This window comes from Streptomyces sp. NPDC098781 (assembly GCF_044759995.1).
Lineage (GTDB): Bacteria > Actinomycetota > Actinomycetes > Streptomycetales > Streptomycetaceae > Streptomyces.
Genome location: NZ_JBIWAK010000002.1, coordinates 166,650 through 224,320, shown reverse-complemented (window position 1 = coordinate 224,320; position 57,671 = coordinate 166,650). Strand labels below are relative to the sequence as shown.

Here is a 57,671-nt window from a genome sequence, read left to right as displayed (position 1 = left end):
GCGCGTGCCGTCCGTGACGCGGGTCGGCGGTACGTCGGGGTGTCCGGTGAACCGGTTCGCGAGGAAGTCGATCTCTCGTTCCACGAATTCCGCGGGAAGGTCCTCCAGCTCGTACCCGATGCCGAGATCGACATGGTGCAGCTCGACCTCGACCCACCGCCGGAAGGGCACCCGGGCAGCGGCGTCGGTGACGCCGTTGCGCAGCTCCACGGTGCGTGTCCAGTCGGCGGGCGCGGCCCCCGCGTCCTGGAAGCGCCCGCCGCTCTCGCGCACGTCGGCGAGCTGGACGTCGAGGGGACGGGGGGCGTCCCGCTCGATGTCCGCGTCCCGGGCGGTGCCGGAGACATACATGGGGCGCCCTTGGAGGACGTTCACCAGAGCGTCCGCGTTGCGGGCGAGGTGTGCGAGGACATGGCCGCGGCTCCAGCCGGGAAGCCGTGACGGCTCGGTCACAGCGGCGTTGTCCAGTTTGGCCGCTGCGATGAGCAGTCGGTCGGTCGCTTCACGTACAGACACCAGGTCACGAGCGTGATCAATCATGGTGCTGACACTAGCCCGGCCACACCTTTGGGTGAAGGTGGTGAACGGGTGCCGTAAATCGAATGCGCGTGCTATAGGGTCGGTCGTGGCGTCGGGCATGCTGGAAGGCCCGGGATTGTTGTCACAACCGGGAATCCGACCGGCGTTGTCAGTGGCTCCCCCTAGTCTGAAAACACGGGGGCCTAGTCCGAGAACACACGGGGGGCCTCGCCCCCCTGTCACTTCTCTCAAGAAAGGTGCGGACCGGCGTGGCCGACCGTCTCATCGTCCGTGGCGCGCGCGAGCACAACCTGAAGAATGTCTCGCTCGACCTGCCGCGCGACTCGCTCATCGTCTTCACGGGCCTGTCGGGGTCGGGTAAGTCCTCGCTGGCCTTCGACACCATCTTCGCCGAGGGACAGCGGCGCTACGTGGAGTCGCTGTCGTCGTACGCTCGGCAGTTCCTCGGTCAGATGGACAAGCCGGACGTCGACTTCATCGAGGGCCTGTCGCCGGCGGTCTCCATCGACCAGAAGTCGACCTCGCGCAACCCGCGCTCGACGGTCGGCACCATCACCGAGGTCTACGACTACCTGCGGCTGCTCTTCGCCCGCATCGGCAAGCCCCACTGCCCCCAGTGCGGTCGCCCGATCTCCCGCCAGTCGCCGCAGGCCATCGTCGACAAGGTCCTGGAGCTGCCGGAGGGGAGTCGCTTCCAGGTCCTGTCGCCGCTGGTCCGCGAGCGCAAGGGCGAGTTCGTCGACCTCTTCGCCGACCTCCAGACCAAGGGCTACTCGCGCGCGCGGGTGGACGGCGAGACGATCCAGCTGTCCAGCCCGCCCACGCTGAAGAAGCAGGAGAAGCACACCATCGAGGTGGTCGTCGACCGCCTCACGGTGAAGGACTCCGCCAAGCGCCGCCTGACCGACTCGGTGGAGACCGCCCTCGGCCTGTCCGGCGGCATGGTCGTGCTCGACTTCGTCGACCTTCCCGACGACGACCCCGAGCGCGAGCGCATGTACTCGGAGCACCTGTACTGCCCGTACGACGACCTCTCCTTCGAGGAGCTGGAGCCGCGCTCCTTCTCCTTCAACTCGCCCTTCGGCGCCTGCCCCGAGTGCACCGGCATCGGCACGCGCATGGAGGTCGACCCCGAGCTGATCGTCCCGGACGAGGACAAGTCCCTCGACGAGGGCGCCATCCACCCCTGGTCGCACGGCCACACCAAGGACTACTTCGGCCGACTGATCGGCGCCCTCGCGGACGCGCTCGGCTTCCGGACCGACATCCCCTTCGCGGGCCTGCCGCAGCGTGCCAAGAAGGCTCTGCTGTACGGCCACAAGACGCAGATCGAGGTCCGCTACCGCAACCGCTACGGGCGCGAGCGTGTGTACACGACGCCCTTCGAAGGGGCCGTCCCCTTCGTCAAGCGCCGGCACAGCGAGGCCGAGAGCGACGCCAGCCGCGAGCGCTTCGAGGGCTACATGCGCGAAGTGCCCTGCCCCACCTGTGAGGGCACGCGCCTGAAGCCGATCGTCCTCGCGGTGACGGTCATGGAGAAGTCGATCGCCGAGGTCTCCGCGATGTCGATCAGCGACTGCGCGGAGTTCCTGGGCGAGCTGAAGCTGAACGCCCGCGACAAGAAGATCGCCGAGCGCGTGCTGAAGGAGGTCAACGAGCGGCTGCGGTTCCTGGTCGACGTCGGCCTGGACTACCTCTCGCTCAACCGCGCGGCCGGCACCCTCTCCGGCGGCGAGGCCCAGCGCATCCGCCTGGCCACCCAGATCGGCTCCGGACTCGTCGGCGTGCTGTACGTCCTCGACGAGCCGTCCATCGGCCTGCACCAGCGCGACAACCACCGGCTGATCGAGACGCTCGTCCGGCTGCGCGACATGGGCAACACGCTCATCGTCGTGGAGCACGACGAGGACACCATCAAGACGGCCGACTGGATCGTCGACATCGGCCCCGGCGCCGGTGAGCACGGCGGCAAGGTCGTGCACAGCGGCTCCCTGAAGGAACTGCTCGCCAACGCCGAGTCACAGACCGGTCTGTACCTCGCCGGCAAGAAGGCGATCCCGCTGCCCGACATCCGGCGCCCGCGCGACCCGTCCCGGCAGCTCACGGTGCACGGCGCCCGTGAGAACAACCTCCAGGACATCGACGTCTCGTTCCCGCTGGGCGTGTTCACGGCGGTCACGGGCGTATCCGGCTCCGGCAAGTCGACGCTGGTCAACGACATCCTGTACACACACCTGGCCCGCGAGCTCAACGGCGCGCGCAACGTCCCCGGGCGCCACACGCGCGTGGACGGCGACGACCTCGTCGACAAGGTCGTACACGTCGACCAGTCGCCCATCGGCCGCACCCCGCGCTCGAACCCGGCGACGTACACCGGCGTCTTCGACCACATCCGCAGGCTGTTCGCCGAGACCACCGAGGCGAAGGTCCGTGGCTACCAGCCCGGCCGCTTCTCCTTCAACGTCAAGGGCGGCCGCTGCGAGAACTGCGCGGGCGACGGCACCATCAAGATCGAGATGAACTTCCTCCCGGACGTGTACGTCCCGTGCGAGGTCTGCCACGGCGCCCGGTACAACCGGGAGACCCTGGAGGTCCACTACAAGGGCAAGTCCATCTCCGAGGTCCTGAACATGCCGATCGAAGAGGCCATGGACTTCTTCGAGGCCGTCCCGGCGATCAACCGACACCTCAAGACGCTGAACGACGTCGGTCTCGGCTACGTCCGGCTAGGCCAGGCCGCGACCACCCTGTCCGGTGGTGAGGCCCAGCGGGTCAAGCTCGCCAGCGAGCTTCAGAAGCGCTCCACCGGCCGCACGGTCTACGTCCTGGACGAGCCGACGACCGGTCTGCACTTCGAGGACATCAGCAAGCTGCTGAAGGTCCTGGCCGGTCTGGTGGACAAGGGCAACACGGTCATCGTCATCGAGCACAACCTCGATGTGATCAAGACCGCCGACTGGGTCGTGGACATGGGCCCCGAGGGCGGCGCCGGCGGTGGCCTCGTCATCGCCGAGGGCACGCCCGAGGCCGTTGCCGCGGTTCCGACCAGCCACACCGGCAAGTTCCTGCGCGAGGTCCTCGGCGCCGACCGGATCAGCGACGCGGCCTCGGTGAAGGCCCCGCGCAAGGCGGCCGCCAAGAAGACGGTTGCGGCAGGGTCGGCGGCGAAGAAGACCGCGACGGCCAAGACCACGAGGGCGGTCAACAACAAGGCCACCGACAAGACCGCCGGAGCGACCAAGAAGGCGGCCGCCGCGAAGAAGGCCACGCCGGCGAAGAAGACGACGAGGGCCCGCAAGGCCTGAGGCAGGCGGGCCACGAGTCCTGACACATTGCGAAAAAGTGCGGCGCCCCGCGGGAACTCCCCGCGGGGCGCCGCCCGTTGCATGATCAGCCGCCCGATCCAGGCGGCCATGACGGACCTTGACTCCTCAACAGCGGATCGAAGAAGAGAACGGCCCCCGGAACGCCTCCTAGAAGTCCCCCAGTTCGGAGGCGTACGGCGGTTCTGCTCCCGCCCGCGAGCAGGTGATCGCGGCAGCCCGCGCCGCGAACCGCAGCAGCCGTGTCCAGCCGTCGGCGCCGAGTCCCACGAGCGCCTCGGCGGACAGGGCGTCCTGGGCGGCCAAGCCGTGCAGCAGGGCCGCGTTCACGGTGTCGCCCGCACCGATCGTGTCCACGACGTCGACCTCTTCGCCCGGCACGGAGTGCACCCCGCCGTCCCGTGTGAAGGCGGTCAGACCCTCACCGCCCTGAGTGATCACGACGGCCGCAGGTCCCGCGGCCAGCCACTCGGTCGGCGTGCCGCCCAGCCACAGCGCGTCCTCCTCCGACAGCTTGAGCAGCGACACCGACGGCAGCCAGCTCTTGAACCTGGCCCGGTAGCCGTCCGGGTCGGGGATGAGGCCGGCCCTGATGTTCGGGTCCAGCGCGGTGAAGATCCCTCGCGCGGCCGCGCTCCGCATCAGCTCCTCATAGGCGCTCGCCCCCGGTTCCAGGACGAGCGAACAGGTGCCGAAAGAGACCGCTCGGGTCGCGGCGGGCAGCTCCGCGGGCGCGGTGAAGAGCCGGTCGGCGGTGCCCTCGACGTAGAAGGAGTAGGCGGCCGAGCCCTTCTCGTCGATGGTGGCGACCGCGAGCGTGGTCGGCTCCAGGCCACGCTGCACGGCCGACACATCCACCCCGGCCTCCCGCAACCCGTCGAGCAGGGCCTCGCCGAACGCGTCGGAGGAGGTCCGGGAACAGAAGGCGGTGGGGGAGCCGAGGCGGCCGAGGGCCACGGCGGTGTTGAAGGGGCCGCCGCCGAGCGCCGGCTTCAGGCTCGCGAGGGCGCCTGTGCCCTGCGGTACCAGGTCGATCAGGGCCTCACCGGCGACGACGATCACGAGACGGTTCCTTTCACGGACGTCAGGGACTCTTCGGGGCTGTCGGATGTCAGGGGCTCAGCGGTGCCCTCGGGTTTCTCGGACACCGTGGGTGCCGTCCACGTGGCGGACCTCCCCGGCCGTTTCGGGGGCTCCGCGCAGCCGCACGAGGTGCGATGCACGAACGTGCACGCGAGTCGCACGGTCCGCACGGGCCGGTCCGGCGAGGCGAGCCGGTCCAGGAGCACGCGCACGGCCTGTCCGCCGAGGTCCCTGCTGGGCTGGGCGATCGCGGTGAGCCGGGGCGAGAACAGGTCGGCCCAGGCGAAGTCGTCGAAGCAGCACAGCGCGATGTCCTCGGGCACGGACAGGCCGTGATCGCGCAGGCTGCGCAAGGCACCCATGGTCATCGCGTTGTTGGCGGTGACGAGTGCGGTGGGCGGCGAGGCGAGCGACAGCAGCGCGGTGGTGGCCCGTTCGGCGCCGGCCGACTCGGAGTCGCCGTGTACGACGAGGCGTCCGTCGTAGGCGAGCCCGGTGGCCGTCAGGGCGTCCCGGTATCCGGTGATCCGCTCGTCGGTGGTGCTGAGTCCGGGCAGCCCGGCGACCAGGCCGATCCGTCGGTGTCCGAGGTCGGCGAGGTGGGTGACCAATTGGGCCATGGGTGCGACACCGTCGGCGCAGACCTGGTCGAAGCGCGTCGAGCCGTCCGCCGAGGCGTCGACCACGCGGTCGAGAAGGACGGTCGGCACCTTGTGGCGCCCGAGGTAGGCCAGCAGTTCCCCGGGGTCGGCGGAGGGCGCCACGATCACGCCGTCCACGCGGCGCTCGTGCAGGAGCTGGGCGACCTTGCGTTCATGCGCCGGGTCGTCGTGGGGGTCGGCGATGAGCAAGCTGTAGCCGTGTTCCAGGGCGGCGGCCTCGACGCCCTGGAGTATCTCCGTGAAGTACGGGTTGCTGATCGCCGACACCGCGAGCCCGATGGAGCGGGTGCGCGAGGTCACCAGGGAACGGGCCAGGGTGTTGGGCGTGTAGCCGAGCTGATCCATGGCATCCAGCACCGCCTGGCGGGTGTGGGGGAGCACGGGACGGGTCCCGTTCAGCACATGGGAGACGGTCGCCACGGACACGCCGGCGCTCCGCGCGACGTCGGCCATGGTCGCCATCGAGATCCCCTCCCTGCGCGGCGCCCTTCCCCTGGGCCGCCGGGCTGCTTCTGGCGGGGAACGTATCCCATTCGGAGCCACACGTAAACGCTTACGCAAGCGATTACGTGCCGGACCACCCAGGAACGGTGCAAGACCCTGCCGGGCCGAACCACCAAAGGCCAAGCGGAGGCAATGGCATGCCGCAAGCAGAAGGCAGCGCTCAGTCCAGGCGATGGCATGCCGCAAGCAGAAGGCGCCGCTCAGTCCCGCCGGGCACGCCCCGAATCGGTGGCGCGGCTCATTCCCACTCCCATCCGATGCCGACGATCCCCGTCCGCACCCGGGGCTCGACCAGGTGGACGGAGCGATGCGGCCCGCTGAGGAGCAGGCCCTGGCGGCCACTGCGGGGTGCGGCTGCCGAGTGCTGGGCGAAGCGGTGGCAGCGGGCCGGCAGAGCGTTCTCGGCGAAGCGGACCTGGAGGGCGTACTGGCCACCCGCGAAATGGAAGCCACGGGCGTACTCGCGGGACACGTCGGCCGTGCCGTCCTCGACGCCGTAGCGGAAGAGATAGGTGTCACCGGCCCGCAGGCGGGTGCCGAAGAGCAACTCGGCGACGAGGATGCCGGTGTCGTGGTGCCAACGCACCCGTCCGGTACGGCAGTTCTCCAGGGCGTGCACCGTCATGCGGTCAGGGGCGCATCCCGGGTCGCCGTGATGGACGGCCACGAAGCGGTCCACACCGTCCCTGTGGGCGCGCACGATGTGATGCGACTCCCGGCCCGCGAGTTCGCGTCGCGTACCTATGCGTACCTGCTCGTGATGGCCCAGGGTGTGCAGTCCGCTGTCTACGGGGCAGTTCAGTTCGGCGAGCAGCCGCTCCAGCACGCCCGAGGCCTCCATCAAAGAGCGGTAGGAGCGGGCAGCGGGCTGCTGGAGAGAGGAGTGGTCGTCGGCCTCGGAGAGCAGCCGGATCAGCGACTCCTCCGGCAGTTGAAGGATCTCCTCCAACGCCCGTACCGCCCGCAGTGACTCGGGGCGCTGCGGGCGGCGGGCCCCCTGTTGCCAGTAGCTCAGGCTGGTGACGCCCACCTTCACACCGCGACGGGACAGATGGTGCTGCACACGCTGAAGCGGGAGCCCCCGCGCGGCTATCGCGGCGCGCAGCGCGACATGGAAGGGGCCGCCTCGCAGAGCCGTGTCCAGTTCCGCGGAGGCGACGGCGGCGATGTCCGCGTGCTGTGTGGCGTGCGGCATGGAGGGGCCTTTCTGTGGTGTTCACAACGGCTGGTCAGACCGTTCACGCGAGTGATCGAGGCCACCCCGTCGGCGCGGTGGGGAGTCTTCACATCCGTACGCCGCCGTTCAGTCCCCGAGTTCCCCCGCATTGAAGCGTGTTGACCAAGTCCCGACAACACCTGATGCCCAACCGCCACGCACTCCTGGCCGACTCGCGATGCGTCCGATTCAAGTCGTGCCATTCGTCCCCTGGACCCCGTCCCCGGTGCGGGGGCGTGCCGGCACCCTGTCCGGCGTTTGTCGGAGACATCGCCTCCTGACCTCGGGGCTGCCGCCGCCGACACGCGCTGCTCCCGGCCGTGTGACAGCACAGGCGGCCCGGAGGACCCGCTCACCTCACTGTGCGGGTCCGCGTGAGTCCGGTCGGTGACCTGAGCGGGCCCGGCCGTCGACAGGCCCGATGAGACGCTCGACCGTCTCCTCAGGGGCGGCTCGAACGGCGCCCCCTCGCCGGTCCACGACCCACGCTCGCCACGACCCTCGCCCCACCCCAGCGCCCGCGAGCGCGAGGTCCCCGCCCTGCCCGGAGTCCCGCTGACCATGGCGGGTGGTTGTCCACAGCCTCGCCGGACTGTCACCGGGCGCCAGTAGGGTGTGAGACATGGCCGACCCCTCCAGCTACCGCCCCAAGCCGGGACAGATCCCGGACTCTCCGGGGGTGTACAGGTTCCGTGACGAGCACCGCCGGGTGATCTACGTCGGAAAGGCGAAGAGCCTGCGCCAGCGCCTGGCGAACTACTTCCAGGACCTGGCCGGACTCCACCCGCGCACCCGCACGATGGTGACCACCGCCGCGTCCGTCGAGTGGACGGTGGTGTCCACCGAGGTCGAGGCCCTCCAGCTGGAGTACTCCTGGATCAAGGAGTACGACCCCCGGTTCAACGTCAAATACCGCGACGACAAGAGCTACCCGTATCTCGCGGTGACGATGAACGAGGAGTTCCCGCGCGTGCAGGTGATGCGCGGTCACAAGAAGAAGGGCGTTCGCTACTTCGGGCCGTACGCGCACGCGTGGGCGATCCGTGACACCGTCGACCTCCTGCTGCGTGTCTTCCCGGTCCGCACCTGCTCGGCCGGCGTGTTCAAGAACGCCTCCCGCACCGGCCGCCCCTGCCTGCTCGGCTACATCGGCAAATGCTCCGCCCCCTGCGTCGCACGCGTCTCCGCCGAGGACCACCGGGAACTGGCCGAGGAGTTCTGCGACTTCATGACCGGCCGCACGAACACGTATCTGCGCCGCCTGGAGAAGCAGATGACGGAGGCGGCCGAGGAGATGGAGTACGAGCGGGCCGCCCGACTGCGCGACGACATCGAGGCCCTGAAGAAGGCCATGGAGAAGAACGCGGTCGTGCTCGCCGACGCGACCGACGCCGACCTCATCGCCGTCGCCGAGGACGAGCTGGAGGCGGCCGTGCAGATCTTCCACGTCCGTGGGGGGAGGGTGCGCGGCCAGCGCGGCTGGGTCACCGACAAGGTCGAGGAGATCACCACCGGCGCCCTCGTCGAGCACGCCTTGCAGCAGCTCTACGGCGAGGAGACCGGGGACGCGGTGCCCAAGGAGGTCCTCGTCCCGGCCCTGCCCGACCCGCTGGACCCCGTGCAGGAGTGGCTGTCGGGCCGCCGCGGTTCGAACGTGTCGCTGCGCATCCCCCAGCGGGGTGACAAGCGCGCCCTCATGGAGACCGTCGAGCGCAATGCCCAGCAGGCGCTCGTCCTGCACAAGACCAGGCGCGCCTCCGACCTGACCACCCGCTCGCGCGCGCTGGAGGAGATCGCCGACGCCCTCGACCTGGACAGCGCCCCGCTCAGGATCGAGTGCTACGACATCTCGCATCTCCAGGGCGAGGACGTGGTGGCCTCGATGGTCGTCTTCGAGGACGGACTGGCCCGCAAGAGCGAGTACCGCCGCTTCCAGATCAAGGGCTTCGAAGGCCAGGACGACGTCCGCTCGATGCACGAGGTGATCACCCGCCGCTTCAAGCGCTACCTCGCCGAGAAGGAGCGGACCGGCGAGTGGGCCGACGGCGAGGACCCCCTCGCGGACTCCTCCGGCCCGGACTCCAGCGGTTCCCTCACCGAGCCCTCCTCCGGAGCCGACACGGACTCCTCGTCCGACCCGGTCGGCGGCACCTCGTCCACCGGCCTCACCGACACCTCCTCCGCCCCTCTCGCCAACGGCCTCAAGGACGAGGACGGCCGCCCCAAGCGCTTCGCCTACCCGCCCCAGCTCGTCGTCGTAGACGGTGGACAGCCGCAGGTGGCGGCAGCCCGGCGGGCGCTGGACGAGCTCGGCATCGACGACATCGCGGTCTGCGGCCTGGCCAAGCGCCTGGAGGAGGTCTGGCTGCCCGGCGACGACGACCCGGTCGTGCTGCCCCGCACCAGCGAGGGGCTGTACCTTCTCCAGCGCGTCCGCGACGAGGCCCACCGTTTCGCGATCACCTACCAGCGGACCAAGCGGGGCAAGCGCTTCCGGGCGAGTCCCCTGGACGACGTGCCGGGCCTCGGTGAGACCCGTAAGCAGGCGCTGATCAAGCATTTCGGTTCGGTGAAGAAGCTGCGCGCCGCGACCATCGACCAGATCTGCGAGGTTCCGGGGATAGGTCGCAAAACGGCGGAGACGGTCGCAGCCGCCTTCGCCACGGCGGCTCCGGCCGCACCCGCCGTGAACACGGCGACTGGAGAGATCATGGAAGACGAGGAATCCGAAACGACGGCGGAGACCTCAGGGGAGCCCGTGTCCGCGGGCGCCTCGGACGAACGACGGGGGCAGGAGAGATGAGCGAGCACGAGACACAGCCCACAGGCGAGCGAGATCAGCAGGCCCAGGAAACGCACAAGAAGACCGGCGAGGATCTCACCCAGCAGGACGCACTCCAGAAAGACGGAGCACAGGTGAGTACGGGTAGCGATACAGCCGGGGCCCCCGAGGCGGCCATCCCCGAGCTGGTGATCATCTCCGGCATGTCCGGGGCCGGCCGCTCCACGGCGGCCAAGTGTCTGGAGGACCTCGGCTGGTTCGTGGTCGACAACCTCCCGCCCGCGCTGATCCCCACCATGGTGGAGCTCGGCGCCCGGTCCCAGGGCAACGTGGCGCGGATCGCGGTGGTCGTCGACGTCCGCGGCCGGCGCTTCTTCGACAACCTCCGTGAGTCCCTCTCCGACCTCGACACCCGGGGTGTGACGCGCCGGATCGTCTTCCTGGAGTCCTCCGACGACGCCCTGGTGCGCCGCTTCGAGTCGGTGCGCCGCCCGCACCCGTTGCAGGGCGACGGCCGGATCGTCGACGGCATCGCCGCCGAGCGCGAGCTGCTGCGCGAGCTGCGCGGGGACGCCGACCTGGTGATCGACACCTCCAGCCTCAACGTGCACGAGCTGCGGGCCAAGATGGACGCCCAGTTCGCGGGCGAGGAGGAGCCCGAGCTGCGGGCCACCGTCATGTCCTTCGGCTTCAAGTACGGCCTCCCGGTCGACGCCGACCTGGTCGTGGACATGCGCTTCCTGCCCAACCCGCACTGGGTCCCGGAGCTGCGCGCCTACACCGGCCTCAACGAGGAGGTGTCGGCGTACGTCTTCAACCAGCCCGGCGCGAAGGAGTTCATCGACCGCTACTCCGAGCTGCTCCAGCTGATCGCGGCCGGATACCGTCGTGAGGGCAAGCGGTACGTGACGATCGCGGTCGGCTGCACCGGCGGCAAGCACCGCTCGGTCGCCACATCCGAGAAGCTCGCGGCGCGCCTTGCCTCCCAGGGCGTGGAGACGGTGGTCGTGCACCGGGACATGGGACGGGAATGACGGGACGTACTCCCCGGCTGAGCAGGCTGCGCCGCGCGATGCCCGAGTCGCGCGCCTCCCGGCCCGCCGAGGCCCGTGGCGCAAGGCCCCGCCGCCGGGGCACCCAGCCCAAGGTCGTCGCCCTCGGCGGCGGCATGGGCCTGTCCGCCTCGCTCGCCGCGCTGCGCCGGATCACCGGCGACCTCACCGCCGTGGTCACCGTGGCCGACGACGGCGGCTCCAGCGGGCGCCTGCGCGACGAGCTGGGCGTCCTGCCGCCCGGGGATCTGCGCAAGGCGCTGGCCGCGCTGTGCGGCGACGACGACTGGGGCCAGACCTGGGCCCGGGTCATCCAGCACCGCTTCCACTCCCAGGGCGACCTGCACGACCACGCGGTCGGCAATCTGCTGATCGTCGCCCTGTGGGAGCAGCTCGGCGACCACGTCCAGGCCCTCGACCTGGTCGGCAAGCTGCTCGGCGCGCACGGACGGGTGCTGCCCATGTCCGCCGTGCCCCTGGAGCTCCAGGCCCTGGTCAAGGGGCACGACCCGGATCGGCCCGAGGCGGTCGATACCGTCCGCGGTCAGGCCAACGTCGCCCTCACCCCCGGTGAGGTGCAGTCGGTGCACGTCGTGCCGTCCGACCCGCCCGCCGTCCCGGAGGCCGTCGCCGCCGTCCGGGACGCCGACTGGGTGGTGCTCGGCCCGGGGTCCTGGTTCTCCTCGGTCATCCCTCATCTGCTGGTGCCCGAACTGCTGGACGCGCTCATCGAGACGAAGGCGCGCCGGGTACTCTCCCTGAACCTCGCCCCGCAGCCCGGAGAAACCGAGGGCTTCTCCCCGCAGCGTCATTTGGAGGTTTTGGGACGACACGCCCCTAAACTCGCCCTGGACGTGGTGCTGGCCGACGAGGCTGCCGTGCCCGACCGCGAAGTGCTCACCGAGGCGGCCAAGCGGCTCGGTGCCGCGGTCGAGCTGGCCCCGGTGGCCCGGACTGACGGGACGCCCCGGCACGACCCGGAGCTCCTCGCCGCCGCGTACGACCGTATTTTTCGGATGCATGGAAGGATCGGCCCATGGCGATGACGGCAGCGGTGAAGGATGAGATCTCCCGGCTCCCCGTCACCCGGACCTGTTGCAGGAAGGCGGAGGTCTCCGCCATTCTGCGGTTCGCCGGCGGCCTCCACCTGGTCAGCGGGCGCATCGTGATCGAGGCGGAGCTGGACACCGCGATGGCGGCCCGCAGACTCAAGCGGGACATCCTGGAGATCTTCGGCCACAGCTCCGAGCTGATCGTGATGGCGCCGGGCGGGCTGCGCCGCGGTTCGCGCTACGTCGTACGGGTGGTCGCCGGCGGTGACCAGCTGGCCCGCCAGACCGGTCTGGTCGACGGGCGGGGCCGCCCGATCCGCGGCCTGCCCCCGCAGGTGGTCTCCGGCGCGACCTGTGACGCCGAGGCCGCCTGGCGCGGTGCCTTCCTCGCGCACGGTTCGCTCACCGAGCCCGGCCGTTCGTCCTCCCTGGAGGTGACCTGCCCGGGCCCCGAGGCCGCGCTCGCCCTGGTCGGCGCCGCCCGCCGGCTGTCGATCGCCGCGAAGGCCCGCGAGGTCCGGGGCGTCGACCGGGTGGTGGTCCGGGACGGCGACGCGATCGGCGCCCTGCTCACCCGCCTCGGCGCGCACGAGTCCGTGCTGGCCTGGGAGGAGCGCAGGATGCGCCGCGAGGTCCGCGCCACGGCGAACCGCCTCGCCAACTTCGACGACGCCAACCTCCGCCGTTCCGCGCGCGCCGCCGTCGCCGCCGGTGCCCGGGTCCAGCGCGCCCTGGAGATCCTCGGCGAGGAGGTCCCCGAGCACCTCGCCGCCGCCGGACGCCTGCGCATGGAGCACAAGCAGGCCTCCCTGGAGGAGCTGGGCGCGCTCGCCGACCCGCCGCTGACCAAGGACGCCGTCGCCGGCCGTATCCGCCGGCTGCTGGCCATGGCCGACAAGCGGGCCCAGGACCTCGGCATCCCCGGTACGGAGGCCAACCTCTCCGAGGAGCTGGCGGACAACCTCGTGGGGTGAACCGACCGGCCGCAACAGATCGGCGCCGACGCGCACTTGGGACGTCGGCGCCGGTATTTGTCGGTCTTTGCCGCACTCTTGACGGAAGCGTGAAGTGGCATGAGCCTGGCAGTCATTCGCCGCTGTGGCGAAACACTGCTAGGGGGGTACATGAGACCCAGAGCGAGATCGATCCTCGCTGTCGGCGCGCTCCTCATAGGTGGAGCGAGTATCGCACCCATCGCCCAGGCACAACCGGAAAGTTCGCGGGATTCCGACCCCAGCGAAGTGAAGGTCTTCCGGGCCGAGGTCAGCAAACAGCAGGTACCCCTGCTGCTGGCGGCCGGCCAGGACGGCCACGAACTCAGTGAGCAGGCGCCCGCGAAGGGCACGACCACCGTCGAGGTCTACCTCACCGACGACCAGGCCAAGAAGCTGGAGAAGCAGGGCGTCGAGCTCACCGAGCACGACCTCTCCGCCAGGGCCGAGGCGCGTACCGAGAAGGCCGCGGAGGGCGTGTACCGCCCGTACAGCGGGAGCGGAGGGCTCAAGGAGGAGATCGTCCGGGCCGGACAGGAGAACCCCGACCTCACCAAGGTCGTCTCCATCGGCAAGACGATCAACGGCCAGGACATCCTGGCTCTCAAGCTCACCAAGAACGCGAAGAAGACCAAGGACGGCTCCAAGCCCTCCGTCCTGTACGTCTCGAACCAGCACGCGCGGGAGTGGATCACGCCGGAGATGACCCGGCGCCTGATGCACCACTACCTGGACAACTACAAGACGGACAAGCGGGTCAAGAAGATCGTCGACTCGACCGAACTGTGGTTCGTCCTGTCCGCGAACCCGGACGGCTACGACTACACGTTCCAGGACTCCGCCAACCGTCTGTGGCGCAAGAACCTGCGGGACATCAACGGCGACGGCACCATCAGCACCGGCGACGGCGTCGACCTCAACCGCAACTTCACCTACAAGTGGGGCTACGACGACGAGGGTTCGTCCCCCAACCCCACCAGCGAGACCTACCGCGGCGCGTCCCCGGCCTCCGAGCCCGAGACCAAGGCACTGGACGCCTTCGAACGTCGTATCGGCTTCGCCTACGGCATCAACTACCACTCCGCCGCCGAACTCCTCCTCTACGGAGTCGGCTGGCAGGTGGCCACCGACACGCCCGACGACGTGATGTACAAGGCACTCGCCGGTACGCCGGACAACTCCGCGATCCCCGGCTACCACCCGCAGGTCTCCTCGGAGCTGTACACCACCAACGGCGAGGCCGACGGCCATGCCGCGAACGTCAACGGCATCGCGATGTTCACGCCGGAGATGTCGACCTGTCAGACCGCGTCGCAGATCGACCCGAACGACCAGTGGAACGCGGCCGACTGCCAGTCCGTCTTCAACTTCCCGGACGACGAGAAGCTGATCCAGCAGGAGTTCGCCAAGAACGTGCCGTTCGCGCTCTCCGTCGCCGAGAGCGCCGCCCGCCCGGACCAGCCCGTGTCCTCGATCGGGGCGAAGGCCGCCGACTTCACGCCGGCGCCGTTCACCACGTCGTACTCGCGCGGCGCGGACCAGGAAGTCTCGGTCGTGGCACGCAAGTCCGTGCGTGACAAGGAGCTCAAGTACCGCGTCAACGGCGGCCGTACGCACGACATGGCGCTCAGGCCGTGGAAGGGCGGCGAGACGTACGGCGGTGAGGACAACCTCTACTTCGACCAGTACCGCGCCAAGGTCGCCGACGGCGACCAGGGTGACAAGGTCGAGGTGTGGTTCACCGGTGAGACCAGGAGCGGCAAGAAGGTCTCCAGCGAGCACTTCACGTACACGGTGGCCGAACGGCCCCGCGCGGACGTCCTCGTGGTCGCCGAGGAGGGCGCCGGCGCCCCGCACGCGCAGCAGTACGTCGACGCGCTCAAGGCCAACGGTCACCGTGCGATCGTCTGGGACGTCGCCGCGCAGGGCGCGCCCGACGCGCTCGGCGTGCTGAGCCACTTCGACACCGTCGTCCACTACACCGGCGCCAACGTCCCGGGCAACGCCACCCAACTCCAGCTGCGTGCCCACCTGAACGAGGGCGGCAAGCTGATGGAGGCGGGCGAACAGGCCGGCGGCAACGTCGACCTCGGCGGCGGCACCCTGTCGAACGACTTCAGCCAGTACTACCTGGGCGCCTACTCCCGTACGTCGCTCCCCGGCGCCACCGGCTTCACCGGATCCGGCCGGCTCGGCGGCACCACCGCGGCGCTCGGCGCGGCCACCGGCAACCCGCTGGACAAGGCCGGGAGTTACAGCGTCACCTCGGACCAGCTGTCCGTCGACACCTACCCGCAGTTCGCCAGCGCGGGGGCGGGTCAGTTCGCCGGCACCGTCAACCCCTACGGGCCGTACGCGGGTTCGTGGATGGCGGCCGCCGTGCACACCGACGACGCCTACAAGCGGCTCACCAGGACCGTCGACCTCAGCGGTGTGACCGCGGCGCAGCAGCCGACCCTGCGCACCCAGCTGCTCTGGGACGTCGAGCCCGGCTACGACAACGTCCTGTTCGAGGCCCACACCACCGGGGCCGAGGACTGGACGACACTCCCCGAGAAGGGCGGCGCCACCAGCGCCACCGTCCCGGCGGAGTGCGAGGCCGGCTTCTACATGGCCGAACACCCCTGGCTTGCGCACTACCTGACGCAGTCGGCCGCCGGCTGCACCGCGTCCGGCACCAGCGGCCAGTGGAACGCGCTCACCGGCGCCTCGGCGGGCTGGCAGCAGGTCGAGTACGACCTGAGCGCGTACGCGGGCAAGACGGTCGAGCTCTCGATCAGCTATGTCAGCGACCCGGGCTTCGGCGGACGCGGCGTCCTCGCCGACCAGGCCTCGCTCGTCGTCGGCGGCACGGCCACCGAGACCGAGGGCTTCGAGACCTCGCTCGGCGCCTGGAGCGTGACCGGACCGCCCGCGGGCAGCCCGGCCGTGCTCAAGGACTGGACGCGCACCGGAGCGCTGTTCCAGACCTACGGCGCGATCACCACGGACGACACGGTGCTCCTCGGCTTCGGCCTGGAACACGTCACCGCGGCGGCCGACCGAACGGCGCTCATCGGCAAGGCTCTCGACTCACTTGACGAGTGACACGCCGAGGTCAACTGAGTGCAACGCACAGTGACCGGATCGAGTGATCCGGGCTTGTGGGCGGGGCGGTCCGTACCCCTACTGACGGGTACGGACCGCCGTGCCGTGTATGAGGCATCTGGATGTCACCACCGTGGCCTCAGGGAGGTAGGGTCGTAGGCGGTCGGGGACATCCCAAACAGAGCTCGCCGGCACCGCATGGCCGGCGTACCAACGAGGAGATCGGTTCGTGACGATCCGCGTAGGCATCAACGGCTTCGGTCGTATCGGTCGCAACTACTTCCGCGCACTGCTGGAGCAGGGTGCTGACATCGAGATCGTGGCTGTCAACGACCTGGGTGACACCGCGACCACTGCTCACCTGCTGAAGTACGACACCATCCTGGGTCGTCTCAAGCAGGAGGTCACCCACACCGCCGACACCATCACGGTCGAAGGCAGGACCATCAAGGTCCTTTCCGAGCGCAACCCCGCCGACATCCCGTGGGGCGAGCTGGGCGTCGACATCGTCATCGAGTCGACCGGCATCTTCACCAAGAAGGAAGACGCCGCGAAGCACATCGCCGGTGGCGCGAAGAAGGTCCTCATCTCGGCCCCGGCCAAGGACGAGGACATCACCATCGTGATGGGCGTCAACCAGGACAAGTACGACCCGGCGAACCACCACGTCATCTCCAACGCCTCCTGCACCACCAACTGTGTGGCGCCGATGGCCAAGGTGCTCGACGAGAACTTCGGCATCGTCAAGGGCCTGATGACGACGGTGCACGCGTACACCAACGACCAGCGCATCCTGGACTTCCCGCACAAGGACCTGCGTCGCGCCCGGGCCGCCGCGGAGAACATCATCCCGACCACGACGGGTGCCGCGAAGGCGACCGCCCTGGTCCTCCCGCAGCTCAAGGGCAAGCTGGACGGCATCGCCATGCGCGTCCCGGTCCCGACCGGCTCGGCCACCGACCTCGTCGTGGAGCTGTCCCGCGAGGTCACCAAGGACGAGGTCAACGCCGCCTTCAAGAAGGCCTCCGAGGGCGAGCTCCAGGGCTATCTGTCCTACACCGAGGACGAGATCGTCTCCTCGGACATCGTCGGGGACCCGGCGTCCTGCACCTTCGACTCCTCCCTGACCATGGTCCAGGAGGGCACATCGGTGAAGATCCTCGGCTGGTACGACAACGAGTGGGGCTACTCCAACCGCCTCGTCGACCTGACGGTCTTCGTCGGCAACCAGCTCTGATCGGCGGAGCAGGCACCTTGACGTAGGGCAGGGCCCGTGCGGCGCAGGGACGCGCCGCCCGGGCCCTGACTCACGTGCAGACCAGGCCTCTTAGGATCACTGGCGATCCGAGCATACGAACCCTCCTCGGGAGTCCCCTTCCATGAAGACGATCGACGAACTCCTCGCCGAGTCAGTCGCGGGCCGGCGGGTCTTCGTCCGCGCCGACCTGAACGTGCCGCTGGACGGCACCACCATCACCGACGACGGCCGCATCCGCGCCGTGCTGCCCACCGTCAAGGCACTGGCCGAGGCGGGCGCGCGCGTGGTCGTGGCCTCGCACCTGGGCCGCCCCAAGGGCACCCCGGACCCCGTGTTCTCCCTGGCGCCCGCAGCCGCGCGCCTGGGTGAACTCCTCGGCGCCGAGGTGGCGTTCGCGACCGACACGGTCGGCGAGTCCGCCCAGTCCGTCGTCGCCGGCCTCGCCGACGGCCAGGTCGCCGTCATCGAGAACCTCCGCTTCAACGCCGGCGAGACCAGCAAGGACGACGCCGAGCGCGCCGCCTTCGCCGACCGGCTCGCCGCCCTCGCCGACGTGTACGTCGGTGACGGCTTCGGCGCCGTGCACCGCAAGCACGCCTCGGTGTACGACCTTCCGGCCAAGCTGCCGCACTACGCCGGCTACCTCATCGCGAACGAGGTCACCGTCCTCAAGAAGCTCACCGAGGACGTCAAGCGGCCCTACGTCGTCGCGCTCGGCGGCGCCAAGGTGTCCGACAAGCTGGCCGTCATCGACCAGCTGCTCGGCAAGGCCGACCGGCTGCTCATCGGCGGCGGCATGGCGTACACCTTCCTCAAGGCCCAGGGCCACGAGGTCGGCATCTCCCTCCTCCAGGAGGACCAGATCCCGGCCGTGACCGAGTACATGGAGCGGGCCGAGAAGAACGGCGTCGAGCTGGTCCTGCCGGTCGACGTGCTGATCTCCACCGAGTTCCCGGACCTGAAGACCAAGGCCCCGGCCAACCCCACGACCGTCGCCGCGGACGCCATCCCCGCCGACCAGGAGGGCCTGGACATCGGTCCTCAGACCCGCAAGCTGTACGCCTCGAAGCTCGCCGACGCCGGCACCGTCTTCTGGAACGGCCCCATGGGCGTCTTCGAGCACCCCGACTACGCCGAGGGCACCAGGGCGGTCGCCCAGGCCCTCGTCGACACCCCGGGCTTCACCGTGGTCGGCGGCGGCGACTCCGCCGCGGCCGTCCGCATCCTGGGCTTCGACGAGAATGCATTCGGCCACATCTCGACCGGTGGCGGCGCCTCCCTCGAATACCTCGAGGGCAAGACGCTCCCCGGCCTCGCCGCACTGGAGGACTGACCTCAATGAGCACGCGCACGCCGCTGATGGCGGGCAACTGGAAGATGAACCTCAACCACCTCGAGGCCATCGCGCACGTCCAGAAGCTCGCCTTCGCCCTCGCGGACAAGGACTACGAGGCCGTCGAGGTCGCCGTCCTGCCGCCCTTCACCGACCTGCGCTCCGTGCAGACCCTGGTCGACGGCGACAAGCTCAAGATCAAGTACGGCGCCCAGGACATCTCGGCCCAGGACTCCGGCGCCTACACCGGCGAGATCTCCGGCCCGATGCTGGCCAAGCTGAAGTGCACGTACGTGGCGATCGGCCACTCCGAGCGCCGCCAGTACCACGCGGAGACCGACGAGATCGTCAACGCCAAGGTCAAGGCCGCGTACAAGCACGGCCTGACCCCGATCCTGTGCGTCGGCGAGGAGCTGGACGTCCGCGAGGCGGGCAACCACGTCTCCCACACCCTCGCGCAGGTCGAGGGCGGTCTGAAGGACCTCCCGGCCGAGCAGGCCGAGTCCATCGTGATCGCCTACGAGCCCGTCTGGGCCATCGGCACCGGCAAGGTCTGCGGCGCCGAGGACGCCCAGGAGGTCTGCGCCGCGATCCGTGGCAAGCTCGCCGAGCTGTACTCGCAGGACCTGGCCGACCAGGTCCGCATCCAGTACGGCGGCTCCGTGAAGTCGGGCAATGTCGCCGAGATCATGGCGCAGGCCGACATCGACGGTGCCCTGGTCGGGGGCGCCTCGCTGGACGCCGACGAGTTCGTCAAGATCGTGCGCTTCCGCGACCAGTGAGTATGCGGTAGCGGCGATCCGTCGTACCCTTGCGGGGGCACAGCCCTGAGGCTGTGCCCCTGTCGTCCATCCAGATCCGAGGAAGTTGGTCCAGCCGTGGTTATGGGGTTCTCGATCGCCCTGATCGTCTTCAGCGGGCTGCTGATGCTGCTGGTGCTGATGCACAAGGGCAAGGGCGGCGGCCTCTCCGACATGTTCGGTGGCGGCATGCAGTCGTCCGTCGGTGGCTCCTCGGTCGCCGAGCGCAACCTCGACCGGATCACCGTGGTGGTCGGTCTGCTCTGGTTCGCGTGCATTGTCGTACTCGGCATCATGATGAAGGTCAACAACTGACCGGCACGCACAATCCATACGTAAGGCCCCATGTTCGGTACGCGCAGCTGAGCGCGGCCTATCATGGGGCTTGCGTCTTGGTGTAGGGGCTCTGTAACTCCAATCACTGGACGCGCGTTGGGCCTTACGTAGACTGAGGCGCTCGCAGCGAAGCGAAACGCCGACTCGCTTTGCGGCACCATCACGCAGGGAGTTACGACCGTGGCAAGTGGCAACGCGATCCGAGGAAGCCGGGTCGGGGCGGGGCCGATGGGCGAGGCCGAGCGGGGCGAGTCCGCGCCCCGGCTGCGCATCTCCTTCTGGTGCTCCAACGGGCACGAGACGCAGCCCAGCTTCGCCAGCGACGCGCAGGTCCCCGACACCTGGGACTGCCCGCGCTGCGGCTTTCCCGCCGGGCAGGACCGGGACAACCCGCCGGACCCGCCGCGCACCGAGCCCTACAAGACGCATCTCGCGTATGTGAGGGAACGGCGCAGCGACGCGGACGGCGAGGCGATCCTCGCCGAAGCGCTCGCCAAACTGCGCGGCGAGATCTAGGAATTGAGGCCGGCCGGCCACCTGCGGGTGCCCGGCCGGACCTGTCGGAACCACCGGCGCTCTGCCGCTCCGGGGCCGATTGTCAGTGGCGCCCTCTACGGTTTGTGTATCGATCTTCGGACCGAAGGATCGAGCAACCGAGGAGGGGGAGCCATGGCGACGGTCGGGGCGGAGGGCGCGTGTGCGCCCGCGTGGCGCGGTGGCTTCGGGCGGCTGTGGAGTGCCGCCGCGCTCTCCAGCTTCGGCGACTCCCTGCGTACGGCCGCCCTGCCGCTGCTCGCCGTGACACTGACGGACCGGCCGCTGCTGATCGCCGCCGTCACCGCGTGCGGCTATCTCCCGTGGATCGTCTTCGGGCTGCTCGGCGGCGCCCTCGCCGACCGGGTGGACCAGCGCCGCGCGATGTGGACGGTCGACGCGTCACGGGGCCTGCTGGTCGGCGCGTTCGCCATGGCCGTGGCGCTGGGGCACGCCTCGATCGGGCTGCTCATCGCGCTGGCCTTCACTCTGACCGCGCTCCAGACCCTGTTCGACAACGCCGCCACGGCGCTGTTGCCCGCCCTGGTGGCCCCCGAGGCCCTGGGCAGCGCCAACGCCCGGCTGATGACCGGACAGAAGATCACCGGCGGCCTGATGGGGGCGCCCGCCGTGCCGCTGCTGATCACCGCCGGGGCCGCCGTGCCCTTCGCGGTGGACGCCGCGACCTTCCTGGCGGCCGCCGCGCTGGTCGCCTCACTGCGGATCGAGCCGCCCGACCGCGACGCGAGACCGGCCGGCAGCACCCTGCGCCGCGAGATCGCGGACGGGCTGCGCACCCTGTGGCGTGACCGGGCACTGCGCGGGCTGTGCGCGGCGACCGCGCTGTGCAACGTCGGCATGGGTGCTCTCATCGCCACCCTGGTCGTGCTGGTCACCGGATGGCTGGACGCGGGCACCGCCGGATACGCGGTGGCGACGACCGCGTACACCGTCGGCTTCCTGGCCGGTGGCCTGGGGAACCGGTGGATCGCCGCCCGGCTGGGACCGACGCGCGCCGTGCTGATCGCCGGGCTCGTGCAGATCGGCGCCCTCGTCGTCATGGGCGGTGTGCGGAGCCTGACCGCGACGGCGGCAGCCCTCGCCGTCTTCGGCTTCATGGGCATGGTGTGGAACGTCAACACCACGACCCTGATGCAGCACCGGGCCCCCAGCGACATGCTGGGCCGGGTCAGCTCCGCCTTCCGCACCCTGGCCGTGGCCGGCGCTCCGCTGGGCGCCCTGCTCGGTGGTGCCGTCGCCACGGCCTGGGGGCTGAACACGCCCGCCCTGCTCGCCGCGGGCTTCTTCGTCCTTTCGGTCATCGCGCTGATACCTGGGCGCAAGCCGGACGTACCTCTTGTTGCGCCGGACGACGAGACCATGACCGCTCACGTCCCGCGCTGATCAATTAGGTTGGAACAGCTGGGACAGGCACGAAAGAAGGCTGAAGTCGGACATGAACGCAGACGGCCGTACCAGGCTCAACCAGACCCCCGAGTGGACCGCGCTGGCCAAGCACCGCGAGGAGCTCGGTGAGGTGCAGCTCCGGGAGCTGTTCGGCGCCGACGCGGGCCGCGGCTCGGGGTACACGTTGCAGGTCGGCGACCTGCACATCGACTACTCCAAGCACCTGGTCACCGACGAGACACTGCGGCTGCTGCGCGAGCTGGCCGCCGCCACGGACGTCTTCGGGCTGCGGGACGCCATGTTCCGCGGCGAGAAGATCAACACCACCGAGGACCGGGCGGTGCTGCACACCGCGCTGCGCGCACCCCGCGAGGCCGTGGTCGAGGTCGACGGGGAGAACGTCGTTCCGGGCGTGCACGCCGTCCTCGACAAGATGGCCGCCTTCGCCGACCGGGTCCGCTCCGGCGCCTGGACCGGGCACACCGGCAAGCGGATCAAGAACGTCGTCAACATCGGCATCGGCGGCTCCGACCTCGGTCCGGCGATGGCCTACGAGGTGCTGCGCAGCTTCACCGACCGCGACCTCACCGTCCGCTTCGTGTCCAACGTCGACGGCGCCGACCTGCACGAGGCCACCCGGGACCTGGACGCGGCCGAGACACTGTTCATCATCGCGTCCAAGACCTTCACCACCATCGAGACGATCACCAACGCCACGTCCGCGCGCAACTGGCTGCTGGGCGAGCTGAAGGCCGGCCCGGAGGCCGTCGCCAAGCACTTCGTGGCGCTGTCGACCAACGGCGAGAAGGTGGCCGACTTCGGGATCGACACGGCCAACATGTTCGAGTTCTGGGACTGGGTCGGCGGGCGCTACTCCTACGACTCGGCGATCGGCCTGTCCCTGATGGTCGCCATCGGGCCGGACCGCTTCCGCGAGATGCTCGACGGTTTCCGCCTTGTCGACGAGCACTTCCGCACCGCGCCTCCCGAGGACAACGCGCCCTTGCTGCTCGGCCTGCTGGGCATCTGGTACGGCAACTTCCACGACGCCCAGTCGCACGCGGTGCTGCCGTACAGCCACTACCTGTCCAGGTTCACGGCGTATCTCCAGCAGCTGGACATGGAGTCCAACGGCAAGTACGTCGGCCGGGACGGGCGGGAGGTGGACTGGCAGACCGGGCCCGTGGTGTGGGGCACGCCGGGTACGAACGGGCAGCACGCCTACTACCAGCTGATCCACCAGGGCACCAAGCTGATCCCGGCGGACTTCATCGGTTTCGCCGAGCCGGTCGCCGAGATGAGCGACGAACTCAAGGCGCAGCACGACCTGTTGATGGCGAACTTCTTCGCGCAGACGCAGGCGCTCGCCTTCGGCAAGACCCCTCAGGAGGTGCACGCGGAGGGGGTGCCGGAGGAGCTGGTGACCCACAAGACGTTCAAGGGCAACCACCCGACGACGACGATCCTCGCGCGCGAACTGACCCCGTCGGTGCTCGGTCAGCTGATCGCGCTGTACGAGCACAAGGTGTTCGTGCAGGGCGCGGTGTGGAACATCGACTCCTTCGACCAGTGGGGTGTCGAGCTCGGCAAGGTCCTCGCCAAGCGGGTCGAGCCCGCGCTGACCGAGGGCGCCGAGGTGCCGGGGCTGGACGCGTCGACGCAGGCGCTCGTCGCCAAGTACCGGGAGCTGCGCGGGCGGCAGTGACCGCGGACTCCTCGCGACCTCTGCTACGGAAAGCGGGCGGCGCGCTGCCGTCCGCTTCCCGTAGACTCCCTCGGCGATCATGAAATGGTCATCGGGGGAGTGCAAGTTGACTTATCCACGGGGGAGTTGGACCGGCGGTACGCTGACCGCCCGGTCGTTCCTGAAGCCTCATCATGTGGCGCGGGCGGTGTTCCACCCGACCTGGATCCCTCCGTCACTGGATCCGTCGGTGGACGCGCTCAAGCGGGTACGGGTCATCGCCGGGGCGGTCGCGGCGTTCGGTGTCTACACCTTCGTCGAGGGCGGGTTCGCCTTCGACGAGATGCTGGACAACGCGGCGACCGCCTGTGTGGTCCTGCTGTTCATCACACCCCTCACGGTCGGCGTGATGCTGTATCTCTGGCGGCGTTCCGGCGGCGGCACGGTGGCGCAGCTGCGGGAGCCGCTCGTCAGGTCGCTGAAGTTGCTGCTGCTGTTCATCGGCTCGGCGCTCGGGACGGTGCTGGTCTTCCGGTTGGGCGGGGCCCTCGGCACCCTCGGGGGCCTGCTGCTCAGCGCGGTGGGGCTCTGGCTGGCCTTCTTCGTGATCGCCGGCGCCTACCGGATCTCGGGGGAACTTCTTCGGCACCGCCGTAGTGCACCGCTGTCTGCCGCCGCTGCTCGCCACGGTGACGTCATGGCTGATGGCCGTCCCCGATCTCATCACCGGTGATCTGCACGGTCTCGGCCTCGCCCTCGGCGTCTTCTTCATCCTGGGTGCCCCGGTGACGGTCACGGCCATCTCCCTGCTGGAGATGGGCCGCCTCAGGAGCCGGTACGGCATCCGGCTGGCGGACCACCCGGCCGTCCTGCCACCGATGCCGATGCCGATGCCGACGCCCACGCCCATGCCTCCGCCACCGCCGTACGCGCCCAACGGCTTCGTACCGCCGCAGGGCAACCCCTACGCACCGGGCCCGCAGCCGCCGTACACCGCGCCGCAACAGCCATACACCGCGCCGCAGCAGCCTTACAGCCCGCCGCCCCCGTACAACCCGCGGTAATCCCGCCCGTCAGGCCACCGCGCTCAGTGTGTCCGCGAGGCGGCGGCGGGCCGCGCGGGACGCGGGCACGGCGGCGAGGGCCGCCGCGCCCGCGACCGCCGCCGTGCCGAAGAGCAGCAGCAGTGCGGGGGACGGACCCTGGGCGATCCCCGAGCCGATGCCGCTGGATCTGCCCTGGGAGTCGATCAGCCAGTGACCGAGAGGCGCCCCCACCGCGATGCCGACGGCCACCGCGGCCAGGGCGGTGCAGGCGGTGGAGGTGACCGTGATGGCGGTGATCTGCCGCGGGGACAGACCGATGGCCTTGAGGGCCAGCAGATCGCCCTCGCCCTCGCGCACGGTGCCGCCGATCGCGGTGAGCAGTTCGATGAGCCCGATCAGGGCCAGGACGACGATGAGGCCCACGACGACTCCGCGCAGCGGGGAGAGCCCGTCGGCGGGATTCGGTACGGCATGGACGTCCAGGCGCCCCTGGCCGGCGTCGGCCAGCCGGTCGCCGACCTCACCGGGGTCCGCGCCGGGGCGGAGCCGCAGTTCGTAGAGGGTGGGGCCGAGACCGGGGTCGTTCTCGCGGAGGGTGTCCAGGGAGGTGGAGATGACCCGGCCGGCGTTCTCCGGTTCGATGCTGCGACCCACGATGTGCAGGATCTGCGGCTGGTCGCCGACGGTCATCCGCACCCAGTCGCCGACCTTCACGTCCAGCAGCTCCAGCAGCCCCTGCCCGGCCACCGCCTCGTCGCGGCCCACCGCGGCACGGCCCTCGGCCAGCGCGTACGGATAGGGGTCCGCACGGGTGCCGAGGCCGCGCAGGGCGATCGTGGCGGTCTGGCCCGGGACCAGCGCGGCCACCTCGACGCCCGGGTAGGCGGCGGCGACCTGCCGGTCGCGTTCCAGCAGCATGCGGGCTTCGGCGTCGGCCAGATCGGAGGTGTGGACGGTGAGGGCGGTCGGCAGGCCGACCTGCTCGGGTCGGCTGTCGAAGCGCTCGATGGTGGTCCACGCGCTCATCGCCACCACGATCAGCAGCAGCGGCAGCGCGAGCCGGGCGACGGTGGCCAGGGACCGCGGGCGGCGGGTGAACGCCTGGTGCCAGCCCAGCACCAGCGCCGGCGGCAGCCGCAGACCGAGCGCCTGTCGGGCCGCTCCCGAGAGCCGGCCGCCGAGCGGAGCGGCACGCCGGGGCACCGGCACCGGGGGGACCCGCCCCGCCCGCCAGGCCGCGAGCCCCGTCGTCGCGCCGATGAGCAGCACCGCCGCCACCGGTATGGCGAACAGCGCCACCGTGTGACCGGGCAGCCCGTGCCACACCCCGACCGCGTCCCCGAGCCGGCCCGGGATACGGCTGCCCAGGGCCTGGATGACGGCGGCGGCGGCCACGGCGCCGAGCAGCGCGTAGGCGAGGTGCTGGAGCAGGAAGACGCGGACCACCTGACCTGGTGTGAAGCCGATCGCCTTCAGTACCGAGATGTCCCGCAGATGCCCCCGGATCCGGGTACCGATCGCCCCGTGCACGGCGAGCCCGGCGGCGACCAGCGCGCCCAGCCCGAACAGCCCCAGCACCTGCCCGAGCAGCCGGTTGTCGGTCTGTGCCTCGGCGCGGGCCTGCTTCCAGGTGGAGACCTCGCCGATGGCACCGGCACCCAGTACGGTCACGGCTCGCTGGACGGCGTAGTCGGTGTCGTCGGGGTCCGTCAGGCGCAGCCCGATCGCCTGGCCGCCCGAGTTGCGCACAGCGGAGGGCGGCGCCCAGACGAGGCCCGCACGCTCGCCCGCCCGGTAGCGCGGCTCGGCGCTGTCGGCGATGCCCAGGACGGTCAGATTCCGGCCGGTGCCGGGCAGGGTGACGGTGTCGCCGGGAGCGGCCAGCAGGGCCCGGGCCAGGCGGGTCTCCAGGACGACGCCGTCGGGGTTCGCGGGGTCCAGCCAGTGGCCGGAGGTCACCAGGGGGCGGCCGACGGCGGGGCGCTCGGGGGTGCCGCGCAGTTCGACCGAGGCGCGGGTGCCCCGGGAGGTCAGGGTCGTGGACGTGGTCGGGTAGGGGCCCGCGACGGACTCGACGCCGTCGATGCCGGCCAGCTTCCCGGTGTCCGCGGCGGCGCCGGTGTGCAGCCATACGTGCGCGCCGTTCGCCTGGGTGAAGACGCGCTGCCAGGGGTTGGTGGCGTAGCCGAACAGGGCCGTGGCCAGCAGCAGCGAGACGACGATCCCGGCCGTGGCCAGCACCAGGAACAGCGCCTCGCCACGGTGTGTGCGCAGATCGGAGTGCGCCCATCGCAGGCTGGCTCGCATCTCAGTCCCTGAGCTCCAGCACACCCGACGTGCCGGTCCGGCGCGGCGGCGGGCCGCCGTCCAGTTCCGCGTCGTCGGCTATTCGGCCGTCGAAGAAGCTGATCACCCGGTCCGCGGCGCTCGCCAGCCGGGCGTCATGGGTGACCAGCACGATCGTCTGGCCGCGCTGGTGGAACCGGGTCAGCAGCCGCATCACCTCGCGGGTGCCCTTGCTGTCCAGGCTGCCGGCGGGTTCGTCGGCCAGCAGCAGCGGCGGCCGGTTCACCAGCGCACGCGCCAGCGCGACCCGCTGCTGCTCGCCGCCGGAGAGCTCGCCCGGCATGCTCCGCTCCTTGCCCGCGAGGCCGAGCTCGGTCAGGAGCTCCGTCCGCTCGACACGTGCCCGCTTGGGCGGGACGCCGGCCAGCAGGGCGGGCATCTCGACATTGTCGGCGACGGACAGGTTGGAGACAAGGTTGAAGAACTGGAAGACGATCCCGATCCGCTTCCTGCGCTCCACCGACCAGCGGGCCTCACTCCACCGGTCCGCGCACTCGCCGTCCAGCCAGATGCTTCCGTCGTCCGGCCGCTGCAACCCGCCCAGCAGATGCAGCAGGGTCGACTTGCCGGCGCCCGACGGACCGGTGACGGCCAGGAACTCGCCGCGCCGGACCGAGAGGTCCACACCCCGCACGGCATGCGCCGGGGCGCCCTCGCCGTAGTGCGTCTTGGCCAGGCCCTCGGCGCGCAGCACGGGATTCCCGGCACGCGGCACGGCAGCGGAATCGGCGCTCTCCACAGAGCTCACTCCAACTCCTCCAGCTCTTCCTGGCACCGTTCCAGCCAGTCCAGGTCGGCCTGGAGGTGCAGCATCGCGCCCTCGATCAGCAGGTGCGCGATGCGGTTGTCCCGGTTCTCGGCGGCGGCCAGTTTCGACAGTTGACGCATGGTGTTCAGGTACTGGCGCCGTTGTTTGTTGATCAGGGCGACCTGGTCGGCGAGACCGGTCTGCGGGGCGAGGGCCAGTTTCATGAAGAACTCGTCCCGCACGCGCGGCTCGTCCTCGGTCTCCTCGAACCAGACGCGCAGCGCCTCACGCCCGGCTTCGGTGAGGTGGTAGACCTTCTTGTTGGGCCGGCTCGACTGCTCGACGTCCTCGCCCTCTATCAGCCCCGACTTCTCGAGGCGGCCGAGAGTGACATAGATCTGGCCGACGTTCGGCTGAGGGTACGCGGAGCCCAGCAGTAGCTCAAGGTCCTGCTTCAGCTCATAGCCGTGGGCCGGGCCGCGCGCCAGCAGGGCCAGGAGGGGCAGCCGCACTCGTGCTCTCCTCCCGCTCCCGAGTCAATGTGCCGCAGGCCCTAGTATCGCCCATACCTAACAGGTATACATGGCCCCTGACAACGGGCGAGGACGCCCGGTGCCGGTGTACAGGGAGGAACCTATGCGGTGGATCCGAGCCGCCGGTAGGGGCCTTCTCGTTCTCGTCGTGGTCATGACCGGTTACGTCGCCTCCGGCGCGCGCGCCGACGAGGGGCCCGCGGACGGCAGAGGGCCCCTGACCCTCGCCACCGCAGGCGACCTCACCGGCTATCTCGGCTCCGTGCTGGACGGCTGGAACCGCGCCCACCCCGACGAGAAGGTCACCCTCGTCGAACTGCCCGACTCGGCCGACGAGACACACGCGCAGATGACCACCGACCTGCGCGGCGGCGAGCGCAGCCGCTTCGACATCCTGAACATCGACGTCAGCTGGACCTCGGAGTTCGCCGCGCACGGCTGGATCCGCCCGCTGGCCCGCGACCGCTTCCCACTGGACACCTTCCTGCCACCGGTCGTGGACACGGCGACCTACGACGGACAGCTGTACGCGGTCCCGTACGTCACCAACGCCGGCCTGCTGCTGTACCGCGAGGACATCCTCGCCAAGGAGGGCGTCGACCCCCCGCGCACCTGGGCCGAGCTGGAGAAACAGGCGAAGACCATCGCCCCGAAGTACGGCCTCGACGGCTACGCCGGCCAGTTCCTGCCGTACGAGGGCCTCACCGTCAACGCCGCCGAGGCCGTGTACTCGGCGGGCGGTTCGATCCTCGGCGACGAGGGCGAGCGGGTCACCGTGAACTCGACGGCGGCCCGCGACGGCATCGGCTTCCTCGCCCGGGGTGTGCGCGAGGGCTGGATCCCGAAGCGGGCGCTGACCTTCAAGGAGGAGGAGTCCAAGCAGGCCTTCCAGGACGGCCGGCTGCTCTTCCTGCGCAACTGGCCGTACGCCTATGTCGGCGCGTCGGCCGAGGGCTCGCCGGTCTCCGGGAAGATCGGCGCCGTACCGCTGCCGGGTCCGGACGGGCCCGGGACGAGCGTGCTGGGCGGCTCCAACCTGGCCGTCAGCGCCCACACCGAGCACCCCGACTCAGCCGCGCGCCTGCTCGCGTACCTGGCCGGCGAGCGCGTCCAGCGCCAGGTCCTGACCCGCGGCGCGCTGCCTCCCGTGCGGGCCGACCTGTACGAGGATCCGGAACTGGTGCGGGAGTTCCCGTATCTGCCGACCCTGCGCGAGAGCGTGCTCACGGCCGCGCCGCGCCCCAAGAGCCCTCGCTACGACCAGGTGAGCCTGGCGGTGCAGGCGGTCGTGCACGACGCGATGAGCGGGCGCGAGACGCCCGAGGCGGCGGTGCGCAGGCTCGCGCGGGAGCTGGCGACCGTCTCCAGCCGCTAGTTACTTGTTAGGTAACGGCGGAGTCTCATCTGTGGTGAGAATGCCCGGCTAAGTCCAAATTTGGCAGCCCAACTCACCAGTATCCTTTGTTTCTTTCATTGACACCCTCGCGATACGGCTACCTAACATGCATGCATGTTGAGTAAGCACCACTGGTGGCGCGACGCGGTGATCTACCAGGTGTACGTCCGCAGCTTTCTGGACAGCACCGGCGACGGGGTCGGCGATCTCGCCGGGGTCCGGGCCGGGCTGCCGTATCTGAAGAAGCTCGGGGTCGACGGGATCTGGCTGAGCCCCTTCTATCCCTCCCCGCAGCACGACCACGGCTACGACGTCGCCGACTACTGCGACGTCGACCCGCTCTTCGGCGACCTTGCCGAGTTCGACCTGCTGGTCGCCGCGGCTCGGCGGCTCGGCGTCAAGGTGCTGCTGGACATCGTCCCCAACCACTGCTCCAGCGAGCACAGGTGGTTCGAGGAGGCGCTGACCGCCGAACCCGGCAGCGCGGCCCGTGCCCGCTTCCACTTCGCCGACGGCCGCGGCGCCGACGGGACCGAGCCGCCGAACAACTGGCACGCGATGTTCGGCGGTCCGGCCTGGAGCCGGGTGACCGAGGCGGACGGGCGGGCCGGGCAGTGGTACCTGCACATGTTCACGCCCGAACAGCCCGACTGGAACTGGCGCAACCCCGAGATCGGCGCCGAGTTCGACCGGGTCCTGCGCTTCTGGCTGGACCGGGGCGTCGACGGTTTCCGGATCGACGTCGCCGCCGGCCTCTACAAGCACCCCGAGCTGCCCGACTCCGACGACCCGGAGGCCGACGCCCGCACCCGTGACTCGGTCAACCCGCTCGCCTGGAACCAGCCCGAGGTGCACACGGTGTGGCGCCAGTGGCGCGCGACCTGCGAGGAGTACACCGCCGGCGACGGCCGCGAGCGCCTCCTGGTCGGCGAGGTGTCCGTGCCGAGCGCCCGTGAACACGCCCTGTACGTCCGCTCCGACGAACTCCACCAGGCCTTCTTCTTCGACCTGCTCAGCGCCCCCTGGGAGGCCGACGCCTTCCGCAAGGTCATCTCCGAGGCCATGCAGGACATAGCCGGCACCGGCTCGACGGTCACCTGGGTCCTCAACAACCACGACCAGGTCCGCACCGTCACCCGGTACGGCGAACCCGCCACCGAGGGCAGCGGACTCGGCGCCGCCCGCGCCCGCGCCGCCGCGCTGCTGATGCTGGCGCTGCCCGGAGCCGCGTACATCTACCAGGGCGAGGAGCTCGGCCTGCCCGAGGTCGTCGATCTGCCCGACGACGTGCTCACCGACCCGATCTTCCACCGCACCGGCAGCCGGGCCCGGATACGCGACGGCTGCCGGGTGCCGCTGCCGTGGTCGGGGCAGGCGTCGCCGTTCGGCTTCACCTCCGGCGCCGAGAGCGCCAAGCCCTGGCTGCCGCAGCCCGAGTACTTCGCCGAGTACGCCACCGACCGCGCCCTCGCCGACACCCGCTCCTTCTGGCACCTGTACCGCGACGGACTCCAACTGCGTTCCGCCCTGCCGCAGTTGGGCGAGGGAACGCTGCGCTGGCTGGACACCCCGCCCGGCGTGCTGGCCTTCGAACGCGGCGACGGCCTCGTCTGCGCCGTCAACTTCGGTACGGCGCCCACCCCCGCACCCGTCTCCGGCACCCCGCTGCTGTCGAGCGGCCCCTGCCCGGCCGGAGTGCTGCCCGGCTCGACCGCCGCCTGGTGGATCAACGACCGCTGAACCCCCGAACCACCCTCCGTCACCTCCCCATCCCCGAAGGGACATCAACGATGATGCGACGACGTACGACCCTGCTCACCGGCTGCACCGCCCTCGTCCTGGCGCTCGGCGCCACCGCCTGCGGCGGCGGCCCCGTGTCCGCGGGCGGCGGCGACAAGGCGCTCGGCGGCCAGACGGTCACCGTGGCCGGTGTCTGGTCCGGCAGCGAGCAGAAGAACTTCCAGAAGGTGCTGGACGCGTTCACGGAGAAGACCGGCGCGAAGACCCAGTTCGTCTCCACCGGCGACAACGTCTCCACCGTCGTCGGCAGCAAGATCGAGGGCGGCAACGCTCCCGACGTGGTGATGGTCCCGCAGGTCGGGGTGCTCAAGCAGTTCGCGGCCAGCGGCTGGCTCAAGCCGCTGTCCCCCGCCGCCCAGAAGTCCGTGGACGCCAACTTCGCCCCCGTCTGGAAGGACTACGGCAGCGTCGACGGCTCCCTGTACGGCCTCTACTTCAAGGCCGCCCACAAGTCGACCGTCTGGTACAGCCCCGACGCCCTGACGCAGGCCGGCGTCGAGCCGCCGAAGTCGTACGACGACATGCTGAAGGCCGGGCAGACCGTCTCCGACTCCGGACTCGCCGCCTTCTCGGTCGCCGGACAGGACGGCTGGACCCTGACCGACTGGTTCGAGAACGTCTACCTCTCCCAGGCCGGACCGGAGAAGTACGACGCCCTCGCCGCGCACGAGCTGAAGTGGACCGACGCCTCGGTCGTCGAGGCGCTCACCACCCTCGGCAAGCTCTTCAAGGACAAGCAGCTGATAGCGGGCGGCCAGAAGGGCGCGCTCAACACCGACTTCCCGGGCTCGGTGGAGAAGGTGTTCGGGCCGAAGCCCGAGGCCGGCATGGTCTACGAGGGTGACTTCGTCGCGGGCGTCGCCAAGGACCAGTTCGGCAAGTCGATCGGCGAGGACGCGAACTTCTTCCCCTTCCCGGCCGTCGGCGGCGGTGACGCGCCCGTGGTCAGCGGCGGTGACGCGGCCGTCGTCCTGAAGGACGGCAAGAACCAGAAGGCCGGCATGGCACTCCTGGAGTACCTGGCGACGCCGGAGGCCGCGGCGGTGTGGGCCGAGGCGGGCGGCTTCCTGTCCCCGAACAAGAACGTCGATCCCGCCTCGTACGGCGACGACGTCACCCGGGCTACCGCCAAGTCCCTGATCGACGCGGGCGATTCGGTCCGCTTCGACATGTCCGACCAGGCCCCGGCGGCGTTCGGCGGCACCAAGGGCGCGGGCGAGTGGAAGCTCCTTCAGGACTTCCTGCGCGACCCGTCGGACCCGAAGGGCACCGCGGCGAAGCTGGAGGCCGCAGCGGCCAAGGCGTACGAGGGCCAGGGCTGACCCGACATGACCGCCACACTCGTGAAAGAGGCGGGCCGGGGGGCCGCCGCGGGCACCGGCAAGGCGCGGGGCCGGGGCACGCGGCGGCGCGGCCGGATCATCGCCCTGCTGTTCGTCTTCCCCGCGCTGCTCCTGCTCGGCGCCCTGGTCGTCTACCCGGTCCTGTTCTCCGTCGGACGCAGCTTCTTCGACGCCTCCGGCACCCGTTTCGTGGGCGGCGAGAACTACGCGGAGATGTTCCGTGACCCGGCCACGCTCAAGGCCATCCGCAACACCACGATCTGGGTCGTGGTGGCCCCGGCACTGCTCACCGGCCTCGGCCTGATCCTGGCCGTGCTGGTGGAGAAGGTGCGCTGGGCGACCGCGTTCAAGCTGCTGCTCTTCATGCCGATGGCGGTCTCCTTCCTCGCGGCCGGCATCATCTTCCGGCTCGCCTACGACGAGGACCCGGACAAGGGCGTGCTGAACGCCGCCGTCGTCTCCGTGCACGACGCCTTCCAGGGCACGTCGACGTATCCGACGGCACGGGCGCGGGACGGACAGGGGCTGACCAAGGACGGCGACGGCTCGTACCGCACCGGCGCGAACGTGTCCCCGGGCGACGCGGTGACGCTCGGCCTGGTCGGCGTGCTGCCCGACGACCTGCCCGGCGGCACCGAGCCGGCGTACCAGGCCGCCGGGCGGAAAGCGGGCGCCGGTGAGCTGCGCGGGGTGGTGTACCTCGACTTCACACCCGGCGGGGGAGGCGAGCAGGGCAAGGTCGACCGGCGGGAGAGCGGGCTGCCGGAGATGAAGGTCGAGGCGGTGCGAGCGGGGGAGACCGTCGCCTCGACGACCACGGCGTCCGACGGCTCCTTCCGCTTCGAGGGCCTGGACGACGGCTCGTACACGGTGAAGCTGCCGGCCTCGAACTTCGCCGCCCCCTACGAGGGCGTCTCCTGGCTCGGTCCCACGCTCGTCACACCGGCGATCATCGGGGCGTACCTGTGGATCTGGACCGGTTTCGCGATGGTGCTGATCGGTGCGGGTCTGTCGGCGCTGCCCCGGGACGCGCTGGAGGCGGCGCGGATGGACGGCGCGAACGAGTGGCAGATCTTCCGGCGGATCACGGTGCCGCTGCTGGCACCGGTCCTCACGGTCGTCTTCATCACCCTCGTCATCAACGTGATGAAGGTCTTCGACCTCGTCTACATCATCGCGCCCGGTCCGGTGCAGGAGGACGCGACCGTGCTCGCCACCCAGATGTGGCTGGTGTCCTTCGGCGGCGGCAACAACCAGGGCCTGGGCAGTGCGCTGGGCGTGCTGCTTCTGCTGCTGGTCATTCCGGCGATGGTGTTCAACGTCCGCCGTTTCCGAAGGAGTCAGCGATGAACGCGGTCAGGCGGGGCCTGGGCAACGGGTTGGTCCAGGCGTTTCTGGTGGTGATCGGGCTGGTGTGGCTGACCCCGCTGGCCGGACTGTTCCTGTCCTCGTTGCGGTCGGCCGAGGAGACGGCGAACGGCGGCTGGTGGACGGTGTTCACCAGTCCCGGCCAGCTGTCCTTCGACAACTACTCGGCGCTGCTGGGGAACGCCGGGATCAGTCAGGCCTTCTGGAACACCGTGCTGATCTCGGTGCCGACGACCCTGCTGGTGGTGGTCATCGCGGCGCTCGCCGGGTACGCCTTCGCGTGGCTGGACTTCCCCGGCCGCGAGGCGATCTTCCTGGTCGTGGTGGCGCTGCTCGTGGTGCCCGTGCAGATCGGCCTGCTTCCGGTCGCCAAACTCTTCGGCCAGCTGGGGCTGTTCGGCACGATTCCCGGCGTCGTGCTCTTCCACGTCGCCTACGGGCTGCCGTTCGCGGTGTTCCTGCTGCGGAACTACTTCGCCGAGATGCCGAAGGAGATGCTGGAGGCCGCGCGGATGGACGGCGGCAGCGAGTGGCGGATCTTCACCCGGCTGGTCCTGCCGGTGGGGCGCCCGGCGATCGCGTCCCTGGCCATCTTCCAGTTCCTGTGGGTGTGGAACGACATGCTGGTCGCCCTGCTGTTCGCCGACAGCACCGCGCAACCGCTGACCGTTGAACTCCAGTCCCAGATACGGCAGTTCGGCAGCAACATCGATGTGCTGGCGCCCGGGGCGTTCGTGTCGCTGGTGGTGCCGGTCGTGGTGTTCTTCGCGTTCCAGCGGCACTTTGTGCAGGGTGTGATGGCCGGGTCGGTGAAATAGGGGGTTCCTCGCCCCCGCCGCCCCTGCCCAGGCCCCCGCTGTCGGCCCTGAAGGGGCCTCGTCCTCAAACGCCGGACGGGCTGAAAATCCAGCCTCTCCGGCGTTTGAGGAGCGGGGGTCCAGGGGGCAGAGCCCACTGGCGGGGTCGAAGGGGCGGAGCCCCTGGAGGACGGGACGGGTAGGGGCGGCGGGGGCGAAACCCGTCCCCGCCGCCCCACCCTCACGGAGAAGCCGGCGGATACAGCGACCGCGGCAACTGCGCAGCCGCCGCCGCGTCCAGGAGCCACAGCGTCCTGGACCGACCGTACGCCCCGGCCGCCGGCGCCTGGATCTCGCCCGCGCCGGACAGCGCGATCGCCGCGGCCTCGGCCTTGTCCTCGCCCGCCGCCAGCAGCCAGACCTCACGTGCCGAACGAATCGCGGGCAGCGTGAGCGTCACTCGCGTCGGCGGCGGCTTCGGAGCGCCGTGCACTCCGACGACCGTGCGCTGGGTCTCCCGAACCGCGGGGAGTTCCGGGAACAGCGAGGCGACATGGGTGTCCGGACCGACCCCCAGCATCAGGACGTCGAAGGTGGGGACCGAACCATGGTTCTCCGGCCCTGCCGCCCGCGCCAGTTCCTCCGCGTACGCGGCAGCGGCCGCCTCCACGTCCGAGCCGGCCGGACCGTCGGAGGCCGGCATCGCGTGCACCCGCTTCGGATCCAGCGGCACCGCGTCCAGCAGGGCCTCGCGGGCCTGTGTGTCGTTGCGCTCCGGATCGCCCTCGGGAAGGAACCGCTCGTCGCCCCACCAGAGGTCGAGCCGGGCCCAGTCGATGGCGTCCCGCGCGGGGGCGGCCGCGAGCGCGGCCAGCAGGCCGTTGCCGTTGCGACCGCCCGTGAGGACCACGGACGCCGAGCCCCGGGAGGCCTGCGCGTCCACGATCTTCGTGATCAGCCGGGCCGCCGCGGCCTGCGCCATCAGCTCCTTGTCGTGGTGGACGACGAGCTGGGGAGTACTCACTTGGCCCCCGCCTTCTTCAGCGGTTCCTGCGCCGCCGCTTCCTTCGCAGCGGCTTCGCCGGAAGAGCCGGCCGCTTCTCCTTTGGCCGGTTCGGCCGGCCGCTCGTCGCCCGCCGGCTCCTCCTCCGCCTTCGCCACGGCGGCCTGCGCCAGCGCCACCGCCTGCTCGGCCTTGGCCACCGCGGCCTCGGCACCCCGCACCGCCGAAGCAGGCACGGAGTTCAGCCGCTCCACCCCGAACCGCAGCGCCGAGGCGTAGGTGTCGTCCGGGTCGAGCCGCCGCAGTTCCTCCGCGATCAGCTCGGCCGTCTCCCGCCGCTTCAGCGCAACCGCACGGTCCGGCTGACCGTCGATGGACAGCGTCGCCAGGGAGCCGTCCGCCCGGTCGAGGACTATCGGGCCGCAGTCGGTGGCCATACGGACCGCCGTCAGACCGGGGCCCGACGACAGCGACCGCTTCACGGGCACGTCCAGCCGGTCCGCGAGCCACATCGCCAGCAGCTCACAGCTCGGGTTGAACTCCTCGCCCTCCACCTCGACGGCCTGCACCTCGCAGACCACCTGGTCCAGAGCCGCCGCCAGCATCGAACGCCACGGCGTGATCCGGGTCCAGGACAGGTCGGTGTCGCCGGGTGTGTAGGTGTCGGCGCGGGCCGACAGATCTCGTACCGGCTGCTCCGAGGCGTAGGTGTCGGTCACCCGGCGCTGGGCCAGCGCCCCCAGCGGGTCGTTGGCCGGGTCGAGCGGTGCGTTCACCGGCCACCAGACCACCACCGGGGCGTCCGGCAGCAGCAGCGGCAGGACGACGGACTGGGCGTGCTCGGACACCTCGCCGTACAGCCGCAGGATCACCGTCTCCCCGGTCCCCGCGTCCGCGCCCACCCGCACCTCGGCGTCCAGCCGGGACGTCGTACGGTCGCGGGGCGAGCGCGAGACGCGCTTGATGACCACCAGCGTGCGCGAGGGGTGCTCGCGCGAGGCGTCGCCGGCGGCCTTCAGGGCGTCGTAGGCGTTCTCCTCGTCCGTGACGATGACCAGCGTGAGCACCATGCCGACGGCCGGCGTGCCGATCGCACGGCGGCCCTGCACCAGCGCCTTGTTGATCTTGCTGGCCGTGGTGTCCGTGAGGTCTGTCTTCATGGCCGGCGCCAGCTCCGTCCCTCTCGTGCGAGCATTTCGTCCGCCTCGACGGGCCCCCAGGTACCGGACGGATACTGGGCCGGCTTGCCGTGCGTGTCCCAGTACTCCTCGATCGGGTCGAGGATCTTCCAGGACAGCTCGACCTCCTCGGTGCGCGGGAAGAGGTTGGAGTCACCCAGGAGGACGTCCAGGATCAGGCGCTCGTACGCCTCCGGGCTGGACTCCGTGAAGGACTCGCCGTAGGCGAAGTCCATCGACACGTCCCGGATCTCCATCGACGTGCCGGGCACCTTGGAGCCGAAGCGGACCGTGACGCCCTCGTCGGGCTGGACGCGGATCACGATCGCGTTCTGGCCCAGCTCCTCGGTGGCCGTCGTGTCGAACGGCGAGTGCGGGGCGCGCTGGAAGACGACCGCGATCTCGGTGACCCGACGTCCCAGGCGCTTGCCGGTGCGCAGATAGAAGGGGACGCCCGCCCAGCGGCGGTTGTCGATCTCCAGCTTCACCGCGGCGTAGGTGTCGGTCTTCGACTTGGCGTCGATGCCCTCCTCCTGGAGGTACCCGACCGCCTTCTCGCCGCCCTGCCAGCCGGCCGCGTACTGTCCGAACACGGTGTCCCGGCCCAGGTCCTTCGGCAGCCGTACGGCACCGAGCACCTTGGTCTTCTCTGCGGCCAGCGCGTCCGCGTCGAAGGAGGCGGGCTCCTCCATGGCGGTCAGCGCCATGAGCTGGAGGAGGTGGTTCTGGATGACGTCACGGGCCGCGCCGATGCCGTCGTAGTAGCCGGCCCGGCCGCCGATGCCGATGTCCTCGGCCATCGTGATCTGGACGTGGTCCACGAAGGACCGGTTCCAGATCGGCTCGAACATCGTGTTGGCGAACCGCAGCGCCAGGATGTTCTGGACGGTCTCCTTGCCCAGGTAGTGGTCGATACGGAAGACCTGGTCCGGGGCGAAGACCTCGTGCACGACCTTGTTGAGCTCCTCGGCCGACTTCAGGTCGTGGCCGAAGGGCTTCTCGATGACCGCGCGGCGCCAGGAGCCGGACGACTGGTCGGCCAGCCCGTGCTTCTTCAGCTGCTGGATGACCACCGGGAAGGAGCGCGGCGGCACCGAGAGGTAGAAGGCGAAGTTGCCGCCCGTGCCCTGGGCCTTGTCCAGCTCCTCGATGGTGCCGCGCAGCCGCTCGAAGGCCTCGTCGTCGTCGAAGGTGCCCTGCACGAAGCGCATGCCCTGGATGAGCTGCTGCCAGACCTCCTCACGGAAGGGCGTGCGGGCGTGCTCCTTGACCGCGTCGTGGACCTCGTTCGCGAAGTCCTCGTGGGCCCACTCGCGCCGGGCGAACCCGACCAGCGAGAAGCCCGGCGGCAGCAGACCCCGGTTGGCGAGGTCATAAACCGCCGGCATCAGCTTCTTACGTGACAAATCGCCCGTAACGCCGAAAATCACCAGGCCCGACGGCCCCGCGATGCGCGGGAGCCGTCGGTCGGCGGCGTCACGAAGCGGGTTCGCTTCAGTGACGTTGAAGGGTGGCAAGGGATCAGCCCTCCGCGGGGGAGAGGCGCTCCAGCTCCGCCTCGGTCGACTTGAGCAGGTCGTTCCAGGACGCCTCGAACTTCTCGACGCCCTCGTCCTCCAGCAGCTGCACCACGTCGTCGTACGAGATGCCCAGGCGCTCGACGGCGTCCAGGTCCGCACGGGCCTGCTCGTAGGTGCCGGCGACGGTGTTGCCGGTGATGTCGCCCTTCTCCTCCGTGGCCTGGAGGGTGGCCTCGGGCATGGTGTTGACCGTGTTCGGCGCCACCAGGTCGTCGACGTAGTGGGTCGGCTTGTACGCCGGGTCCTTCACGCCGGTCGAGGCCCACAGCGGACGCTGCTTGTTGGCGCCCGCGTTCTCCAGCGCGCTCCAGCGGTCCGAGGAGAAGACCTCCTCGTACGCCTGGTAGGCGAGCCGGGCGTTGGCGACGGCGGCCTTGCCGCGCGCGGCCTTGGCCTCGTCGGTGCCGAGCGCGTCGAGGCGCTTGTCGATCTCGGTGTCCACACGGGACACGAAGAAGGACGCCACCGAGCGGATCAGCGACAGGTCGAGCCCGCGCTCCTTGGCCTTCTCCAGACCGGCCAGGTAGGCGTCCATCACCTCGCGGTAGCGCTCCAGCGAGAAGATCAGCGTGACGTTGACGCTGATGCCGAGGCCGATGACCTCGGTGATCGCCGGGAGGCCCGCCCTGGTGGCCGGGATCTTGATGAGGGTGTTCGGGCGGTCGACCAGCCAGGCAAGCTGCTTGGCCTCGGCGACGGTCGCGCGGGTGTTGTGCGCGAGCCGCGGGTCGACCTCGATGGAGACCCGGCCGTCCTGGCCGCCGGTGGCGTCGAAGACCGGGCGCAGGATGTCGGCGGCGTCCCGGACGTCCGCCGTGGTGATCATGCGGATCGCCTCTTCGACCGTCACCTTGCGGGCGGCGAGGTCGGCGACCTGCTGCTCGTAGCCGTCACCGCCGCTGATCGCCTTCTGGAAGATCGACGGGTTGGTGGTGACACCCACGACGTGCTGCTGGTCGATCAGCTCGGCGAGGTTGCCGGACGTGATGCGCTGGCGCGACAGGTCGTCCAGCCAGATCGCGACGCCTTCCTCGGAGAGGCGCTTCAGTGCGTCTGTCATGGAAAATCAAACTCCTACGTCTCGTATGTGAGCGTCAGCGCTGGGCCGCGGACAGGGATTCCCGTGCGACGGCAGCCACGTTCTCGGCAGTGAAGCCGTACTCCCGGAAAAGGACCTTGCCGTCCGCCGAAGCACCGAAGTGCTCCAGGGAAACGATGCGACCCGCGTCCCCGACGAACCTGTGCCAGGTCAGACCGATACCGGCCTCGACGGCGACCCGAGCCTTGACCGCGGGCGGCAGGACGCTGTCCCGGTACCCCTGGTCCTGCTCCTCGAACCACTCCACGCACGGCATCGACACGACCCGCGTCGGCACCCCGTCGGCCTGGAGCCGCTCGCGTGCCTCGACGGCCACGTGCACCTCGGAGCCGGTCGCGATGAGCACGACCTGCGGCTCGCCGCCCTCGGCCTCGAACAGCACGTAACCGCCGCGCGTGGCGTCCTCGTTGGCCTCGTACACCGGGACGCCCTGACGGGTCAGCGCGAGCCCGTGCGGGGCGCCCTTGCCGAACTCCTTCGTGTAGCGCTTGAGAATCTCGCGCCAGGCGATCGCGGTCTCGTTGGCGTCCGCGGGGCGGACGACGTTGAGGCCGGGGATGGCGCGCAGGGACGCGAGGTGCTCGATCGGCTGGTGGGTCGGGCCGTCCTCACCGAGACCGATGGAGTCGTGCGTCCAGACGTACGTCACCGGCAGATGCATCAGCGCCGACAGACGCACGGCGTTGCGCATGTAGTCGGAGAACACCAGGAACGTACCGCCGTAGACACGGGTGTTGCCGTGCAGGGTGATGCCGTTCATCTCCGCGGCCATGGAGTGCTCGCGGATGCCGAAGTGGATCGTGCGGCCGTACGGGTCCGCCTCCGGCAGCGGGTTGTCCGCCGGCAGGAACGACGAGGTCTTGTCGATCGTCGTGTTGTTGGAGCCGGCCAGGTCGGCCGAACCGCCCCACAGCTCGGGGATGACCGCGCCGAGCGCCTGGAGCACCTTGCCGGACGCGGCGCGGGTGGCGACGCCCTTGCCGGGCTCGAAGACCGGGAGCTTCTCCTCCCAGCCGGTGGGCAGCTCGCCCTTGCTGATCCGCTCGAACTCGGCGGCGCGCTCCGGGTTGTTGTCGCGCCACTGCTGGAAGGCCTTCTCCCACACGGCACGGGCGGCCTGGCCACGCTCCAGGGCGCTCCGGGTGTGCGCGATGACCTCGTCCGCGACCTCGAAGGACTGCTCCGGGTCGAAGCCGAGGACGCGCTTGGTGGCCGCGACCTCGTCGTCGCCGAGCGCCGAGCCGTGGGCGGCTTCGGTGTTCTGCGCGTTCGGGGCGGGCCAGGCGATGATCGAGCGCATCGCGATGAAGGACGGCCTGTCCGTCACCTTCTTCGCGGCCTCGATCGCGTCGTACACGGCGTGCGGGTCCAGGTCGCCGTCCGGCTTCGGGGCGACCCGCTGGACGTGCCAGCCGTACGCCTCGTACCGCTTGACGGTGTCCTCGGAGACGGCCGTCTCGGTGTCGCCCTCGATCGAGATGTGGTTGTCGTCCCACAGCAGGATCAGGTTGCCGAGCTTCTGGTGGCCGGCCATCGAGGACGCCTCGGCGGAGATGCCCTCCTGGAGGCAGCCGTCACCGGCGATGCAGTAGATGAAGTGGTCGAAGGGCGAGGTGCCCTCGGCGGCCTCCGGGTCGAACAGTCCGCGCTCGTAGCGCGCCGCCATCGCCATGCCGACGGCGTTGGCCACACCCTGGCCCAGCGGACCGGTCGTCGTCTCGACACCGGTGGTGTGGCCGTACTCCGGGTGACCCGGGGTCTTCGAACCCCACGTCCGGAACGCCTTCAGATCGTCCAGCTCCAGACCGAAGCCGGCCAGGTACAACTGGGTGTAGAGGGTCAGCGACGAGTGTCCGGCGGACAGCACGAAGCGGTCGCGCCCGACCCACTCGGCGTCCGCGGGGTCGTGCCGCATCACCTTCTGGAAGAGGGTGTAGGCGACAGGTGCCAGGCTCATCGCCGTACCCGGATGGCCGTTTCCGACCTTCTGTACGGCGTCGGCGGCCAGGACACGGGCGGTGTCGACGGCCCGCTGGTCCAACTCGGTCCACTCGAGGTCTGTGGTGGTCGGCTTGGTGCTCACCCTGGGTCAGGGCTCCTCTCCACATGTCGGTTGCCGGTGTCACGGGCACACAGCCCACCGGCTGCCGGCGTACTCGGCGTCGGCCGGCCGTTGTCGAGCCTACCCCCGGAAGTACGTGCGTTTTTTCGACTCATTCCAGACTGCCGGGAGTCGCCGGGATGTGCCTCCCGACTGGGACGTTCCGCATTCGGCAAGTGAATACGGAGCCGCTCATCCGGGTGCTCAATCGAGCCGGCGTGCGCCCGTCGGACCGCCCCCTCCAACACGACCCCACCCCCGCGAATGTCCGGGTCTGGGCAACGTCTAGAGTGGCGTGGTACGCGCGAGCCTTTACCGGGACTTCACACGGGGAGGGCTTGCTGGGATGTCTCTGTCAGGGGTGTGCGTGACGGCCGTTGAATCCCGTCCTGCGGGGGTTATCGGGACTAGCGAGAGCCCGAGCCGGCGGCCGGTCGGGGCCCGGGTCAAGGGGTTCGTGGCGCTTACCAAGCCGCGGATCATCGAGCTGCTGCTCATCACCACCGTTCCGGTGATGTTCCTGGCCGAGCAGGGGGTGCCGGACCTCGGCCTCGTCCTCCTCACCTGCCTGGGCGGCTACCTCTCCGCGGGCGGCGCCAACGCGCTGAACATGTACCTCGACCGTGACATCGACGCGCTGATGGACCGCACCTCGCAGCGCCCGCTGGTCACCGGGATGGTCAGCCCGCGCGAGTGCCTGGTCTTCGGCATCAGCCTGGCGGTCGTCTCCACGCTGCTGTTCGGCCTGACGGTCAACTGGCTGTCCGCCTGGCTCTCCCTCGGCGCACTCCTCTTCTACGTCGTCGTCTACACGATGATCCTCAAGCGCCGCACCTCGCAGAACATCGTGTGGGGCGGCATCGCGGGCTGCATGCCGGTGCTGATCGGCTGGTCCGCGGTCACGAACTCGCTGTCGTGGGCCCCGCTCATCCTCTTCATGGTGATCTTCTTCTGGACGCCGCCGCACTACTGGCCGCTGTCCATGAAGGTGAAAGAGGACTACGCGCGCGTGGGCGTGCCGATGCTCCCGGTGATCGCCTCCAACAAGGTCGTCGCCAAGCAGATCGTCATCTACAGCTGGGTGATGGTGGCGGTCTCCCTCCTGTTGACGCCGCTCGGCTACACGGGCTGGTTCTACACGGCGGTCGCGCTGGGCGCCGGCGGCTGGTGGCTGTGGGAGGCGCACGCGCTTCAGACCCGCGCGAAGGCGGAGGTGACGGGCGCGAAGCTGAAGGAGATGCGCCTGTTCCACTGGTCCATCACCTATGTCTCGCTGCTGTTCGTCGCGGTGGCCGTGGACCCGTTCCTGCGCTGACGCAGGTCACAGGGCCCTGCTCTCGCCAGCTGATCTACCCGCGAGTAGCATCCTGGCCATGGCAGACAAGGTGGCCCAGCTGGCCAAGCAGATCAACCACTTCGCGAAGTCCCACGGCGGCGCCGAGGCCCAGGTCGCGTACATCGGCGAGCGCGGCGCCCGCATCGTGCTCGTCGGCGAGGACGGCGGCTGGGGCGACCTGGTCGCACCGTCGTACGAGATCGCCGGGCAGGCCGTGGAGAAGGCCGGGGTCACGCGCCACGAGTCCTTCGACGGCGAGTTCGCCGCGAAGGTGGAGACCGGGCCGTACGAGTGGAAGCGGATGGCCGGCATTCAGATCGGCGGCTGAACAGCCCGCCCCTTCCGCAACACCAAGTCGCCGGTTCACCCGTTAGGACCTGTAGAGCAAGCACAGCGTCCACCACGGGGAGCCCGGATGATCGACACGCCGTCCCTCGTGGACCAGTACTGCCACGGGGTGCTGCGCACGGAGCTGGGCCTCGGCACCTTCGAGGCCCAGCTGGCCCGCACCGAGGGCCCGCCCGCACCCGGCACCACCCTCTTCGACACCCAGACGGGCTTCGCCGTACGCCGCTGGTGTCCGCCCCTGCTCGGCCTGGAACCGCACTGTCCGCCGGCCCGCTATCTGGCCCGGCGCCGAGAACTGGGCGTCCTGGAAGCGGGCCGCAGGCTGTTGCGCGGCAGCGGCATCACCACGTACCTGATCGACACCGGTCTGCCCGGCGACCTCACCGGCCCCCCGGAGATGGCGTCCGCGGCCTCCGCCGACGCCCACGAGATCGTGCGTCTGGAACTCCTCGCCGAACAGGTCGCCGACACCTCCGGCACCGTCGAGTCCTTCCTGGCCAACCTCGCCGAATCGGTGCACGGCGCGGCGGTGAACGCGGTGGCCTTCACATCGGTCGCGGGCGTACGGCACGGCCTCGCGCTCGCGCCGGAGCCGCCGGGGCCCGGGGAGGTGCGGGGCGCCGCGGGGCGCTGGCTGGCGGCGCGCGGCGTGGGGGGCGAGCTGAGCGACCCGGTGCTGCTACGGCATCTGCTGTGGATCGCGGTGGCGTCGGGGCTGCCCTTGCAACTGCACGCGGGGCTGGGGGCGCCCGGGCTGCGCATCGACCGTACCGACCCGGTGCTGCTCACGGACTTCGTCCGCGCCACGGCCGGCCTCGGCACCGATCTGGTCCTGCTGCACGGCTACCCGTACCACCGCCACGCCGCCCACCTGGCCGGCGTCTTCCCGCACGTCTACGCCGACTCCGGCGCCGCCCTCATCCGCACCGGCGCCCGCGCGGCCGGCATCCTCGCCGAGATCCTGGAACTGGCCCCCTTCGGCAAGATCCTCTTCTCCAGCGGCGCCCAGAGCCTGCCTGAACTGCACGTGGTGGGCGCCCGCCTCTTCCGCGAGGCCCTCGCCAGGGTGCTCGGGGGCTGGGTCGCCGAGGGGTCGTGGTCACCGGCGGACGCGCAGAGGGTGGCGGGGATGGTGGCGGCGGGGAACGCCAGGCGGGTGTACGGGCTGGAGTGAGCCCGGCCGGAGCGGGCCGCGCGCGTGTCGGGCGAAGAGCCTTACGCGCGCGTGCCCGGCCGAAGAGCCTTACGCGCGCGTGCCCCGCCGCAGAGCCTTACGCGCGCGTGCCCACCGCGGCCTCGGCCGCCGGGCCGGGGATGCCGATCTCGTCGTGCGGCCGTTCGCGCAGTGCCAGCAGCACCCGCAGGGTCGCGATCCACACCAGGGCGGAGCCCAGCATGTGCAGGCCGACCAGGACTTCCGGCAGGTCGGTGAAGTACTGGACGTAGCCGATGACGCCCTGGGCGAGGAGGATCAGGAAGAGGTCGCGGGTGCGGTTCAGCGGGCCCTTCGGGGCGTCGACCGCCTTGAGGACGAACCACAGGGCGAACGTCAGCGTCACCACGATCCAGGCGAGCACGGCGTGCAGCTTGGTGACGTTCTCCCAGTCGAGCGGCATCCGCTCGACCTCGCTGGAGTCACCCGCGTGCGGTCCCGCGCCGGTGACCACCGTGCCGACCAGGATCAGCAGTACCGAGGCCGCGACCAGGAACCACACCAGTTGCCGCACGGCCTTGCCGACCAGGGGCCGGGGTGCCGCGTCGCTCTCCCGGGCGCGCTGCCACATCACCGTGGCGACCGCGATGAGGGCGGACGTCGCCACGAAGTGGGCGGCGACCGTGTAGGGGTTCAGGCCGACGAGGACGACGATGCCGCCGAGCACGGCATTGCTCATCACGATCCAGAACTGCGCCCACCCGAGGCGGGTCAGGCCGCGCCGGTACGGCTTCGCCGAGCGGGCGGCGATGATCGCCCAGCCGACCGCGGCGCACAGCACGTAGGTCAGCATGCGGTTGCCGAACTCGATGGCGCCGTGCAGGCCCATCTCGCTGGTGGCGGTGAGCGAGTCGTCGGTGCACTTGGGCCAGGTCGGGCAGCCGAGCCCGGACCCGGTGAGGCGGACCGCACCGCCGGTGACCACGATGAGCACCGACATCACGAGCGCGGCGAGGGCCGCCCGTCGGACCGTCCTCGGGGTCGGGGTCCAGCGTGCGGCGATGAAGGCGAGCGGGTTGCGCACGGCCGCCAGGGCGTCGGCGCGGGTCACGTTTGGCACGGGCCCTATCGTAGGCGGCCGCTTGTGCACGCTTTCACGAGGGTCCCGCTCACCCAGTGTCCGGGCTACTCCCAGCGGAAGAACCTGCCGGCCGCCGCCAGCCCGACGACCGCCCACACGGCCAGGATCCCCAGGTCGCCCCACGGCATCCCGGCCCCGTGCTGGAGCACGTCCCGCAGGCCGTCCGACAGGGCCGAGATCGGCAGCAGGCCGAGCACGTCCTGGGCGGCGTCGGGGAACTTGTCCAGCGGAACGACGACCCCGCCGCCGACGAGCAGCAGCAGGAAGACCAGGTTGGCGGCGGCCAGCGTGGCCTCGGCCTTGAGGGTGCCGGCCATCAGCAGCCCGAGCCCGGAGAAGGCGGCCGTGCCGAGGACCAGGAGCAGCAGGACGGCGAGCGGGTTGCCCTGCGGCGACCAGCCCAGCGCGAACGCGATCACCGTCAGCAGCACGATCTGGAGGACCTCGGTGACCAGCACCGACACCGTCTTGGCCGCCATCAGGCCCCAACGCGGCAGCGGTGAGGCGGCCAGCCGCTTCAGCACGCCGTACCTGCGCTCGAAGCCCGTGGCGATGGCCTGTCCCGTGAACGCCGTCGACATCACCGCGAGCGCGAGGATGCCGGGGGCGAGGAAGTCGACGGCCTCGCCGGCGCCCGTGTCGACGATGTCCACCGAGCTGAACAGCACCAGCAGCAGGGTGGGGATCACGACGGTCAGCAGCAACTGCTCGCCGTTGCGCAGCAGCATCTTCGTCTCCAGGGCCGCCTGCGCCCCGATCATGCGGGGGAGAGGGGCGGCGCCCGGCTTCGGGGTGTACGTACCCGAAGCTGTACCGACGATGGTCACGAGCGCAGCTCCTTGCCGGTCAGCTCCAGGAAGACGTCTTCGAGAGTGTGCCGCTCGACCGAGATCCGGTCCGGCATCACCCCGTGCTGCGCGCACCACGAGGTCACCGTCGCGAGCAGCTGGGGGTCGACCTTGCCGCCGACCCGGTACGAGCCCGGCGTCAGCTCCGCGGCCGTGCAGTCCGCGGGCAGCGCCTTGAGCAGCGATCCCACGTCGAGGCCGGGGCGGCCGGTGAAGCGGAGGGTGTTCTCGGCCCCGCCGCGGCACAGGTCCTCGGGGGAGCCCTGGGCGATCACCCGTCCGGCGTCGATGATCGCGACGTCGTCCGCGAGCTGCTCGGCCTCGTCCATGTAGTGGGTGGTGAGGATCACCGAGACACCGTCGGCGCGCAGGTCCCGGACCAGGTCCCAGGTGGCCCGGCGGGCCTGCGGGTCCAGTCCGGCGGTCGGCTCGTCCAGGAACACCAGCTCCGGGCGGCCGACCACGGCCATGGCGAGCGCGAGCCGCTGCTGCTGGCCGCCGGAGAGGCGGCGGTACGTGGTCCGGCCGCAGCCGCCGAGCCCGAGCCGCTCGATGAGGGCGTCCACGTCCAGCGGATGCGCGTGCAGCCTGGCGACATGGCGCAGCATCTCGTCGGCCCGCGCGCCCGAGTAGACGCCGCCGGACTGGAGCATCACGCCGATACGGGGCCGCAGCGCGCCGGACTGTCTCACCGGGTCGAGGCCCAGCACCCGCACGGTGCCGGAGTCGGGCCTGCGGTATCCCTCGCAGGTCTCGACGGTCGTCGTCTTGCCCGCGCCGTTGGGTCCGAGTACGGCGGTGATCCCCGCCTGGGCCACCAGGTCGAGACCGTTGACCGCGGTTTTGTCGCCGTACCGCTTCATCAGGGCCTGGACCTGGAGCACGGGCTCAGTTCGCATGGCTCAAGAGTCTAGGTAGGCGGCCGGTCCCCCATACGGCCGGGTTCAGATCTCCCGCTCAGCGAATCGCTCCGGAGTGATCGACACCTTCGGCCGGGCCGGCGGGCGTCGCGAAATGGGCCCCTGCCACGAACGGAGCAAGGTGCTGCTCGCGGTTGGGTCGTCGGCGGTTCACGGGACAAGAGGGCCGGTCGGAGGGGGTGTGGGCTTGGTTCGGGGGTGCGGCGGAAAGGACTCGGTGGCACCCGTGGTTTGATCGATCAAAGATCGTTTCCGCAGGTCAGATTAGGTATGCCTAAGTGACGCAGGGCACCTTCGGGGTGCGCGGACGCGGCTTGCCTGGCTCTGAGGAATTACGCAACAATGGCGTTGTGAAAAACGTCGGCGAGGCTCGGGAGACCCCCACGGGGGCCCCTCAGGAGGAGCTCGCGACCGGGGAGCGTTCCACACGCAACCGCGTCGCGCGATCCATCCTGGACCACGGCCCGTCGACCGTCGCCGAGCTGGCCGGACGGCTGGGGCTGACCCAGGCCGCCGTACGCAGGCATCTGGACGCGCTGGTCGCGGACGACGTCGTGGAGGCCCGGGAACAGCGGGTGTACGGCACGCGCACGCGTGGCCGTCCCGCCAAGGTCTTCGCGCTCACCGACTGCGGCCGCGACGCCTTCGACCAGTCGTACGACAAGCTCGCCGCGGACGCCCTGAAGTGGATCGCCGAGCGCGAGGGCGGGCAGGAGGCGGTCGCCGCCTTCGCCCGTGCCCGGATCGCCGCTCAGGCGCGCGCGTACCGCAAGGCGATCGAGGCCGTCAGCCCGGACCAACGCGCCGAAGCGCTGGCCAAGGCCCTGAGCGTCGACGGGTACGCTGCTACGGCGCGCAGCGCACCCCTCCCTCAAAAAGGCGAGCAGCTCTGCCAGCACCACTGCCCGGTCGCCCATGTGGCGGAGCAGTTCCCCCAGCTGTGCGAGGCGGAGACGGAGATCTTCGCCGAGCTGCTCGGAACGCACGTCCAGAGACTGGCGACCATCGCGCACGGCGACGGCGTCTGCACGACGTTCATCCCCAAGATTTCCCACACCACCGATAACGCATCTGCAAGCACGGCCGGGAGGAACCCCGCATGACTCTCCCCACGGAGACTGCCCACCCCGAGCTCGAGGGCCTGGGCAAGTACGAATACGGCTGGGCCGACTCCGACACGGCCGGCGCCTCTGCCAAGCGCGGCATCAACGAGGACGTCGTCCGCGACATCTCCGCGAAGAAGAACGAGCCGGACTGGATGACCAAGCTCCGCCTCAAGGGTCTGCGGCTGTTCGACAAGAAGCCCATGCCGAACTGGGGCTCGGACCTCTCCGGCATCGACTTCGACAACATCAAGTACTTCGTGCGTTCCACGGAGAAGCAGGCGGAGTCCTGGGAGGACCTGCCCGAGGACATCAAGAACACGTACGACAAGCTCGGCATCCCCGAGGCGGAGAAGCAGCGCCTCGTCGCCGGTGTCGCGGCCCAGTACGAGTCCGAGGTCGTCTACCACCAGATCCGCGAGGACCTGGAGGAGCAGGGCGTCATCTTCCTGGACACCGACACGGCCCTGAAGGAGCACCCGGAGCTCTTCAAGGAGTACTTCGGCACCGTCATCCCGGTCGGCGACAACAAGTTCGCGTCGCTGAACACCGCCGTGTGGTCGGGCGGCTCCTTCATCTACGTGCCGCCGGGCGTGCACGTCGAGATCCCGCTCCAGGCCTACTTCCGCATCAACACGGAGAACATGGGCCAGTTCGAGCGGACCCTGATCATCGTCGACGAGGGTGCCTACGTGCACTACGTCGAGGGCTGCACGGCCCCGATCTACAAGTCGGACTCGCTGCACTCCGCGGTCGTCGAGATCATCGTCAAGAAGAACGCCCGCTGCCGCTACACGACCATCCAGAACTGGTCGAACAACGTCTACAACCTGGTCACCAAGCGTGCCGTCGCCTACGAGGGCGCGACCATGGAGTGGATCGACGGCAACATCGGCTCCAAGGTGACGATGAAGTACCCGGCCGTCTACCTGATGGGCGAGCACGCCAAGGGCGAGACCCTGTCCATCGCCTTCGCGGGCGAGGGGCAGCACCAGGACGCCGGCTCCAAGATGGTCCACATGGCGCCGAACACCTCCTCCAACATCGTGTCGAAGTCCGTGGCGCGTGGTGGCGGCCGTACCTCGTACCGCGGTCTGGTCGAGATCGGTGAGGGCGCCCACGGCTCGAAGTCCAACGTGCTGTGCGACGCGCTGCTCGTCGACACCATCTCCCGCTCCGACACGTACCCCTACGTGGACGTCCGCGAGGACGACGTGTCCATGGGCCACGAGGCGACCGTCTCCAAGGTCTCCGAGGACCAGCTCTTCTACCTGATGAGCCGCGGTCTGAGCGAGTTCGAGGCGATGGCGATGATCGTGCGCGGCTTCGTCGAGCCGATCGCCAAGGAGCTGCCCATGGAGTACGCCCTCGAGCTCAACCGGCTGATCGAGCTGCAAATGGAAGGCGCGGTCGGTTAAGACCGGTCTCCGTACCAGCAGCCAGCGAATTCTGACGTAGGAAAGAGAGCAGACCGACAGCCATGGCTGAGGCTCAGAACATCCCCGTGGGCTCCACCACCGCGGGCCAGATCGCGGTGGCCGCAGAGTCGACCGTCGCCACGCGCATGAGCGCGCCCCCGTCCTTCGACGTGGCGGACTTCCCGGTCCCGCACGGCCGCGAGGAGGAGTGGCGGTTCACCCCGCTGGAGCGCCTGCGCGGGCTGCACGACGGCACCGCCGTGGCGACCGGCGACGGTCTCCAGGTCACCGTAGAGGCCCCCGAGGGCGTCACCGTCGAGACCGTCGGCCGCGACGACGCCCGCCTCGGCAAGGCGGGCATGCCCGTGGACCGCGTCGCCGCCCAGGCGTACTCGGCGTTCGAGAAGGCCGGTGTGATCACCGTCCCCAAGGAGACGGTCCTCACCGAGCCGATCCGCATCGCCGTGCACGGCGAGGGCGGGGTCGCCTACGGCCACCAGGTCGTGGAGCTCAAAGCCTTCGCCGAGGCCGTCGTCGTCATCGACCACACCGGTGACGCCGTGCTCGCGGCCAACGTCGACTACATCCTGGGCGACGGCGCCAAGCTCACCGTCGTCTCCGTCCAGGACTGGGACGACAAGGCCGTGCACGTGGGCCAGCACAACGCGCTGATCGGCCGCGACGCCTCCTTCAAGTCGTTCGTGGTCACCTTCGGCGGCGACCTCGTACGTCTCCACCCGCGCGTCGCCTACGCCGGCACCGGCGGCGAGGCCGAGCTCTTCGGCCTCTACTTCACGGACGCCGGTCAGCACCAGGAGCACCGCCTGCTGGTCGACCACAACACCCCGCACTGCAAGTCGAACGTCGCCTACAAGGGCGCGCTCCAGGGCGACGAAGCGCACGCGGTGTGGATCGGCGACGTGCTGATCGAGGCCAAGGCCGAGGGCACGGACACCTACGAGATGAACCGCAACCTGGTTCTGACCGACGGCGCCCGCGTCGACTCCGTGCCGAACCTGGAGATCGAGACCGGCGAGATCGTCGGAGCCGGCCACGCCTCGGCGACCGGCCGCTTCGACGACGAGCAGCTCTTCTACCTGATGGCCCGCGGCATCCCGGCCGACGAGGCCCGTCGCCTGGTCGTGCGCGGCTTCTTCGCCGAGCTCGTCCAGCAGATCGGCGTCGACGACATCGAAGAGCGCCTCCTCGTGAAGATCGACGAGGAGCTGGAGTTCGTGTCATGACCGGGCCGACGGCTTTCGTACGCGCCTGTGGGCTGAGCGAGCTGGAGGAGGACACCCCGAAGCGGGTGGAACTCGACGGCACGCCGGTCTCGGTCGTGCAGACCGAGGGCGAGGTGTTCGCCATCCACGACATCTGCTCCCACGCGAACGTGTCGCTCTCCGAGGGCGAGGTGGAGGACTGCCAGATCGAGTGCTGGCTGCACGGGTCCTCGTTCGACCTCCGCACCGGTAAGCCGTCCGGCCTCCCCGCGACGCGCCCCGTCCCCGTATACCCCGTAAAGATCGAAGGGGACGACGTTCTCGTCTCCCTCACCCAGGAGTCCTGAGGCACCCATGGCAACGCTTGAAATCCGAGACCTGCACGTCACCGTCGAGGCCGACAACGCCACGAAGGAGATCCTCAAGGGCGTCGACCTCACCGTGAAGCAGGGCGAGACGCACGCCATCATGGGCCCCAACGGCTCGGGCAAGTCGACTCTCGCCTACTCCCTCGCGGGTCACCCGAAGTACACGATCACCCAGGGCACCGTCACCCTCGACGGCGAGGACGTCCTGGAGATGTCCGTCGACGAGCGCGCCCGCGCCGGCCTGTTCCTGGCGATGCAGTACCCGGTCGAGGTACCCGGCGTGTCCGTGTCGAACTTCCTCCGTACCTCCGCCACCGCCATCCGCGGCGAGGCCCCCAAGCTGCGCACCTGGGTGAAGGAGGTCAAGGAGGCCATGGAGCGCCTCAACATGGACCCGTCCTTCGCCGAGCGCAACGTCAACGAGGGCTTCTCCGGCGGTGAGAAGAAGCGCCACGAGATCCTTCAGCTGGAGCTGCTCAAGCCGAAGATCGCGATCCTCGACGAGACCGACTCCGGCCTGGACGTCGACGCCCTGCGCGTCGTCTCCGAGGGCGTGAACCGGGTCCGTGAGACCGGTGAGGTCGGCACCCTGCTGATCACCCACTACACGCGCATCCTGCGCTACATCAAGCCCGACCACGTCCACGTCTTCGCCAACGGCCGTATCGCCGAGTCCGGCGGAGCGGAGCTCGCGGACCAGCTCGAGGCCGAGGGCTACGACAAGTACGTGAAGGGTGGCGTATCCGCGTGACACAGCTGCCGGGCCTCCTCGACACCGAGGCGCTGCGCAAGGACTTCCCGATCCTGGACCGTGTCGTCCACGACGGCAGGAAGCTCGTGTACCTGGACAACGCGGCGACCTCGCAGACGCCGCGCCAGGTGCTCGATGTGCTCTCCGAGTACTACGAGCAGCACAACGCCAACGTCCACCGTGGCGTGCACGTCCTCGCCGAGGAGGCCACGGCGCTGTACGAGGGCGCGCGCGACAAGGTCGCGGAGTTCATCAACGCGCCCTCGCGCGACGAGGTGATCTTCACCAAGAACGCCTCCGAGTCGCTCAACCTCGTGGCCAACATGCTCGGCTGGGCCGACGAGCCCTACCGGGTGGACCACGAGACCGAGATCGTCATCACGGAGATGGAGCACCACTCCAACATCGTGCCGTGGCAGCTGCTCGCGCAGCGCACGGGCGCGAAGCTGAAGTGGTTCGGCCTCACCGACGACGGCCGGCTCGACCTGTCCAACATCGACGAGGTCATCACGGAGAAGACGAAGATCGTCTCCTTCGTGCTGGTGTCCAACATCCTGGGCACCTTCAACCCCGTCGAGGCGATAGTGCGCCGCGCGCAGGAGGTCGGCGCGCTGGTGTGCATCGACGCCTCGCAGGCGGCGCCCCACATGCCGCTGGACGTGCAGTCGCTCCAGGCCGACTTCGTGGCCTTCACCGGCCACAAGATGTGCGGCCCGACCGGCATCGGCGTGCTCTGGGGCCGCCAGGAGCTGCTGGAGGACCTGCCTCCGTTCCTGGGCGGCGGCGAGATGATCGAGACGGTGTCGATGCACTCGTCGACGTACGCTCCCGCCCCGCACAAGTTCGAGGCGGGCACGCCGCCGATCTCCCAGGCGATCGGCCTCGGCGCGGCGATCGACTACCTCAACTCGATCGGCATGGACAAGATCCTCGCCCACGAGCACGCGCTCACCGAGTACGCGGTGAAGCGGTTCGCGGAGGTGCCGGACCTCAGGATCATCGGCCCCACCACGGCCGAGGAGCGAGGCGCCGCGATCTCCTTCACGCTCGGCGACATCCACCCGCACGACGTGGGCCAGGTTCTCGACGAGCAGGGCATCGCGGTCCGGGTCGGCCACCACTGCGCCCGCCCGGTGTGCCTGCGGTACGGAATTCCTGCGACCACGCGAGCGTCGTTCTATCTGTACTCCACGCCGGCCGAGATCGACGCTCTGGTGGACGGCTTGGAGCACGTCCGGAACTTCTTCGGCTGACGGGACGGGACGAGCGACGCATGAAGCTGGATTCGATGTACCAGGAAGTCATCCTGGACCACTACAAGAACCCGCAGGGGCGGGGCTTGCGGGATGGCGACGCCGAGGTGCACCACGTGAACCCGACGTGCGGCGATGAGATCACCCTGCGCGTGAGGTACGACGGCACGAAGATCGAGGACGTCTCGTACGAGGGCCAGGGCTGTTCCATCAGCCAGGCGAGCGCGTCCGTACTGAACGAACTTCTCGTCGGCAAGGACCTCTCCGACGCGCAGAAGATCCAGGAGACCTTCCTGGAGCTGATGCAGTCCAAGGGGAAGCTGGAGCCCGACGACGCCATGGAGGAGGTTCTGGAGGACGCGGTCGCGTTCGCCGGAGTCTCCAAGTACCCCGCCCGGGTCAAGTGCGCCCTCCTGAGCTGGATGGCGTGGAAGGACGCGACGGCCCAGGCGCTGGGTGCCGACGCCGACGCCGAAAGGAAGACGGCATGAGTGACACCGTGGAGATGAAGCCGGCCTCGGAGGAAGAGGTCCGTGAGGCGCTGTACGACGTCGTCGACCCCGAGCTGGGTATCGACGTCGTCAATCTCGGCCTCATCTACGGCATCCACATCGACGACGCGAACATCGCGACGCTCGACATGACCCTGACCTCGGCGGCCTGTCCCCTGACGGACGTCATCGAGGACCAGGCCAAGTCCGCCACGGACGGCCTGGTCAGCGAGCTGCGCATCAACTGGGTGTGGATGCCGCCGTGGGGCCCGGACAAGATCACGGACGACGGCCGGGAGCAGCTTCGGGCGCTCGGCTTCAACGTCTGAGACTCCCCGTTCACGGGAAAGCGGCGGCACCTGCCGGGTGTCGCCGCTTTCGTGTGCTCAGGCCGGCCCGTTCACCAGCCGGAACGAGGAGTCCGCCAGGTACAGGGAGCTGTGTTCGTAGCGTTCGAGGCGGACGACGAAGTTCTTGTGGCGCAGGAAGTAGCCCGGGTAGTTGACCGACTCCAGCATCGTCGCGTCGGAGCCGTACGACGAGCCGCGCGGGCAGAACGTGGCGTCCTGGGCGAACAGGGCGGAGCCGTCGTGGCGTTCGGCGCGCAGGACGAAGTTGCGGTGGCGCAGGTACGTGCCGTCGTGTGTGGCGAAGGACTGACAGGAGCTGTCGGCAAGTCCCTTGACCTGCTTGAAGGTGGAGTCCTCGCGGGACTCCGAGCCACGGACCGGGTCCAGTTTCACCTGGCCGTCGCTCACATGCCAGTAGCGGTCGGGGTAGTTGACCGCGCGTATGGACCGCCAGATGGTGGTGGTGGCGGGGGGCTGGGCGGCGCCGGTCGGTGAACTCGCCCCGTGGGGAGCCGACTTGGACGGATCCGGTGCGGGCGCGGAGGTGGTGGCGTCGTGCCGGCGGGGAGTTTCGCTCGTCCCGCGTGCCGTCGACAGGCCGCTCTTGCCCTTCGGGGGTGCGGTCCCCGACGGGGTGGCGAAGGAGATCAGGCCCGGGACCGCGGAGCCCTCGGCGGCGGGTGAGGCAGCCGCCGACGTATCGTCAGAAGCCCCTTCGGACAAGGCGATCGCCGTGACACAGGCGATGACCGTCGCCACCGCGATCCCACCCGCCAGCCACAGACGGCGCGTTCCCGGCGCCCGCGAGGTGTCCGGGGCCCAGCCGTTCTCCCAGGGGGGTTGGTCCTGAGCCGGCTGGGACTTGTTTCCAGGCATGCGGTGTTCCTCCAGCGGCGTCAGGAGACGACAGCCGCGGTTACGAAGGACCGGTATGTGAACGGTGAAACACTAGTGGACCCCGTGGCCCTGGAGCACCTGTTTGGAACGAGCCGTATCCAGATCGGTTCCGGCCCGCGGGGAGTTGGGCGGCGACGGCGTCCGAAGGGCGCCCGCGCCGTGTCCGCGCCTCTGCTCCGCCCTGTGTCCCTGTGCTCTCAGCGCCGGTACGCCCCGGCCGCGATCCCCGCCAGCGACCGGATCAACGGATTCCCGTCGCCCTCGTTCCACGCCAGCAGCACCCGGCTCGGGGCCATGTCGACGACCGGTACCACCGCCAGTTCGCCGGGCATCTCGTGTCCGAGCGGGGCCATCCCGACGGTGCCGTTCCAGAGCACGGCCTGCACACACTCCTGGACGCCGCGCACCACAGGGCCTTCGCGGGGCTCGCCGCCGTTCCAGTACGCCTGCCAGAGCGGGTCCGTGTCGGCCGGGAACTGGAACCAGCGCCGGCCGGCCAGGTCGGACAGCGTCAGATGGTCGCGCTGGGCGAGCGGGTCGTCGGCGCGCAGGACGGCGCCCACCTGGTCGGCGCGCAACTCGTGCACGGTCAGCCCGGTCGCGTCGAACGGCCCCCGGGTCAGGGCGACATCGACGACACCGGCGCGCAGACCGCAGGTCGGATCGGTCAGGTCGGTCTCGCGGATCCGGACCTCCACCCCGGGGTGACGCCTGCGGTACGCGTCCGCCAGCCGTGTGGCCCCCCGATCGGTGCTGTCGCCCAGGAAGCCGACGGTGAGGGTGGTGGCGCCGGCCGCCGTCGCCACCCGTACACGCACCTGGTCGGCCCGGTCGAGCAGGGCCCGCGCCTCGTCCAGCAGTGTCGCTCCGGCCGGAGTGAGGGTGACCCCGGCGGGGGAGCGGTTCAGCAGGGGCGCTCCGACGTCGGACTCCAGTTGCCTGATCGCCCGGCTCAGCGGGGGCTGGCTCATGTGCAGCCGGGCGGCGGCCCGGCCGAAGTGGAGTTCCTCGGCGACGGCCACGAAATAGCGCAGCGTACGCAGCTCCATGACCAGCAAGGATACCCGTACGGTATCGGCACGACCGGATCGGTCTTGGACGAGCGCGGCACGCCGGCGGTGGACTTTGGGCATGACCGATCAATCAACCACCGGCGTTCTCTTGCCGGACCCCGAAGTGCGGACCGCGGACGCTCAGGAGATCGCCCCCGACCTGCTGGTCATCCCCGACCAACGGGTCCAGCTGGTGCCCAACATCGGCATCATCGGCGGCAGTCGGGCCGTACTCGTCGTGGAGACGGGCATGGGCACCGCCAACGCCGAACAGGTCCTCGCCCTCGCCTCCGAGGTGGCCAAGGGCCGCCGGCTCTACCTGACCACGACCCACTTCCACCCCGAACACGCCTTCGGCGCCCATGTCTTCGCCGGTGAGGCCACCTACCTGGTCAACCGCGCACAGGCCGACGACCTCACCACCAAGGGGCCGGGCTACCTGGAGATGTTCCGGGGCTTCGGCGGACCGGTCGCCGACCGTCTCGAAGGCGTACGGCCGCCCACCCCCGACGTGGTCTACGACGACGGCCACGACCTGGACCTCGGCGGCCGGACCGTACGGCTGCGGTCCACCGGCCGGGGGCACACGCGGGGCGACCAGGTGGTCGAAGTGCCGGACGCGGGGGTGCTGTTCACCGGGGACCTGGCCGAGACCGGGCAGTTCGCCATCTTCCCGTGGTTCCCGCCGTACGACACGGACGTCTCCGGCGTGGGCTGGCTGACGGTGCTGGACCGGCTCGCCGCGGGCGCGCCCCGGGTCGTGGTCCCCGGCCACGGCGAGCTCGGCGGTCCCCGGGTGCTCACCGACGTACGGGACTACCTGCGCGAGCTGCGTGACGAGACCTGGCGGCGGCGGGACTCCGCGATGGGCGAGGAAGAGATCGTCGCCGAGGTCCGGGCGCTGCTGATCGAGCGGCATCCGGAGTGGGCCGGCCGGGAGTGGATCGAGCGGGGTGTCGGCTGCCTGTGTGCCGAACACACCGTGAACTCCGGGCACGGAGCAGGGCATCATGGCCGGGCAGCACCGTAGATCACG

The 57,671-nt window shown here is 70.0% G+C and carries 49 protein-coding genes (1 of these 49 only partly in view); 32 read left to right on the top strand and 17 right to left on the bottom strand.

What is annotated here, in order from left to right; genetic code table 11:
* Positions 1-540, bottom strand: partial view of a maleylpyruvate isomerase family mycothiol-dependent enzyme gene (locus tag ACIQWG_RS07065; RefSeq protein ID WP_404091387.1) — the 5' portion only. It extends 147 nt beyond the left edge of the window; only the first 540 of its 687 coding nucleotides appear in the window; it begins with the start codon at positions 538-540; the stop codon falls past the left edge of the window.
* A 248-nt stretch (positions 541-788) separates the two neighbouring features.
* Here ACIQWG_RS07065 and uvrA point away from each other — a divergent pair, with 248 nt between their 5' ends.
* The gene (gene uvrA / locus ACIQWG_RS07060) at positions 789-3,845 is read left to right on the top strand and encodes an excinuclease ABC subunit UvrA (protein WP_404091384.1); all 3,057 of its coding nucleotides are present in this window, start codon (positions 789-791) and stop codon (positions 3,843-3,845) included.
* 168 nt (positions 3,846-4,013) lie between these two features.
* Here the strand turns inward: uvrA and ACIQWG_RS07055 are convergent, their stop codons facing one another.
* The 3 genes from ACIQWG_RS07055 to ACIQWG_RS07045 all read right to left on the bottom strand — a co-directional run bounded on the left by ACIQWG_RS07055 (position 4,014) and on the right by ACIQWG_RS07045 (position 7,307).
* Positions 4,014-4,925 carry a carbohydrate kinase gene (locus ACIQWG_RS07055; RefSeq protein WP_404091381.1) on the bottom strand — a complete coding sequence of 304 codons (912 nt, stop codon included), beginning with the start codon at positions 4,923-4,925 and terminating at the stop codon, positions 4,014-4,016.
* Positions 4,922-6,070, bottom strand: a complete 1,149-nt coding sequence (locus ACIQWG_RS07050) for a LacI family DNA-binding transcriptional regulator (RefSeq protein ID WP_404091378.1) — start codon at positions 6,068-6,070, stop codon at positions 4,922-4,924. Before ACIQWG_RS07050 ends, ACIQWG_RS07055 begins: the two co-directional genes overlap by 4 nt.
* A gap of 280 nt (positions 6,071-6,350) precedes the next feature.
* Positions 6,351-7,307 (bottom strand): hypothetical protein, encoded by a 957-nt coding sequence (locus ACIQWG_RS07045; protein ID WP_404091375.1) that lies wholly within the window; start codon positions 7,305-7,307, stop codon positions 6,351-6,353.
* Between the two features lie 643 nt (positions 7,308-7,950).
* Between ACIQWG_RS07045 and uvrC the strand changes: the two genes are divergently transcribed.
* From uvrC to ACIQWG_RS06975, 14 genes are all read left to right on the top strand, one after another.
* Positions 7,951-10,131, top strand: a complete 2,181-nt coding sequence (gene uvrC / locus ACIQWG_RS07040; protein ID WP_404091373.1) for an excinuclease ABC subunit UvrC — start codon at positions 7,951-7,953, stop codon at positions 10,129-10,131.
* Complete coding sequence (rapZ, locus tag ACIQWG_RS07035) at positions 10,128-11,144, top strand: RNase adapter RapZ (RefSeq protein WP_404091371.1); 1,017 nt, start codon at positions 10,128-10,130, stop codon at positions 11,142-11,144. Before uvrC ends, rapZ begins: the two co-directional genes overlap by 4 nt.
* Positions 11,141-12,208, top strand: coding sequence for a uridine diphosphate-N-acetylglucosamine-binding protein YvcK (gene yvcK / locus ACIQWG_RS07030; protein ID WP_404091368.1), 1,068 nt, complete (start codon positions 11,141-11,143; stop codon positions 12,206-12,208). Before rapZ ends, yvcK begins: the two co-directional genes overlap by 4 nt.
* A complete protein-coding gene (whiA, locus tag ACIQWG_RS07025) occupies positions 12,199-13,188 on the top strand; it encodes a DNA-binding protein WhiA (protein WP_062719176.1) in 990 nt (329 codons plus the stop codon). Before yvcK ends, whiA begins: the two co-directional genes overlap by 10 nt.
* A 150-nt stretch (positions 13,189-13,338) precedes the next feature.
* Entirely contained in the window at positions 13,339-16,293 is a 2,955-nt protein-coding gene (locus ACIQWG_RS07020; protein WP_404091365.1) for a M14 family zinc carboxypeptidase, read from the top strand.
* A gap of 229 nt (positions 16,294-16,522) precedes the next feature.
* The gene (gene gap / locus ACIQWG_RS07015; protein ID WP_404091362.1) at positions 16,523-17,530 is read left to right on the top strand and encodes a type I glyceraldehyde-3-phosphate dehydrogenase; all 1,008 of its coding nucleotides are present in this window, start codon (positions 16,523-16,525) and stop codon (positions 17,528-17,530) included.
* Between the two features lie 142 nt (positions 17,531-17,672).
* Positions 17,673-18,884: a phosphoglycerate kinase gene (locus ACIQWG_RS07010; protein WP_404091359.1), complete on the top strand. Its 1,212-nt coding sequence runs from the start codon at positions 17,673-17,675 to the stop codon at positions 18,882-18,884.
* A gap of 5 nt (positions 18,885-18,889) precedes the next feature.
* Positions 18,890-19,666 (top strand): triose-phosphate isomerase, encoded by a 777-nt coding sequence (gene tpiA, locus ACIQWG_RS07005; protein WP_404091357.1) that lies wholly within the window; start codon positions 18,890-18,892, stop codon positions 19,664-19,666.
* A gap of 102 nt (positions 19,667-19,768) precedes the next feature.
* On the top strand, positions 19,769-19,999 hold the full coding sequence (gene secG, locus ACIQWG_RS07000) for a preprotein translocase subunit SecG (RefSeq protein ID WP_030951411.1): 231 nt from the start codon (positions 19,769-19,771) through the stop codon (positions 19,997-19,999).
* Between the two features lie 201 nt (positions 20,000-20,200).
* The gene (locus ACIQWG_RS06995) at positions 20,201-20,536 is read left to right on the top strand and encodes an RNA polymerase-binding protein RbpA (RefSeq protein WP_003957010.1); all 336 of its coding nucleotides are present in this window, start codon (positions 20,201-20,203) and stop codon (positions 20,534-20,536) included.
* Positions 20,537-20,689: 153 nt separating this feature from the next.
* Positions 20,690-21,958, top strand: a complete 1,269-nt coding sequence (locus ACIQWG_RS06990; RefSeq protein WP_404091354.1) for an MFS transporter — start codon at positions 20,690-20,692, stop codon at positions 21,956-21,958.
* Positions 21,959-22,010: 52 nt separating this feature from the next.
* Positions 22,011-23,666, top strand: a complete 1,656-nt coding sequence (gene pgi / locus ACIQWG_RS06985) for a glucose-6-phosphate isomerase (RefSeq protein WP_404091351.1) — start codon at positions 22,011-22,013, stop codon at positions 23,664-23,666.
* 106 nt (positions 23,667-23,772) lie between these two features.
* On the top strand, positions 23,773-24,378 hold the full coding sequence (locus ACIQWG_RS06980) for a hypothetical protein (protein ID WP_404091348.1): 606 nt from the start codon (positions 23,773-23,775) through the stop codon (positions 24,376-24,378).
* A complete protein-coding gene (locus ACIQWG_RS06975; protein ID WP_404091346.1) occupies positions 24,350-24,709 on the top strand; it encodes a hypothetical protein in 360 nt (119 codons plus the stop codon). The genes ACIQWG_RS06980 and ACIQWG_RS06975 overlap by 29 nt, the downstream gene beginning before the upstream one ends.
* Positions 24,710-24,718: 9 nt before the next feature.
* Here ACIQWG_RS06975 and ACIQWG_RS06970 read toward each other — a convergent pair whose 3' ends face one another.
* Genes ACIQWG_RS06970 through ACIQWG_RS06960 form a run of 3 tightly spaced genes read right to left on the bottom strand, consistent with a single transcriptional unit; the run spans position 24,719 to position 28,297 of the window.
* Positions 24,719-26,998 carry an FtsX-like permease family protein gene (locus ACIQWG_RS06970; RefSeq protein WP_404091343.1) on the bottom strand — a complete coding sequence of 760 codons (2,280 nt, stop codon included), beginning with the start codon at positions 26,996-26,998 and terminating at the stop codon, positions 24,719-24,721.
* A gap of 1 nt (position 26,999) precedes the next feature.
* Entirely contained in the window at positions 27,000-27,776 is a 777-nt protein-coding gene (locus ACIQWG_RS06965; protein WP_404093472.1) for an ABC transporter ATP-binding protein, read from the bottom strand.
* Between the two features lie 5 nt (positions 27,777-27,781).
* Positions 27,782-28,297, bottom strand: coding sequence for a PadR family transcriptional regulator (locus tag ACIQWG_RS06960; RefSeq protein WP_404091340.1), 516 nt, complete (start codon positions 28,295-28,297; stop codon positions 27,782-27,784).
* A gap of 124 nt (positions 28,298-28,421) precedes the next feature.
* On the opposite strand from ACIQWG_RS06960, the gene ACIQWG_RS06955 reads away from it, so the two are divergent.
* The 5 genes from ACIQWG_RS06955 to ACIQWG_RS06935 all read left to right on the top strand — a co-directional run bounded on the left by ACIQWG_RS06955 (position 28,422) and on the right by ACIQWG_RS06935 (position 35,043).
* Entirely contained in the window at positions 28,422-29,693 is a 1,272-nt protein-coding gene (locus ACIQWG_RS06955) for an ABC transporter substrate-binding protein (protein ID WP_404091337.1), read from the top strand.
* A gap of 135 nt (positions 29,694-29,828) precedes the next feature.
* Positions 29,829-31,454 (top strand): glycoside hydrolase family 13 protein, encoded by a 1,626-nt coding sequence (locus tag ACIQWG_RS06950; RefSeq protein ID WP_404091334.1) that lies wholly within the window; start codon positions 29,829-29,831, stop codon positions 31,452-31,454.
* Positions 31,455-31,504: 50 nt separating this feature from the next.
* Entirely contained in the window at positions 31,505-32,836 is a 1,332-nt protein-coding gene (locus tag ACIQWG_RS06945; RefSeq protein ID WP_404091331.1) for an ABC transporter substrate-binding protein, read from the top strand.
* A 6-nt stretch (positions 32,837-32,842) separates the two neighbouring features.
* Complete coding sequence (locus ACIQWG_RS06940) at positions 32,843-34,207, top strand: ABC transporter permease subunit (protein WP_404091328.1); 1,365 nt, start codon at positions 32,843-32,845, stop codon at positions 34,205-34,207.
* Positions 34,204-35,043, top strand: coding sequence for a carbohydrate ABC transporter permease (locus tag ACIQWG_RS06935; RefSeq protein WP_404091325.1), 840 nt, complete (start codon positions 34,204-34,206; stop codon positions 35,041-35,043). The genes ACIQWG_RS06940 and ACIQWG_RS06935 overlap by 4 nt, the downstream gene beginning before the upstream one ends.
* A 220-nt stretch (positions 35,044-35,263) precedes the next feature.
* Here the strand turns inward: ACIQWG_RS06935 and pgl are convergent, their stop codons facing one another.
* The 5 genes from pgl to tkt are packed head-to-tail and all read right to left on the bottom strand — an operon-like array spanning position 35,264 to position 41,965.
* A complete protein-coding gene (pgl, locus tag ACIQWG_RS06930) occupies positions 35,264-36,046 on the bottom strand; it encodes a 6-phosphogluconolactonase (RefSeq protein ID WP_404091322.1) in 783 nt (260 codons plus the stop codon).
* Positions 36,043-37,185, bottom strand: coding sequence for a glucose-6-phosphate dehydrogenase assembly protein OpcA (gene opcA, locus ACIQWG_RS06925; protein WP_404091319.1), 1,143 nt, complete (start codon positions 37,183-37,185; stop codon positions 36,043-36,045). Before opcA ends, pgl begins: the two co-directional genes overlap by 4 nt.
* Positions 37,182-38,720, bottom strand: a complete 1,539-nt coding sequence (zwf, locus tag ACIQWG_RS06920) for a glucose-6-phosphate dehydrogenase (protein ID WP_404091317.1) — start codon at positions 38,718-38,720, stop codon at positions 37,182-37,184. Before zwf ends, opcA begins: the two co-directional genes overlap by 4 nt.
* Before the next feature lie 4 nt (positions 38,721-38,724).
* A complete protein-coding gene (gene tal / locus ACIQWG_RS06915; RefSeq protein WP_404091314.1) occupies positions 38,725-39,843 on the bottom strand; it encodes a transaldolase in 1,119 nt (372 codons plus the stop codon).
* A gap of 34 nt (positions 39,844-39,877) precedes the next feature.
* Complete coding sequence (gene tkt / locus ACIQWG_RS06910; protein WP_404091311.1) at positions 39,878-41,965, bottom strand: transketolase; 2,088 nt, start codon at positions 41,963-41,965, stop codon at positions 39,878-39,880.
* Between the two features lie 364 nt (positions 41,966-42,329).
* Here tkt and ACIQWG_RS06905 point away from each other — a divergent pair, with 364 nt between their 5' ends.
* From ACIQWG_RS06905 to ACIQWG_RS06895, 3 genes are all read left to right on the top strand, one after another.
* Positions 42,330-43,298 carry a heme o synthase gene (locus tag ACIQWG_RS06905; RefSeq protein ID WP_404091309.1) on the top strand — a complete coding sequence of 323 codons (969 nt, stop codon included), beginning with the start codon at positions 42,330-42,332 and terminating at the stop codon, positions 43,296-43,298.
* Positions 43,299-43,356: 58 nt separating this feature from the next.
* Positions 43,357-43,647, top strand: a complete 291-nt coding sequence (locus ACIQWG_RS06900; RefSeq protein ID WP_404091307.1) for a hypothetical protein — start codon at positions 43,357-43,359, stop codon at positions 43,645-43,647.
* 87 nt (positions 43,648-43,734) lie between these two features.
* Complete coding sequence (locus ACIQWG_RS06895; RefSeq protein ID WP_404091304.1) at positions 43,735-44,841, top strand: amidohydrolase family protein; 1,107 nt, start codon at positions 43,735-43,737, stop codon at positions 44,839-44,841.
* 97 nt (positions 44,842-44,938) lie between these two features.
* On the opposite strand, the gene ACIQWG_RS06890 is transcribed toward ACIQWG_RS06895, so the two are convergent.
* The 3 genes from ACIQWG_RS06890 to ACIQWG_RS06880 all read right to left on the bottom strand — a co-directional run bounded on the left by ACIQWG_RS06890 (position 44,939) and on the right by ACIQWG_RS06880 (position 47,708).
* Complete coding sequence (locus ACIQWG_RS06890) at positions 44,939-45,931, bottom strand: heme A synthase (RefSeq protein ID WP_404093469.1); 993 nt, start codon at positions 45,929-45,931, stop codon at positions 44,939-44,941.
* Positions 45,932-46,005: 74 nt separating this feature from the next.
* Positions 46,006-46,722 carry an ABC transporter permease gene (locus ACIQWG_RS06885; RefSeq protein WP_404093467.1) on the bottom strand — a complete coding sequence of 239 codons (717 nt, stop codon included), beginning with the start codon at positions 46,720-46,722 and terminating at the stop codon, positions 46,006-46,008.
* A 62-nt stretch (positions 46,723-46,784) separates the two neighbouring features.
* Entirely contained in the window at positions 46,785-47,708 is a 924-nt protein-coding gene (locus ACIQWG_RS06880) for an ABC transporter ATP-binding protein (protein WP_404091301.1), read from the bottom strand.
* 371 nt (positions 47,709-48,079) lie between these two features.
* Here ACIQWG_RS06880 and ACIQWG_RS06875 point away from each other — a divergent pair, with 371 nt between their 5' ends.
* The 8 genes from ACIQWG_RS06875 (at position 48,080) to ACIQWG_RS06840 (ending at position 54,665) form a co-directional block, all read left to right on the top strand.
* Positions 48,080-48,832, top strand: a complete 753-nt coding sequence (locus tag ACIQWG_RS06875; protein WP_404091298.1) for a helix-turn-helix transcriptional regulator — start codon at positions 48,080-48,082, stop codon at positions 48,830-48,832.
* Complete coding sequence (gene sufB, locus ACIQWG_RS06870; RefSeq protein WP_404091295.1) at positions 48,829-50,250, top strand: Fe-S cluster assembly protein SufB; 1,422 nt, start codon at positions 48,829-48,831, stop codon at positions 50,248-50,250. The genes ACIQWG_RS06875 and sufB overlap by 4 nt, the downstream gene beginning before the upstream one ends.
* Before the next feature lie 62 nt (positions 50,251-50,312).
* A complete protein-coding gene (sufD, locus tag ACIQWG_RS06865; RefSeq protein WP_404091292.1) occupies positions 50,313-51,494 on the top strand; it encodes a Fe-S cluster assembly protein SufD in 1,182 nt (393 codons plus the stop codon).
* Positions 51,491-51,820, top strand: coding sequence for a non-heme iron oxygenase ferredoxin subunit (locus ACIQWG_RS06860; RefSeq protein ID WP_404091289.1), 330 nt, complete (start codon positions 51,491-51,493; stop codon positions 51,818-51,820). Before sufD ends, ACIQWG_RS06860 begins: the two co-directional genes overlap by 4 nt.
* A 7-nt stretch (positions 51,821-51,827) precedes the next feature.
* Positions 51,828-52,592: a Fe-S cluster assembly ATPase SufC gene (gene sufC, locus ACIQWG_RS06855; RefSeq protein ID WP_404091286.1), complete on the top strand. Its 765-nt coding sequence runs from the start codon at positions 51,828-51,830 to the stop codon at positions 52,590-52,592.
* Complete coding sequence (locus ACIQWG_RS06850; protein WP_404091283.1) at positions 52,589-53,845, top strand: cysteine desulfurase; 1,257 nt, start codon at positions 52,589-52,591, stop codon at positions 53,843-53,845. Before sufC ends, ACIQWG_RS06850 begins: the two co-directional genes overlap by 4 nt.
* A 20-nt stretch (positions 53,846-53,865) precedes the next feature.
* On the top strand, positions 53,866-54,336 hold the full coding sequence (sufU, locus tag ACIQWG_RS06845; protein WP_404091282.1) for a Fe-S cluster assembly sulfur transfer protein SufU: 471 nt from the start codon (positions 53,866-53,868) through the stop codon (positions 54,334-54,336).
* The gene (locus ACIQWG_RS06840; protein WP_057618336.1) at positions 54,333-54,665 is read left to right on the top strand and encodes a metal-sulfur cluster assembly factor; all 333 of its coding nucleotides are present in this window, start codon (positions 54,333-54,335) and stop codon (positions 54,663-54,665) included. The genes sufU and ACIQWG_RS06840 overlap by 4 nt, the downstream gene beginning before the upstream one ends.
* A gap of 57 nt (positions 54,666-54,722) precedes the next feature.
* Here the strand turns inward: ACIQWG_RS06840 and ACIQWG_RS06835 are convergent, their stop codons facing one another.
* The gene (locus ACIQWG_RS06835; protein ID WP_404091277.1) at positions 54,723-55,562 is read right to left on the bottom strand and encodes an AbfB domain-containing protein; all 840 of its coding nucleotides are present in this window, start codon (positions 55,560-55,562) and stop codon (positions 54,723-54,725) included.
* Between the two features lie 218 nt (positions 55,563-55,780).
* Positions 55,781-56,632 (bottom strand): LysR substrate-binding domain-containing protein, encoded by an 852-nt coding sequence (locus ACIQWG_RS06830; RefSeq protein ID WP_404091274.1) that lies wholly within the window; start codon positions 56,630-56,632, stop codon positions 55,781-55,783.
* Between the two features lie 82 nt (positions 56,633-56,714).
* Between ACIQWG_RS06830 and ACIQWG_RS06825 the strand changes: the two genes are divergently transcribed.
* Positions 56,715-57,665 (top strand): MBL fold metallo-hydrolase, encoded by a 951-nt coding sequence (locus ACIQWG_RS06825; RefSeq protein WP_404091271.1) that lies wholly within the window; start codon positions 56,715-56,717, stop codon positions 57,663-57,665.
* Positions 57,666-57,671 lie beyond the last annotated feature (6 nt).

Bases quoted from the DNA above. Each gene is read 5' to 3' on its own strand.
- ACIQWG_RS07050 (WP_404091378.1), bottom strand. From the start codon at position 6,070: ATGGCGACCATGGCCGACGTCGCGCGGAGCGCCGGCGTGTCCGTGGCG.
- ACIQWG_RS07045 (WP_404091375.1), bottom strand. From the start codon at position 7,307: ATGCCGCACGCCACACAGCACGCGGACATCGCCGCCGTCGCCTCCGCG.
- uvrC (WP_404091373.1), top strand. From the start codon at position 7,951: ATGGCCGACCCCTCCAGCTACCGCCCCAAGCCGGGACAGATCCCGGAC.
- rapZ (WP_404091371.1), top strand. From the start codon at position 10,128: ATGAGCGAGCACGAGACACAGCCCACAGGCGAGCGAGATCAGCAGGCC.
- yvcK (WP_404091368.1), top strand. From the start codon at position 11,141: ATGACGGGACGTACTCCCCGGCTGAGCAGGCTGCGCCGCGCGATGCCC.
- whiA (WP_062719176.1), top strand. From the start codon at position 12,199: ATGGCGATGACGGCAGCGGTGAAGGATGAGATCTCCCGGCTCCCCGTC.
- ACIQWG_RS07020 (WP_404091365.1), top strand. From the start codon at position 13,339: ATGAGACCCAGAGCGAGATCGATCCTCGCTGTCGGCGCGCTCCTCATA.
- ACIQWG_RS07010 (WP_404091359.1), top strand. From the start codon at position 17,673: ATGAAGACGATCGACGAACTCCTCGCCGAGTCAGTCGCGGGCCGGCGG.
- tpiA (WP_404091357.1), top strand. From the start codon at position 18,890: ATGAGCACGCGCACGCCGCTGATGGCGGGCAACTGGAAGATGAACCTC.
- secG (WP_030951411.1), top strand. From the start codon at position 19,769: ATGGGGTTCTCGATCGCCCTGATCGTCTTCAGCGGGCTGCTGATGCTG.
- ACIQWG_RS06990 (WP_404091354.1), top strand. From the start codon at position 20,690: ATGGCGACGGTCGGGGCGGAGGGCGCGTGTGCGCCCGCGTGGCGCGGT.
- pgi (WP_404091351.1), top strand. From the start codon at position 22,011: ATGAACGCAGACGGCCGTACCAGGCTCAACCAGACCCCCGAGTGGACC.
- ACIQWG_RS06975 (WP_404091346.1), top strand. From the start codon at position 24,350: ATGGCCGTCCCCGATCTCATCACCGGTGATCTGCACGGTCTCGGCCTC.
- ACIQWG_RS06970 (WP_404091343.1), bottom strand. From the start codon at position 26,998: ATGCGAGCCAGCCTGCGATGGGCGCACTCCGATCTGCGCACACACCGT.
- ACIQWG_RS06955 (WP_404091337.1), top strand. From the start codon at position 28,422: ATGCGGTGGATCCGAGCCGCCGGTAGGGGCCTTCTCGTTCTCGTCGTG.
- ACIQWG_RS06950 (WP_404091334.1), top strand. From the start codon at position 29,829: ATGTTGAGTAAGCACCACTGGTGGCGCGACGCGGTGATCTACCAGGTG.
- ACIQWG_RS06945 (WP_404091331.1), top strand. From the start codon at position 31,505: ATGATGCGACGACGTACGACCCTGCTCACCGGCTGCACCGCCCTCGTC.
- ACIQWG_RS06940 (WP_404091328.1), top strand. From the start codon at position 32,843: ATGACCGCCACACTCGTGAAAGAGGCGGGCCGGGGGGCCGCCGCGGGC.
- ACIQWG_RS06935 (WP_404091325.1), top strand. From the start codon at position 34,204: ATGAACGCGGTCAGGCGGGGCCTGGGCAACGGGTTGGTCCAGGCGTTT.
- opcA (WP_404091319.1), bottom strand. From the start codon at position 37,185: ATGAAGACAGACCTCACGGACACCACGGCCAGCAAGATCAACAAGGCG.
- tal (WP_404091314.1), bottom strand. From the start codon at position 39,843: ATGACAGACGCACTGAAGCGCCTCTCCGAGGAAGGCGTCGCGATCTGG.
- ACIQWG_RS06905 (WP_404091309.1), top strand. From the start codon at position 42,330: ATGTCTCTGTCAGGGGTGTGCGTGACGGCCGTTGAATCCCGTCCTGCG.
- ACIQWG_RS06900 (WP_404091307.1), top strand. From the start codon at position 43,357: ATGGCAGACAAGGTGGCCCAGCTGGCCAAGCAGATCAACCACTTCGCG.
- ACIQWG_RS06895 (WP_404091304.1), top strand. From the start codon at position 43,735: ATGATCGACACGCCGTCCCTCGTGGACCAGTACTGCCACGGGGTGCTG.
- ACIQWG_RS06885 (WP_404093467.1), bottom strand. From the start codon at position 46,722: ATGATCGGGGCGCAGGCGGCCCTGGAGACGAAGATGCTGCTGCGCAAC.
- ACIQWG_RS06880 (WP_404091301.1), bottom strand. From the start codon at position 47,708: ATGCGAACTGAGCCCGTGCTCCAGGTCCAGGCCCTGATGAAGCGGTAC.
- sufB (WP_404091295.1), top strand. From the start codon at position 48,829: ATGACTCTCCCCACGGAGACTGCCCACCCCGAGCTCGAGGGCCTGGGC.
- sufD (WP_404091292.1), top strand. From the start codon at position 50,313: ATGGCTGAGGCTCAGAACATCCCCGTGGGCTCCACCACCGCGGGCCAG.
- ACIQWG_RS06860 (WP_404091289.1), top strand. From the start codon at position 51,491: ATGACCGGGCCGACGGCTTTCGTACGCGCCTGTGGGCTGAGCGAGCTG.
- sufC (WP_404091286.1), top strand. From the start codon at position 51,828: ATGGCAACGCTTGAAATCCGAGACCTGCACGTCACCGTCGAGGCCGAC.
- sufU (WP_404091282.1), top strand. From the start codon at position 53,866: ATGAAGCTGGATTCGATGTACCAGGAAGTCATCCTGGACCACTACAAG.
- ACIQWG_RS06840 (WP_057618336.1), top strand. From the start codon at position 54,333: ATGAGTGACACCGTGGAGATGAAGCCGGCCTCGGAGGAAGAGGTCCGT.
- ACIQWG_RS06835 (WP_404091277.1), bottom strand. From the start codon at position 55,562: ATGCCTGGAAACAAGTCCCAGCCGGCTCAGGACCAACCCCCCTGGGAG.
- ACIQWG_RS06830 (WP_404091274.1), bottom strand. From the start codon at position 56,632: ATGGAGCTGCGTACGCTGCGCTATTTCGTGGCCGTCGCCGAGGAACTC.
- ACIQWG_RS06825 (WP_404091271.1), top strand. From the start codon at position 56,715: ATGACCGATCAATCAACCACCGGCGTTCTCTTGCCGGACCCCGAAGTG.